Annotated in this window: 42 protein-coding genes and 3 pseudogenes; 23 read left to right on the top strand and 22 right to left on the bottom strand. The window is 62.6% G+C overall.

What is annotated here, in order from left to right:
- Positions 1 to 506: 506 nt before the first annotated feature.
- The 3 genes and pseudogenes from G0A00_RS26605 to G0A00_RS26785 all read right to left on the bottom strand — a co-directional run.
- Positions 507 to 1043 (bottom strand): annotated as a pseudogene (locus G0A00_RS26605) (class I SAM-dependent methyltransferase); the annotation flags it as partial.
- A 24-nt stretch (positions 1044 to 1067) separates the two neighbouring features.
- On the bottom strand, positions 1068 to 1316 hold the full coding sequence (locus G0A00_RS26610; protein WP_235953280.1) for a class I SAM-dependent methyltransferase: 249 nt from the start codon (positions 1314 to 1316) through the stop codon (positions 1068 to 1070).
- A gap of 338 nt (positions 1317 to 1654) precedes the next feature.
- Positions 1655 to 1747 (bottom strand): annotated as a pseudogene (locus G0A00_RS26785) (DNA methyltransferase); the annotation flags it as partial.
- A 177-nt stretch (positions 1748 to 1924) separates the two neighbouring features.
- Between G0A00_RS26785 and G0A00_RS22240 the strand changes: the two are divergent.
- The gene (locus G0A00_RS22240; RefSeq protein WP_164184581.1) at positions 1925 to 2407 is read left to right on the top strand and encodes a hypothetical protein; all 483 of its coding nucleotides are present in this window, start codon (positions 1925 to 1927) and stop codon (positions 2405 to 2407) included.
- Positions 2408 to 2622: 215 nt separating this feature from the next.
- Here G0A00_RS22240 and G0A00_RS22245 read toward each other — a convergent pair whose 3' ends face one another.
- Positions 2623 to 3534, bottom strand: a complete 912-nt coding sequence (locus tag G0A00_RS22245) for a LysR substrate-binding domain-containing protein (protein WP_164184580.1) — start codon at positions 3532 to 3534, stop codon at positions 2623 to 2625.
- A gap of 112 nt (positions 3535 to 3646) precedes the next feature.
- On the opposite strand from G0A00_RS22245, the gene G0A00_RS22250 reads away from it, so the two are divergent.
- Positions 3647 to 4183 (top strand): DUF6647 family protein, encoded by a 537-nt coding sequence (locus G0A00_RS22250; protein WP_164184579.1) that lies wholly within the window; start codon positions 3647 to 3649, stop codon positions 4181 to 4183.
- An 864-nt stretch (positions 4184 to 5047) separates the two neighbouring features.
- On the opposite strand, the gene G0A00_RS22255 is transcribed toward G0A00_RS22250, so the two are convergent.
- From G0A00_RS22255 to G0A00_RS22275, 5 genes are all read right to left on the bottom strand, one after another.
- Positions 5048 to 5443, bottom strand: a complete 396-nt coding sequence (locus G0A00_RS22255) for a hypothetical protein (protein WP_164184577.1) — start codon at positions 5441 to 5443, stop codon at positions 5048 to 5050.
- 32 nt (positions 5444 to 5475) lie between these two features.
- The gene (locus G0A00_RS22260; protein WP_164184576.1) at positions 5476 to 6411 is read right to left on the bottom strand and encodes a hypothetical protein; all 936 of its coding nucleotides are present in this window, start codon (positions 6409 to 6411) and stop codon (positions 5476 to 5478) included.
- Positions 6405 to 7004 (bottom strand): hypothetical protein, encoded by a 600-nt coding sequence (locus G0A00_RS22265; protein WP_164184575.1) that lies wholly within the window; start codon positions 7002 to 7004, stop codon positions 6405 to 6407. Before G0A00_RS22265 ends, G0A00_RS22260 begins: the two co-directional genes overlap by 7 nt.
- A gap of 547 nt (positions 7005 to 7551) precedes the next feature.
- Positions 7552 to 8208 carry a hypothetical protein gene (locus G0A00_RS22270; RefSeq protein WP_164184574.1) on the bottom strand — a complete coding sequence of 219 codons (657 nt, stop codon included), beginning with the start codon at positions 8206 to 8208 and terminating at the stop codon, positions 7552 to 7554.
- Positions 8175 to 10373, bottom strand: a complete 2199-nt coding sequence (locus tag G0A00_RS22275) for a hypothetical protein (protein WP_164184573.1) — start codon at positions 10371 to 10373, stop codon at positions 8175 to 8177. Before G0A00_RS22275 ends, G0A00_RS22270 begins: the two co-directional genes overlap by 34 nt.
- 1729 nt (positions 10374 to 12102) lie before the next feature.
- On the opposite strand from G0A00_RS22275, the gene G0A00_RS22280 reads away from it, so the two are divergent.
- From G0A00_RS22280 to G0A00_RS22335, 12 genes are all read left to right on the top strand, one after another.
- A complete protein-coding gene (locus G0A00_RS22280; RefSeq protein WP_164184572.1) occupies positions 12103 to 13437 on the top strand; it encodes an amidohydrolase family protein in 1335 nt (444 codons plus the stop codon).
- A 56-nt stretch (positions 13438 to 13493) separates the two neighbouring features.
- The gene (locus G0A00_RS22285) at positions 13494 to 14474 is read left to right on the top strand and encodes a helix-turn-helix domain-containing protein (RefSeq protein ID WP_164184571.1); all 981 of its coding nucleotides are present in this window, start codon (positions 13494 to 13496) and stop codon (positions 14472 to 14474) included.
- Positions 14475 to 14797: 323 nt separating this feature from the next.
- Positions 14798 to 15799, top strand: a complete 1002-nt coding sequence (locus G0A00_RS26905; RefSeq protein ID WP_164184570.1) for a helix-turn-helix domain-containing protein — start codon at positions 14798 to 14800, stop codon at positions 15797 to 15799.
- A gap of 507 nt (positions 15800 to 16306) precedes the next feature.
- The gene (locus G0A00_RS22295; protein ID WP_164184569.1) at positions 16307 to 17608 is read left to right on the top strand and encodes a serine hydrolase; all 1302 of its coding nucleotides are present in this window, start codon (positions 16307 to 16309) and stop codon (positions 17606 to 17608) included.
- A gap of 115 nt (positions 17609 to 17723) precedes the next feature.
- The gene (locus G0A00_RS22300; RefSeq protein WP_164184568.1) at positions 17724 to 19085 is read left to right on the top strand and encodes an amidohydrolase family protein; all 1362 of its coding nucleotides are present in this window, start codon (positions 17724 to 17726) and stop codon (positions 19083 to 19085) included.
- Between the two features lie 13 nt (positions 19086 to 19098).
- Positions 19099 to 20394: a dipeptidase gene (locus G0A00_RS22305; protein ID WP_203595479.1), complete on the top strand. Its 1296-nt coding sequence runs from the start codon at positions 19099 to 19101 to the stop codon at positions 20392 to 20394.
- A gap of 184 nt (positions 20395 to 20578) precedes the next feature.
- Positions 20579 to 22252, top strand: coding sequence for an amidohydrolase family protein (locus G0A00_RS22310; protein ID WP_164184567.1), 1674 nt, complete (start codon positions 20579 to 20581; stop codon positions 22250 to 22252).
- A gap of 185 nt (positions 22253 to 22437) precedes the next feature.
- A complete protein-coding gene (locus tag G0A00_RS22315) occupies positions 22438 to 23796 on the top strand; it encodes a serine hydrolase (protein ID WP_203595480.1) in 1359 nt (452 codons plus the stop codon).
- 93 nt (positions 23797 to 23889) lie between these two features.
- The gene (locus tag G0A00_RS22320) at positions 23890 to 24756 is read left to right on the top strand and encodes an efflux RND transporter periplasmic adaptor subunit (RefSeq protein ID WP_164184566.1); all 867 of its coding nucleotides are present in this window, start codon (positions 23890 to 23892) and stop codon (positions 24754 to 24756) included.
- A 44-nt stretch (positions 24757 to 24800) separates the two neighbouring features.
- Entirely contained in the window at positions 24801 to 26144 is a 1344-nt protein-coding gene (locus tag G0A00_RS22325; RefSeq protein ID WP_164184565.1) for an amidohydrolase family protein, read from the top strand.
- 82 nt (positions 26145 to 26226) lie between these two features.
- Positions 26227 to 26577 (top strand): potassium channel family protein, encoded by a 351-nt coding sequence (locus G0A00_RS22330; RefSeq protein ID WP_164184564.1) that lies wholly within the window; start codon positions 26227 to 26229, stop codon positions 26575 to 26577.
- A gap of 80 nt (positions 26578 to 26657) precedes the next feature.
- Complete coding sequence (locus tag G0A00_RS22335; protein ID WP_164184563.1) at positions 26658 to 27713, top strand: AI-2E family transporter; 1056 nt, start codon at positions 26658 to 26660, stop codon at positions 27711 to 27713.
- 51 nt (positions 27714 to 27764) lie between these two features.
- Here the strand turns inward: G0A00_RS22335 and cls are convergent, their stop codons facing one another.
- Positions 27765 to 29306 carry a cardiolipin synthase gene (gene cls, locus G0A00_RS22340; RefSeq protein ID WP_235953277.1) on the bottom strand — a complete coding sequence of 514 codons (1542 nt, stop codon included), beginning with the start codon at positions 29304 to 29306 and terminating at the stop codon, positions 27765 to 27767.
- 104 nt (positions 29307 to 29410) lie between these two features.
- Here cls and G0A00_RS22345 point away from each other — a divergent pair, with 104 nt between their 5' ends.
- The gene (locus tag G0A00_RS22345) at positions 29411 to 30250 is read left to right on the top strand and encodes a hypothetical protein (RefSeq protein WP_164184562.1); all 840 of its coding nucleotides are present in this window, start codon (positions 29411 to 29413) and stop codon (positions 30248 to 30250) included.
- 105 nt (positions 30251 to 30355) lie between these two features.
- Positions 30356 to 31876, top strand: a complete 1521-nt coding sequence (locus G0A00_RS22350) for a M20 family peptidase (RefSeq protein ID WP_164184561.1) — start codon at positions 30356 to 30358, stop codon at positions 31874 to 31876.
- A gap of 337 nt (positions 31877 to 32213) precedes the next feature.
- On the opposite strand, the gene G0A00_RS22355 is transcribed toward G0A00_RS22350, so the two are convergent.
- The 6 genes from G0A00_RS22355 to G0A00_RS22380 are packed head-to-tail and all read right to left on the bottom strand — an operon-like array spanning position 32214 to position 38094.
- Positions 32214 to 32876 carry a flavin reductase family protein gene (locus G0A00_RS22355; RefSeq protein ID WP_203595481.1) on the bottom strand — a complete coding sequence of 221 codons (663 nt, stop codon included), beginning with the start codon at positions 32874 to 32876 and terminating at the stop codon, positions 32214 to 32216.
- The gene (locus G0A00_RS22360) at positions 32873 to 34282 is read right to left on the bottom strand and encodes a Xaa-Pro peptidase family protein (RefSeq protein WP_164184560.1); all 1410 of its coding nucleotides are present in this window, start codon (positions 34280 to 34282) and stop codon (positions 32873 to 32875) included. Before G0A00_RS22360 ends, G0A00_RS22355 begins: the two co-directional genes overlap by 4 nt.
- Before the next feature lie 31 nt (positions 34283 to 34313).
- Positions 34314 to 35129: an ABC transporter permease gene (locus tag G0A00_RS22365; protein ID WP_164184559.1), complete on the bottom strand. Its 816-nt coding sequence runs from the start codon at positions 35127 to 35129 to the stop codon at positions 34314 to 34316.
- Positions 35122 to 35952 carry an ABC transporter permease gene (locus G0A00_RS22370; RefSeq protein ID WP_164184558.1) on the bottom strand — a complete coding sequence of 277 codons (831 nt, stop codon included), beginning with the start codon at positions 35950 to 35952 and terminating at the stop codon, positions 35122 to 35124. Before G0A00_RS22370 ends, G0A00_RS22365 begins: the two co-directional genes overlap by 8 nt.
- A 14-nt stretch (positions 35953 to 35966) precedes the next feature.
- Positions 35967 to 37004 carry a PotD/PotF family extracellular solute-binding protein gene (locus G0A00_RS22375; RefSeq protein WP_164184557.1) on the bottom strand — a complete coding sequence of 346 codons (1038 nt, stop codon included), beginning with the start codon at positions 37002 to 37004 and terminating at the stop codon, positions 35967 to 35969.
- 22 nt (positions 37005 to 37026) lie between these two features.
- Positions 37027 to 38094, bottom strand: a complete 1068-nt coding sequence (locus tag G0A00_RS22380) for an ABC transporter ATP-binding protein (protein WP_164184556.1) — start codon at positions 38092 to 38094, stop codon at positions 37027 to 37029.
- A 239-nt stretch (positions 38095 to 38333) separates the two neighbouring features.
- On the opposite strand from G0A00_RS22380, the gene G0A00_RS22385 reads away from it, so the two are divergent.
- The 4 genes from G0A00_RS22385 (at position 38334) to G0A00_RS22400 (ending at position 42179) form a co-directional block, all read left to right on the top strand.
- Positions 38334 to 39038: a GntR family transcriptional regulator gene (locus G0A00_RS22385; RefSeq protein ID WP_164184555.1), complete on the top strand. Its 705-nt coding sequence runs from the start codon at positions 38334 to 38336 to the stop codon at positions 39036 to 39038.
- Positions 39039 to 39276: 238 nt separating this feature from the next.
- Positions 39277 to 40203, top strand: a complete 927-nt coding sequence (locus tag G0A00_RS22390; RefSeq protein WP_164184554.1) for an ABC transporter substrate-binding protein — start codon at positions 39277 to 39279, stop codon at positions 40201 to 40203.
- A 6-nt stretch (positions 40204 to 40209) separates the two neighbouring features.
- Positions 40210 to 41031, top strand: coding sequence for an amino acid ABC transporter permease (locus G0A00_RS22395; protein ID WP_164184553.1), 822 nt, complete (start codon positions 40210 to 40212; stop codon positions 41029 to 41031).
- Between the two features lie 23 nt (positions 41032 to 41054).
- Positions 41055 to 42179, top strand: a complete 1125-nt coding sequence (locus tag G0A00_RS22400) for a sugar phosphate isomerase/epimerase family protein (protein ID WP_164184552.1) — start codon at positions 41055 to 41057, stop codon at positions 42177 to 42179.
- 132 nt (positions 42180 to 42311) lie between these two features.
- Here the strand turns inward: G0A00_RS22400 and G0A00_RS22405 are convergent, their stop codons facing one another.
- On the bottom strand, positions 42312 to 42785 hold the full coding sequence (locus G0A00_RS22405; RefSeq protein ID WP_164184551.1) for a hypothetical protein: 474 nt from the start codon (positions 42783 to 42785) through the stop codon (positions 42312 to 42314).
- 57 nt (positions 42786 to 42842) lie between these two features.
- Positions 42843 to 43859 (bottom strand): NADP-dependent oxidoreductase, encoded by a 1017-nt coding sequence (locus tag G0A00_RS22410; RefSeq protein ID WP_164184550.1) that lies wholly within the window; start codon positions 43857 to 43859, stop codon positions 42843 to 42845.
- Between the two features lie 109 nt (positions 43860 to 43968).
- On the opposite strand from G0A00_RS22410, the gene G0A00_RS22415 reads away from it, so the two are divergent.
- Together G0A00_RS22415 and G0A00_RS22420 are read left to right on the top strand one after the other, a co-directional pair.
- Positions 43969 to 44886, top strand: a complete 918-nt coding sequence (locus G0A00_RS22415) for a LysR family transcriptional regulator (RefSeq protein WP_164184549.1) — start codon at positions 43969 to 43971, stop codon at positions 44884 to 44886.
- A gap of 624 nt (positions 44887 to 45510) precedes the next feature.
- Positions 45511 to 46803, top strand: a complete 1293-nt coding sequence (locus G0A00_RS22420; protein WP_164184548.1) for a hypothetical protein — start codon at positions 45511 to 45513, stop codon at positions 46801 to 46803.
- Between the two features lie 259 nt (positions 46804 to 47062).
- Here the strand turns inward: G0A00_RS22420 and G0A00_RS22425 are convergent, their stop codons facing one another.
- The 4 genes from G0A00_RS22425 to G0A00_RS22440 form a co-directional block, all read right to left on the bottom strand.
- Positions 47063 to 47338, bottom strand: a complete 276-nt coding sequence (locus G0A00_RS22425) for a hypothetical protein (protein WP_164184547.1) — start codon at positions 47336 to 47338, stop codon at positions 47063 to 47065.
- Positions 47339 to 47396: 58 nt separating this feature from the next.
- A complete protein-coding gene (locus tag G0A00_RS22430; protein WP_164184546.1) occupies positions 47397 to 48152 on the bottom strand; it encodes a hypothetical protein in 756 nt (251 codons plus the stop codon).
- A gap of 73 nt (positions 48153 to 48225) precedes the next feature.
- Positions 48226 to 49284 (bottom strand): DUF1214 domain-containing protein, encoded by a 1059-nt coding sequence (locus G0A00_RS22435; RefSeq protein WP_164184545.1) that lies wholly within the window; start codon positions 49282 to 49284, stop codon positions 48226 to 48228.
- 313 nt (positions 49285 to 49597) lie between these two features.
- Complete coding sequence (locus G0A00_RS22440; RefSeq protein WP_164184544.1) at positions 49598 to 49798, bottom strand: hypothetical protein; 201 nt, start codon at positions 49796 to 49798, stop codon at positions 49598 to 49600.
- A gap of 71 nt (positions 49799 to 49869) precedes the next feature.
- Here G0A00_RS22440 and G0A00_RS22445 point away from each other — a divergent pair.
- A pseudogene (locus G0A00_RS22445) lies at positions 49870 to 50534 on the top strand (transposase); the annotation flags it as partial.
- Positions 50535 to 50611: the final 77 nt, after the last annotated feature.

The raw sequence follows: 50611 nt of genomic DNA on the forward strand, positions 1-50611 counted from the left end.
CAAAGCCGTGAATCATGCTGTTCCCGCGAAATCAATGCATCCTGAGCCTAGGGATACTGGCTAACCGCGTCGCCATACGCGCCCACTCTCGAACACGTACCAACGCATGAGACCAATTCATGCGCCATACCCGCACAATTTTGAACATGACGCCAAAGAGCAACAAGTCATCTCGAAACAACAGCGCGGTGTGACCCGAGAGTCGCATCGGACATGTCCTGGGTGGGCGCTGTGGCGGGGCCGCATGCAGCCCCGCTTGTGTTCTTGGTGTGGGCCAGCCGGCGGGCCCTGTGTTGGCGTTATTGCGCCTTTCTGACGCCCTGAGGCGAGACAGAGAAGTCGACCATCGATCGGCTCTGGACACAGGGCCGGCAATTGGCGCGTTGCGCCGGGTCTGCCAGGTTTGCGGCGGATGGCGCAGCGACCTCTTGGGGTTCGAAAGGCTCTACGAAACCCGGGCATGATAGGTTGTGTCAGTCAGGACGCAGACGACGCCTTCCGCGCGCCTAATCCACCATGCAGGTGAAAATCGTGGCTTCCAGCGGAAGATGCATGTCGGCCGGACCGAACGTGACCCAAAGCCCCCTCAGAACCGCGGCGACGACCGTTTCCGGATCGACCGTTCCAAGGGCCCTGATGTCCTCGATCATCGGGTTGCCGTACACGAGGCCCTTCGCGAAACCTTCGGGATCGTCGAGCTTCTTGCGCAGTCGGATTGTCTCGTGGATGACATCGCGCCAGCCCGCAGTGGCCAGGTCCGCACGAACCTTTTCCGGATCTCCGTAGTGGAACGGTACCTTGTAGAAGCCCGGCGGCTCGCCCGGGAAGAACTGGGCCGGGATGGCTAGGGCCAGTTGGGAGTGCGGGTTCTCCTGCATCGCGCTGAACACGCTGAACACGTATCGTCCGCCCGGTTTAAGGACACGCGCCGCCTCGCGGAACGCTTCGACCTTGTCGGGGAAAAACATCACTCCGAACTGGCAGAGCAGGAGGTCGAACGTCGCGTTCTTGAACGGCAGTGCCATCGCGTTCACGACGGAGAAAACGACGTTTTCGTCGTCCGAGAACTAGCGCTTGGCCACCTCCAGCATCGGCGCGTTAAGATCGGTCACCAGCAAGTTCGCTGCAGCGGGGAGGCTGTCGCGGAGTTTCCGGCTCACGATGCCGGTACCTGCAGCCAACTCCATCGCGTTTGCCACCGGATGCGCGCAACACTTGGCAACCAACAGGTCCGCATAATCCTCGAAGAGGACAGGGCCGAGACCCTCATCGTAGTGCCGTGGGATGTCTCCGATGAAGCTGGATGAGTCGGCCATGACGATTTTCCTCAAGCAACGGTTGGGGCCTGAGAATGACGTCAAGATACCATGGAAGTTGCAAGAAGCCTACCGTTTCAGATCGGGCCTCGGTTTGCCGAATGCGGGTAGCCGAGAATGCAAGAACCGATACTTAGGAAATCATCTGTGATTGTCGCTGTTCTGACCGGACCACGGCGCAAGTGCAAACGGCAGGGCCCTGCGCAGAGCGGACCCTGCGGGCTTGTTGGATCACATGCCGGCGCTGCAGAGGTCACCTCTAAACCTTTCCTGCGTCGCCGCAAAGTATCGAAGTTCTGTTCGATCACGATTGCGGGCTTTCTGAGCCGGGAGGCTACCTATCCGGTGGTTCCCGACCCGGCGAACGGGTCTCGGACGACGTCGCCGGGGGGGCGGGCGTTGCGGATGAGAGACTCGATACTTGCCTCGGGCTTCTGAGTGGGGTCGGTTGCGGTGCCATCCTATGCCTGCGCGAAGGTCACGCTGCGCGTGATGCGCGGCACGCCTTCAAAATCAGAAACGGAATGCGAGGAAGTACGTTCTCGCATGGGTTGACTACGCTAAATGTTGCCGACTAGCGTCACTCTAAGTTTAGTGGATCGGTTGCGATGACGTTGAAGTTTGTTCTGATAGCCATTGGAGCCTGTTGTGCCCTCTGGTTTAGCCTTCGTCAGATATCCCCCGATCCGGCCGAGATCCCCCCTATTCTGGCGACACACTCCGACGCCCAGGATGTTGTCGCCACTGTCGACGGATGTATGCTCGAAGTCGCGGCCACATATACCCGTGCCTGCGGCTACCGTGAAAATGCGGTCATTCACGCGCAAAGATATGAAATCGACCTCATCACCGCGCGCGACATCTACGCGTCGGTGGTGGGCGGCCGAACATTCATCTTATTTATGGACGGACCTAAGTTCCCTTGGCAAACCAATGGCGCTCAGGGTGTTATAAATACCAAATACCAGGAGAATTGCGAGGGCGTCGTTTCAAAGCTCCCCTACGCCAGGCTGCCCACAGTCAGAATCTCGAAACCTCTTACGGGAAAACAGATCAGAACTCTCGCCGCCTACACCAAAGCGTGCCGTTAATCCTTCAGGTGGTGGGTACTCTCCAAATGGACGATAGCGTCCTCGCCGGGGATAGTTAGACCGGGGCCGTCCGGCCGTTCGCAGCCCAAACGTGGCCCTCGTCTTGAGTAGCCTGATCCGCTGAAGCGGACTTTCGGCCTTAGCCCCTTGGACAACTAAAGAGCGCACGTTCGTTGCAACAGCTCAGGCGATGCTGCGATGCCTCATCTCCGCAATTACTCTGCTGCCTGCGGCAGATGCTGCGGAACCACTCCCTCCGCCTCGGCTTCCGCTCGGAGCCAGTGTCGAAACGCAGCAATCCGCGGGTCATGCGCACGGGGTTCGGGGCAGGCGATCGCATAGATCGGTAGTCGCGGCGTGGCCACGTCGAAGAGGCGTTCCAGCCTTCCCGAGGCTATCGTGCCACGGACGACGGCATCGTAGGCGAGCGACACGCCTTGATGCTGCTCGACCATCGTCGTTGAAAGTTCACAGTTCGGATATGTCGGTCCCGGTGGCAATTCCGCACCTGCAAGGCCCGCCCTTTGGAACCATTCCGGCCAGGCATCGTCCGTCTCGTCATAAAAAAGCGTGAGGCGCAGCAAATCCTCCGGATGCCGCACGATCTCCCGCTGGCGCAACTCGGGTGAAATCACCGGATAGCGTGCCGAGGCCATCAGCGGCTCGACGTGCAAACCGGGTGTTGTGCGGTCCGACCACTGGATCACGACATCCGCGTCATTGGTCGCGAAGTCGAGCGACGGTGCGCCGTTCGAGACCCGCAGCCTGACGTCACGGGCGAAGTCGAGCCTCGGCAGGCGGGGCACCAGCCAACGCGCCGCGAAGCCGGGCGTGGAGAGGACGCGCAGGATGCGGGGAGCCTCGCGAACCGCCTCGGTCTCTTCGAGGAACGTATCGAGCAGGCCGGTCAGCTTGCCGGCATAGCCTTTCCCCGTGAGGGTCAGCGCGATCCGGTTGCCAGCGCGCTCGAAAAGCTGCGTGTCCAGAAACCCCTCTAGCGCCTTAATCTGGTGGCTTACGGCCGAGGGGGTCAGGCACAGCTCTTCAGCCGCGGCCTTAACCGACATGTGCCGCGCAGTGGCCTCGAAGGCCCTGACGGCTGCGAAGGGGGGAAGCTTGCGTCCCATTTCCCTGCCTGACCTGAATTCACGTGAGCCTGAAATATGATCGTTCGGTGACGTGCCGGCAGCATCGTAGCATCGGGGTATCCAATCTCAAAATCATTCACCGGAGTGATCGATGCATAGCCCCCGTTTAGCCATGGCGCTCGGCACGGCCTTGATCGCCTTGTGTCCGACACTTTCGCGGGCCGAGCTTTCTTCGCAAGAATTTGTCGCCCAGTGGCGGCAGGCAGAGAGTATGTCCATGCTCATATCGACTCTTGAGGACTGGCTCGATGCACAGGCAGACTGGCCGCGCCGCGATACGGCCCCTCAAGTCCGCCTCGTCAGCGCATGGCAGGGCGCGACGCGGCAGGGGGAGACGGCCAGCTTCCAACGCGGTCGTTTGCGAGGGCTCTATGATCCCCAACGATCCGAAGTTCTGTTGGTGCGCCCCTGGGATCCGCGCCAGCCAGGTGATGTCGCCGTTTTGCTGCACGAACTCGTACATCATCGGCAGGCGCCATATCACTGGTATTGCCCGTCAGCACAGGAGCTACCGGCCTACCGCCTGCAAGAGGCGTGGCTTTCGGAGCAAGGGGAGTCAGTTGATGTAAATTGGATGGCCATCGTGCTCGACGCGGGATGCAGCCCACGAGATATCCATCCAGAGTAGCTCACCCGATGGTGTTGAAGAAAATCTGCGCTCTGTACTGCTGCGAGAATGGACAATCGCGGGCGGCAACTCTGCAGCGAACCCCTCCGACATGAGGCGGTCAGTTCAAGCTTGGAATGGCCGATTGCTGCGCTCCGCCTCAATGACAGCTTTCGAGAGATGAACACGGCCGAGCGACGTCTGCTACCTGTCGTCCGGCCGACACCGCGCCGCAGATGTGTTCTGCCGCTCTCGCCGCCTGCCAATCAGGCGGTGAGATGTCTGTCTGAGCCCCAGAGCGGATGTTGGTGTCCGGCGCAGCATAGCACCAGACGCCTACAGGAGGGGCGGGGAGCGGACCTTCTTTGCGTGTGCGAACGCACCCTTGCCAGGACGTGGAAGCTGACATTTCGCCAGGATCACGCTGCCGAACCCGCAGCGACCTACACGAAGGGCGGATTTCGGACCTTCGCTGCGCGTGGGGGCTGGATGACCCGCAAGAACCAAAGCAGCCGTTCGCTTCAGCCTACAGTCTTCGATCTCGGTGTAGCGCTGCAATGCGGCTTCGAAGTCATTTTGAAGCTCTCGGTGTACGACTATGGCGGGTTCTGCATCGAAATAAACAGAAGGCATAAGTTTTGCTGCATTATGAAAATGGCATTTCGCAATTAAACTATGGATTCCTGTTATATAGGTTTCTGGTTTTCGAATGAATTCGCCACAAAAAAGTACAATTACATAGCTGCTCGGTTGTAAACTTTCCGAGTTTCGAAGTTGAGAGGTCCGAGGCGTCGAACGTGCTACGCGGGCAGCTGCAGTAGCAATGTTTGTATAGCATTTCTCGCTATGGATTTCATTATATCTCGCGGCGGGGCCGCAACAGCTTCAGCCGCAGTTGTTGGCGCGGGCAAGGGCGGTTTCGTAGGGCTCCGAGTTCGGCTGCCAACTGTCGATAGCCTGCTGGCGGCAAATCGCCGCCGCGGTCTGCTGGTAGGCGTTGCGGCAGGCGGGTGAGACGCCGTAGAGGCGGTTGCCTGCGTTCATCACACCTTGGATGTCGAAGTTATTGGTGGCGCGGGTCACCTCGATATGGGTCTGGCGAAGGGTTGCGATCTCGCCTTCGTTGCAGGTGCCGCGCAGACCTGGGACAATCTGGGCATCGAAGGAGGGGCCGCTGTAGGCTTCGACGATCGCGTCCGACAGGCCGCCGCCAATACCACCGATTGGCGAGACACAGGCGCCGAGCAGCGCGCAGATCGGAATTACTGTACTGTATCTCATGGGGCTCTTCCTCCTGTTTTCGGCAGGCGGTGTCATGGGCATGTTTGCGGCAGTCCCGCCACGGGAAAGGCGTGTAGCAACTGTGCGATCGCGACTTGGCGCATGTTGTCGTCGCGGGCGATGCGCGCGATCGTTTTCATCTCGGTCACCGCCTTGATGACCGGCGTTGGGCTGGGCTCGCGCCAGGTGAAGTCGCCGATCCGCGACAGGATTTCATCCGCGATGGCCGAGATACGGTCGGCGGACATGGGGTGGCTGTGCTCGGCCTGCGCCTCGCCGTAAGGGTCCGCGAACCACAGTGCCATATAGAAATATAGGATGCCGATGGGCGCGGTGCCGACTCGGGCGAAATGCTCCAGCGCGAAGGCGTCAGACTGCCACTCCTGAGCCTGCGATAGGGCGCCGTCCAGACCGCCTGTGTGGCCGAGAAGGATGTGGCCAAGCTCGTGGGCGAGGATGAAGTAGAGGGAGGAGGAGAAGATTTTTTGCGACAGATCGTCCGCCGAAAGGGGCTGGCCGGTGCCCGGATCGGTGCGGTAGGCGTTCACGACCTGCTCCTTGCTCAGCCCGAAGGCCGCAAGCGGCTCGGTCTCAGTGTTCCCGAGCAGGACGTGAAGCACGTAGGCTTGCACCGGGTCGACGCGGCAAAGGCGATGGTCGAACCACGCGTATACGAGGGTGAGATCGCCAAAGAAGCGCAGTGCGTCGAGCGGCATGACGATCTCGCCAGTGGAGGGATAGGACCAGAAGGCGAGCGGCCCGCGCCCGCGCGCCGGGAAGCTGACCGTGACTTCGGCTGAGGCGGCGATCTGCTGCGGCGGCAGAAGCGCGATGATATCGGCGCGCAGCACGTCGCGGATAATGGCGGCAGAACGCTGGCGCGTCTCCTCCAGCTGGGCATCGCTATACATCTGCGCCGCCGCGGGAAGGCCGGCGATCGCGAGGATCAGCGTGAGCGTTTTCAACATCGCGGGTCCACTCCGGCAAAGAGTGCGCGCGGTGGTTCGGACGGCTTTCCAGTGCCCGAGCGTGCCCATGTCTCGAACCCTGCGAAATCGCCCCACGCGTTGTCCCAGAACGGGGCGATCAGCGCCAGTTTGACGGTGACCAGACTGGCGGCGACGGGCGGGGGCAGATCGCGTCCGCGCGCGGCGCAGTTGATCGCCCAGAGTTTTTCCTCGAGCTTGGCAAGATCGTTCTCGCGATCGGCGGGGCGGGCGTCTTCGGCACCGTTGCCGGCAGCGCGCAGCAGCGCCTGTATATTCTGGTCGACGACCACTTCGGGCGTATCGCCCATCAGCGTGGTCTTGCCGCTCTCAGCATCGACGGTGATCTCGTTGGTCAGCGACACCCAAGCGTACCCGACGATCGTCAGAAGCACGAAGACCGGCGTCGAGAAGGCGAATGATCCGGCGATGCCCAGCTTGCCGCCATCGGTGAGATTGAATTTCTGCACGGTGCGCCAGAAGCCGATCATCACGACCAGCGCCACTAATACGATGACGGCCGTAAGCGCGAGCCGCTCAGCCATGCGAAAATAGAGCAGACTGTTGATTGTCATAATGCACCCCGAAGACGCGCACCGTCCGATTGTGAACGCAGCAATCAATCAGACCATAACAAAAATCCGTCTTCCAGGAAAGGAAGCAGGATCCGTCTTCTTACTGAATGGTCGCTTCGGCACAGGCTAACCGCAACGTTTCGACCACTACAGCTATTTCGGCTATCGCGCCTCGGCCGGCTTCCTGGAGTCTCCGCGGGAAGGCTTATCCGGGTTGCAGATTTTGAACAGCCCTGCGATCGAGCGCCTACTGCAAATGTCCGGGAAGCGGCCTGCGCGTGAAGCATTGAGACAGCTGTTTGGATTTTGGCACTGGGCCGGGAGCGACTGCGGCCCTGCAGGCATGTGCGCGTGCCCCTGCTGCGCCGCCGCATGACCGTAGCGAGCCCAATTTGACAGATGCTGCGCAGGGTCTTGATGTCGGGAATGCCGACGGATTGCTGTCATCTGACAGAGCCCCTGAGATTGTCGTAGTCGACCTCACACGTCGATCCATGTCCATCGCAAGTGCATGAAGTCCCCAACAGACGTGCATCAGCCGAAACGGTCACAAGTTTTTAATCCGAGCACTTAACTCAGCACCCGTAATCTTTTCGGAATGCCACTCTTCCGTCGCTCGGACCAATTTTCTGCACCGCTCAAGGAATCGTCTAGAGATAAGATAATTGGCAGTGAACTTTCCCGATGCGACTTTCTTAAGTTCTTGACTTATTTCATAGTCCCTCTCGAATTCGTTGGCCGCGAGCAGCAAGGCATCCCGGCTCCGCCGAAACTTGATGTGAAGTACCACGTACTGCTTTAACGGCGACATAGCAGCCGCGGCCAGGCTACCGATCGTCGCCGCAGCCATACCGAGAACAAACAGGATCAATTTTTCATATCTCTGGATGAAAGAAACCTCACCAGTCGCCACAACTTCAAATCCGCGGACGTTTGGCTCTCCGCCGCTATTTACGACCGCGAGGATGTATTTCTGACCCAACCATGGTACATAGGCGGCTAAGCACGGACCCACCTGCTCGCGACGTTGAATTTCAGCGCCAACTATAGAAATCACCTGACCGTCCGGTGGGCACGTGAGAATCGCTACAGCGTCGTTATCGACAACGGCTCTTGCGTTCTCGGCAGCCTGAGCGGAGCTAGTTTCCGTTACACAGAAGACGACAGCACTTAAGAAAAATGCTGCTCGTGGAATTTGAAGCATGGATCGAACACCTCTTCAACTTTCTGCCTGACGATCGCACGCATCCGACGCATCTCTTTTTGCTCCGTGAATGGGAGTTCGTCCTGAAAGTGAAGCGCACTCGCTACTGCCGAAGCGCCGGACGCAACTTTCTCTACGATGACCCCCTCAGCGTGCAGCTTTACTCCTTCCTCCGTCAGTCTCCTAAATACGTTTGGATATAGCTCGCGTTCACAACGCAACACTTCCTCGAGCAGCGTTGCGAACAATGTACACTGGCGCCCCTTATTCAGAACAACGGCTCTGACCCCCTCGCGGTACTCCCTTGCGTCGCCAAACAGGTACCCGTAATCCGGGTCCCCATACGAAAACATACCGGCCAAACTCTTCGGAAATACCATCTTGTTGTCGTCAACAACCAACTGGAGGTACACGAAGGAGTTAGAAAAATCTTCAACAAGAAATTTTCCGCGCTCGGTGACCGAAATATTTCGGACGAAAGGTCGCCCACCCGCACTTACGTCAGACGCAACGTCAACCGAAATAAGCTCCGCTGTGGGCACCTCAAATAAGCCACTCAAGCAGTATCGCACGAGGTTCTCTGAGTAACCGCGCCGACTTGATCCGCAGAAGGCATTCAAGATGCTGTCAGTATCAACCATCATATCGCGACGCGCCAGAATATACTGGATGATGAGTTTTTTTAACCAGAGAGAGAAGAAATGCCCGTCTTTAAATTCTTTAGGTACCCCAAAATCGTGGTTAGATGCCCTAGCGTTAATTAAGAATAAGTTGGGAACATTTCCGGTGAGTTGGGAGTACTTCCTTTGGCCGTCTAGGGCATAAGCTAGGATTGAAGGAAAGTACTGCCGCGTGAACCGCTCATTGAGAGATTTGGCCCGTCGTGACTCGTTGAACTCAAGCCATGAATACTTACTAATCTGATCAATCATGTCACGCAGGCCGCTTCTGCTCACGTGCCAAAGATCGTGAAAGAGTCTTCGCCCGGAATGGGTCTGCATGGAGTCGTCGGTGTAGCGCTGCTTGAGTTCACGACACTGCGTTATTACTTCTTGCCGCTTCACTGCTTCTGGTATTCCTTCAGCCAACTCTGCGGCGAGGTCGAACCGCTTTGAAATGACGCGGCGCGCAAGATCTTGCGTTGGCTGCTCAATAGAAAACGTGTTCTCCTCTATCGCCTTCACCGGGACCTCTGTGTGCCTGGAAAGTAGAAAACTAAGGGTGTCCTTTCTCGCAGAAAGGACGACCGGGATTCCCAACTTGCTAGCGCTGAAGTTTGTATCTCTCCAAAATACGTTTATGATCTGTAGAATGGTGTCGTGTGCTTTCCTAACGTCTCCTCGATCCGGGTGTAGGTCACCGTCTGTTGCAAAGAAGCCCCGGTCTCCCAAGTGATAAAGGAAGTCTATATTGTCGATAAAGAGCGCGATCTTAATGGTGTGGTAGTGATCGATCTGGGAAAGCAGGTGTGCTAAACTATTCGCAACTCTTTCCGGAGATTGGCTTTCCGCAACGGCGCTCTCCTCTTGCAGGCGATTTCTATCTGCTAACGAAATTTCTTCGTTGTCAACCAGTGTAGACAATACAGATTCTTTTATATGGCGAATAATTTCAGATATCGGCCGTATTTCGTGTGAACATGCGGTATCTAAATTGATCCTTACGGGCACTAACGACGCTTCCCGGTAGGCGGCATATTTTCGAGACATGTAGTTGCACAGAAAAGTGGTCTTTCCAATTCCAATATTGCCGACGAGGAACGTAATCTCATTCCGTTCACCCATAGCTCCAACTTTCGCCCATCGTTCGAAGATCTCGTCGTACGTCAGGGATGGGTTGCCAGGTGCAAGGCCTATCATGACGCGCACGTTCTGAAAGAAATCTCCGTTATGATGAAAGTGCGAGGTGCAGTAGTCCCCATTTTTCCAGTCCGCACGTTCTAGAGACGACCTCTTGAAGCGCGTGGTTTCGTGGTGACCAAATACGTTCTCTAAGAGCAAGCGGAACTCGGCGTCGTCTTTATAGTCATATTTTGTTCGGAGGTGCCAATCATGCGATGGGTGCGGCGCCCGTTGGTCAAGTAACTTGCTTTGAAGCTTTACTGCGGTTTGGTATCCGAATTCGTAAAGATTTTTTTCGGCTTCTTGGAAATCGTCTCCCGTCATCATTCTCCTCGTTAGCTATTTTTGGCCGCGCACCAATACTCAGTATCGGGACTATGTGACCGCAAGCGAGTAGTCACGGCTACCATTGCCGTCGGCGGGCGTACTCGCAACTGAAAAAACAAAACCGAGGCAACGCTCCCCTGCTTTGATGCGTGCAGCGGTGACGATGTGTGCGTCGCTAGGGCCTTGATTTGAGATGCATCGCGCTGTGCGCGAAAATAGTTCAAGCGGCGTTGGCCTCAACCACGTGGAAGTTGGCTTCTCTGCGTACAGAGCCGACCGTCGCAACTGACCAACGGCAGCTGAGCACAGTTGCCCGCCGCCCCCAAGGCAGGGACGAACAACCGCTTCGTCCCGCACTGCCGGCCTCGGGTCGTTGGAAATGCTGCGGCGAAGCCCGAACGGCCGCTTTGGTGAAAGCCGCGTCGCAGCGCCCACCAAGACTACGAACGTCCGTTCATTAGGCCGGGAGCGAGAGGCACTCCCATGCTGCGACTGTGAAGCATATTACGACCAGCGCAGTGAGTTTGGGCTCGGAGCAGACCTGCGGCAGTGCGGCGACGTCCTCACCCAGATGAGGCGGCCCGCGTGTTGAATTCGGCCCACTGCGTACATCGGTCTGTCATAATCACTCCATGACGCAGCGTCGTCAGACGGGCCATTCGCTGCGCCTGCGAGAACGTGACAATGGGTTACAGCATCAGCGCCTCTGCAAAGACCGAAATCTCTCGCTGGCTGCGTCAAGGCTGACGAGAGATCGAAAGACATAACCTGGCCGCGGGTGAAATCTTGCATGTGCCGTGGAGCACAGGTCGCTTCCCATACTCTCCAGGAATCGGCATCCAACCTGATCTTGGCGCAATATACCGTCGAGTTATGTTTAATTTATACCGCTCAAGCCATTGTTCCTCTTGTGTGCATCAAGCTTATTTTTGCTGCACACTGTTTTTCGCACAGCTCGGGTTTCTGCGACCGTCGCGCTAAAGACATGCCCGCTGCAGGAGCCGCCAAAGAGGACTTTTCCTGTGCCGGCTCTACGGCCCGGATCAGCTGCGTTCGGGCTTCTCCGTTCATACGAGCGTCGAACCTCGGGCATTTCTTATTGGTTACCCGCAACTCCATCGGAACGGATCCGGTCGACGTGAACGCTGAAGCCACCACTCTGGGAATGGGGGCGTCTCAGGGACGTGGCATAGCTTTCGGTGGCCATCGGGTTTCTCGGTAGGGCCTGATTGGTGAGCCAACCTGAACCGAGAGATGGCCTCGATGATCAAACCCATGATGGGTCTGCGTGCGATCGTAGAGAGGAGAGCTGATGCCGACCTGAGCGCAGCGATCGGCGCCTCCGAGCCCATTGCGGAATAACCAATTTTCCTCTGCACGCGCACGCAGCGAAGCCTTTGCTTCGGCGCAGCAAACCTTCATGCCGCATCGCATCCGTGGAGCCTGTCTTTCGTGCGCAATGTAGCGCATTTCTCAGAAGCAATGGCTGCACAGCGGACTTCCAGCGGTTCGCTGCTGTGCAGAATTCTCCGCATCAACCACTCGTGTGCTGCCTACGGAAAGGCGGCTTCGCCGATAAAACTGCGTCCGACTGCAGCCAATGTCGGAAAATGTCGGGCACCGGCGCATACATCTCCGGTTGCCTGGATAGGTTGACCTGCATCAAGATCGAAATCTGAAATTATTGCTATCTCCGAATTGAATGTTGCTGGAGGAGTGCGCGTCAATGAGTTCGCCTATTCGCGTTTCCATGCTGGCGCTGCTGGCTGCCTTTGCTTCGTCGCCCGCCCTGGCTCTTGCTCCGATCCTCATCACCAACGTCAATGTCTTCGACGGGGTCAACGAGGCGCTGATCGAAAACGCAAATGTCGTGGTGACCGGCAATCTCATTTCCGAGATCTCGACCGAAGACCTCGCCATTGCCGGCGGTACGGTGATCGACGGTGGCGGGCGCACCATGATCCCCGGTCTGATCGACGTTCACTGGCACACCTCCTATTGCTGCGCCTCGCAGAGCACTGTGGTCACCGGCGACATTCTCGAGATTGCCATCCGCGGTGCCATGGGCTCGGAACGCACCCTGATGCGCGGCTTCACCACCGTACGCGACGTCGGCGGCAATCCTTTTGCCACCAAGAAGATGATCGACGCCGGCGAAATTCCGGGCCCGCGTATCCTGCCCTCGGGTCCGCCGATGAGTCAGACCGGTGGGCACTTTGACTATGGCGCCTATCAGGACGTGCCATCGAACCCGGGCGACTCGCTTTGGTACTGGAACCGCGTCGGCCTGATGCTGATCGCCGATGGCGTGGATGACGTCACCCTGCGCGCACGCGAAGTGATGCGTATGGGGGCGAGCCAGCTGAAGATTTCGGGCGGTGGCGGGGTGTCCTCGGTCTACGACCCGCTGGACGTGAGCCAGTACACCAAGGCCGAGCTCAGGGCCTTCGTCGAGGTTGCCAAAAGCTACAACACCTATGTCGCCTCGCACATCTTCACCGACGAGGCGGCGCAGATGGCCATCGAGGCCGGCGTGAAGTCCATCGAGCACGGCAATCTTCTGAGCCGCGAGACTGTCCAGATGATGAAAGACAAAGACGTCTGGCTCTCGGTCCAGCCGATCCTTAACGACGAGGACGCCTTCAGCTTTAACGACCCGGTCAGCACGCAGAAATTCATCGAAGTGACCGATGGCACCTCGAACTCGATCCAGATGGCGAAGGAAATCGGCGTCAAGGTGGCCTTCGGCACCGACATGCTCTTCGACGCGGATCTGGCGGAGAAGCAGGGCGCGTTCCTTGCCAAGATGAGCCGCTGGTACACGCCTTACGAGGTGCTGAAGATGGCGACCTCGACCAATGCCGAGCTGCTTGAGTTGGCCGGTCCGCGCCACCCGTATCAGCAGGGTCCGCTGGGTGTGCTGGAGCCAGGCGCCTATGCCGACCTGATCCTCGTCGATGGCAACCCGCTCGAGGACATCGATCTCGTGGCGGATCCGGACGCGAATTTCGACCTCATCATGAAGGATGGCAAGGTCTTCAAGAACACGCTCGGCGACTGATCGCGCCGCGGGCGCTGACCGCGCAGGGATGTCAGGCAGGGGAGGAGGCAACGCGTATGAAGGATTCCGCAGAATACCGGGCGGACAGACGACCGGAAGGCACCTATTCGGCGATGCATTCGGAAAAGGTGGAAGACTACAGCGGAACGGCCGAGCCCTTGCTCCCCGTTCTCGAGGTCTCGGCCACGCAACTTGCACCGGGGCCGCCGCCTTCGAATGTCGGCATCTTCTCTTCCGACAAGGTCAACATCCTCGCCGTTCACTTCAACGCGCCCTCGGTGGGAACAGTGATCATCAAGCCCGAGTGCTTCGGCTTCATGTGGTGGGACGGGCCGGAGGAGTGTCGGATCAACGGCGTCCACACCGAGACGTCTCTGCTCCATACCCAGGGCGAGCAGGACGGCTTTCACGCCGTGGGCGGCAAGCGCCGGACCGCTGGCCTGACGGTGCGCCGCGACGATCTGATCAGCGCGCTTGCCGCTCTGAGAGGGGTTGGCCCGGAGGACGTGCATCTCGGTCGCGCGGCCCTGAGACTGAGCGATGCTGCGGCTCAGCGCTACCGACGCGATATCAAGGCGTTCATGGGGGCCGCCCTCGAAGACGGCGCGCGGACGGGCAACCTTGGCGACGGGCTGTTCGGCGTACTGCTGGAGGCCTATCTTGGCGCGACACCCGAGCAGAATCTCCGCTCGACCAGGCGCCCTGCAGAGCAGATCGTGCGACGCGCAGAGGAGCGCTATTTCGAGGCGGAGGGAGGCCCGGTCTCGCTTGCCGATCTCTGCGCCGCGGCGGGAGTCAGCCAATCGGTGCTCTACCGCGCCTTTCACTCGGTTTGCGATGACGCGCCGCTCGCCTATTTTCACAAGAGGCGCCTGAACGAAGCCCGAAGAGTGCTGATGACATCGGAGCGCTACCGCGGCGCGGTAAAGAACGCTGCGCTTTCCGCCGGGCTGACCGAGATGGGGCGCTTTTCGCTCGAATACCGCAGCCTGTTCGGAAAGTCCCCCTCGGCGACTTTGTCCATGTATGGGAGATAGGGCGGAGAGCGGCGTTATTTTGGAAGAATTCGCATACTGAAATTTTCGGAGACCGTCGCTTTAGCATGTAGCCTACTTAACGTCGGCCGATCGTAGCGCGGTTATGACCTCAGGGTCTTTTCGACCGTTAGGCCAATGCATCGCTTGGCAAGGAAGTTCCGGCCTGTTGGACCATGGATGCGTCACAGCCGGCCGACAGGGTGCGGCAGGAGACTGCATGCTCGGGGCCGAGATCGCGTGACCCGCAAATGTGCGGGCAGGGCGCTGGAACAGGTGAGGGGAGCCGTTCGGGGTCATCATCCAGAGAAATGGGAGGGACTGCGGTGGAGGAGGATGCCACGAACAACGCCATGGAGAACCGGCCATCGGGTCGCGTTGCCACGGTGTTCGCCGAGAGGGTCGTCGATTATCGCGGCATGGCAGAACCTCTGCTCCCTGTTGCGGAGGCGTCCGTCACCCATCTCAAGCCCGGACCGGGACCGTCCCACCTTGCGATCTTCTCCTCGGACAAGGTGTCGGTTCTTGGGGTGAACCATCACACCGCATCGGTCGGCGTTGTCATCGTCAAGCCGGAGTGCTTCGCCTTCATGTGGTGGGACGGCTCGGAAGAATACCGGATCAATGGGACAGCGGCTGAACGGTCGGTGCTCTACGCGCAGGGCAAACAGGATGGGTTCCATGCAGCAGGCGGAGCGCGTCGGACGGGCGGCATCGTTGTGCGCCGTGACCACCTTGTCGCCGCGCTTGCAGCCCTCAGAGGGGTTGGGCCGGAAGATGTGCATCTCGACCCATCTGCGCTTAAGCTGACCGAGGCTGTTGCAACTGGCTACCGCAGGGACTTCTCCGTTCTGATGCGCGCGGCGGCAGGCGCTGGTCCGCCGCTGGCGAGCGGCGCGCGGGACACCGACCTGAGTGACGCGTTCTTCGGCCTCCTGCTCGACGCCTATCTCTTCGCAACGCCTGAAAACACACGACAAGCTCGCCGCGAAGCGCCGGAGCGGATTGTGCGAAAGGCCGAAGAGCGTTTTTTCGAGGCAGAAGCCGGTCCGATTTCTCTGGCGGATATCTGCGCAGCCGCCGAGGTCAGCCAATCCTCGCTCTACCGTGCGTTTCACTCGGTGTGCGGCGAGGCCCCGCTTGCCTACTTCCAGAAGAGGCGCCTGACGGACGCAAGGCGATACCTCGTCGCCACCGAGGCTGCACGCGGCGCCGTACGCAATGCGGCCCTCTCAGTTGGTTTTACGGAAATGGGGCGCTTTTCCGTCGAGTATCGGCGACTATTCGGAGAGTCGCCATCGGCGACCCTCAGGGATGGCTCTCCCTGAAATCGGCCAAAAGGGCTATAGTTGATGGTGCTTACGGGCCGGGATCATCCGCCGGAAGCGCAATTTGAGAATATCTGCATACGAACTCGGTGCCGTATTGAGGCGCCGACCTGATAGAACAGCAGACATGAGGACGCCCCGGCGCTCGAAACGCAGAGCCAGATCGTCCGAGTAAGATTTTAAGACACTGCCAAAACTCCAGAATTACCGGACCGTGAGAGGTCCAGCTCCAGCGCCAATATCAAGGCAATGACGATGCTCGTGGTGATTGTTGAAAGATCTGGACCGGGATGTCGGGAACGCACCCGCTCAGAGACATCAGAGCTTTGTCGAGCACAGCGCGGCGATCGCGCGGTTGATTAGGCGTGGCGGAAATTCAGGAGCTCCGAAACCGACGGAAGGTGAATGAATGCTGCTGCGCAAGACACTTAAACAGCGACGACCACTCCGCGCATCTTTGCGCCCGCGCGATCCCGCCGGAAACAGCCAAACATTGGAGCACGTCTCATGCGCTACACGTCCTTGAAGATCGCCCTTTCTACTGCGATCGCTCTGGCGCTGCCGCAGGTCGCACCCGCGCAGGAAGGCACCTCGACCGCCGACACCTCGCTTGGGCGCGTCAAGGAAATCCAGGAGTATTTCGCCGATCCCGCCAACGCGGTGAGTTTCCAGTTCGCGAGCCCGGAAACGCACTACATCTGGCAGCATGTGTCGCAGATTTTTCCGACCGCGCGCTTCACCCGCTCGGGCATGCCGACGGTGCTGGAGACCGCGACAGACGAGGCGATCGGCGACATCTCCTTTACGGGCAAGGAGGGCGCGGTTCGCACCGTAGCAGAGCATTTCGAGGCAATGCCGATGGATGCGATGCTCGTGATGAAGGACGGCAAGATCATCTACGAGCGCTACAAGACCATGTCGCCGGACATGTCCCACATCACCTTCTCGGCGAGCAAGGTCTTTAGTTCCACCATCCTTGCGCTGCTCGAGGAAGAGGGCAAGGTCGACCTGTCGAAGCCGGTGACCGAATATGTCGATCAGCTGAAGGGCTCGGTCTGGGACTCGGTCACCCTGCGCGAGGTCGCCGATATGCAGACCGGCCTCAACGGCACCGAGCATGACGAGCCGAACCCGGACAGCCGGACCAATCCCCAGCAGATCTGGTACCGCTGGGCGGCCACGCTCGGTATCTTCCCGAACCAGGGCGAGAGCGACACTTTCGCCGTGCTGCGCGCGATGGAGCGCAGCAAACCCGGCGGCGAGGTCTTCGAGTACAACTCGATCAACACCTGGCTGCTGGCGCGCGTCGCTGAGGCGGTCGAGGACCGGCCCTTCGCCGAGATCTTCACCGACCGGGTCTGGAGCAAGATCGGCGCCGACCACGACGGCGATTTCATTATGTCGCCCAACGGCTTCGCATTGGCCTTCGGCATGACCAGCATCACTCTGCGCGACTTTGCCCGCTTCGGCGCGATGTTCACGCCAAGCGCCGAGACGGTCACCGGCTCCAAGGTGATCAGCGACGCGGTGCTCGAACGCATTCAGACCTCGGGCAATCCAGACGCCTATCCCGACGGCTACGTGGGCCACGTGATGTCGCCGAAATTCGCGGATGCCGAAGGTCAGCTCTCGAACGCCTACATGTGGGACGCGATCCTGCCTGATGGGGACATGTTCAAAGGCGGTGTCGGCGGGCAGGGGCTGTACGTCTCGCCGTCCAAAGACTTGGTCGCCGTCTGGTTCACCACCGGCGACGGCTCTGAATGGAACGAGGCGATGGCCCGGGCCATCGCGCTGCACTTCGACTGACCGGAGAGGCTGCGCCGGACCCCGGCCTGTCCCGCGTCTCCGCGGAGGCAGGCCCACCCGGCGCAGCCCCCGCCCCACGGGAGGGGCGCACAAAGCAAACAGGGAGATCAAGATCATGAAGGCCAGAACCCAACGCCGCTACCTCAAGGGCGGAGCCGCCACTGCCCTCGCTCTTGCCGTTGCCGGCAGCGCGGTGACAGCGCAGGAGGGTTCCGCGCCCATCCTGATCACCAACGCCCAGATCTTCAATGGCACGTCGCCTGATCTCTCCGGCCCGATGAGCGTGCTGATCGAAGGCAATACGATCAGCACCATCGCGGCAGAGATCACCGCGCCCGAAGGGGCCACCGTGATTGACGCAGGCGGCGACACGCTGATGCCGGGCCTGACGGACTGCCACTGGCACACGATGCAGGCCAACACGACCAATGCGCTCTTCCTGACGCAGGATCTCGACTACATCGCGCTCGAGGCGGCCATCGGCGCTGAAAAGGTGCTGATGCGCGGCTTCACCACCCTGCGCGACATGGGCGGGCCGGTCTTCGGGCTGAAGAAGCTGATCGACGAGGGCACCTATGTGGGGCCGCGCATATATCCGTCGGGCTCCTACATCTCGCAGACCTCCGGACACGCCGATTTCCGGTCGATGCTGGACGTGCCGCGGGACTACGCGCGTGACCTGACCGCGCAGGAGCAGCGCGGCGTGCTCATCATCGCCGACGGCAAGGCGCAGGTCATGCAGCGCGCGCGAGAGAACCTGATGAAGGGCGCCGTGCAACTCAAGGCCATGGCGGGCGGGGGCGTGGCCTCGCCGTCGGACCCGCTGGACGTGGCGCAGTTCACGCAGGAAGAGCTGCACGCCATCGTCGAGGTGGCCGAGAACTGGAACACCTACGTCTCCGTCCATGCCTATTCGGCCAAGGCGATGCAGCATGCGCTGGCGGCGGGCGTCAAAAGCATCGAGCACGGGCTGATGATGGACGAGGAAACCGCGCAGATGGTCAAGGAGGCTGACGCCTGGGTCTGCATGCAGCCGATCCTTGATGACGAAGATGCGATCCCGTTCCCCGAAGGCTCCTTCGAGGGGGTCAAGTTCCATCAGCTCGTGTCAGGCACGCCGATCGCCTACGAGCTGGCGAAGAAATACGACCTGAAGATCGGCTTCGGCACCGACACGCAGAACGATCCGCCCCTGCAGGCGCGTCAGGGGGCGCAGCTTGCGAAGCTGACCCAGTGGTTCGAGCCTTGGGAGGTGCTGCGCATGGCCACCAGCCAGAACTACGAGTTGTTCAAGATGGTCGGTCCCCGCGATCCCTATCCCGGCAAGAACGGCGTGATCGAAGAGGGCGCGCTGGCCGACATGCTGCTGGTGGACGGCAATCCGCTCGAAGACATCAACCTGATCGCCGATCCCGAGACCAACTTCGTGGTGATCATGAAGGACGGCGTCATCTACAAGAACACGCTTGAGAATTGAGGAGGATTGACCAATGAAACGCTACGCTCCCAATAAGGCCGCCGAAGCCACCGCACTCCCGGACGGCGTGGACTTTGCAGCACCGGCCGGCACCACCCGGCGCGAGTTCATCGAGGCGTTCACCGCCATGGGCGGGGCCGCGGCGATGGCCCTCGGGCCCAGCAAGGCCTCGGCGGCAGACATTCCGGCCACGAACGCGTCGGTCAGCATGCCGGAGTTCGAGATCAAGGACTACTCGGATATTCCGCAGCGCTCTCATGTCTATCCCGCCTCTTCCGAGGCGGAGGCGATCGTGCAGAGCTCAAAAACCATGGACACGCTTTTCTCTGCTATCTGGCCTGACCAGTGGTCCGGCCCCGAAGCGCCGGAGTTTGCGGATGAAATGGCGCGGTGCAAGGCGGCCGGCTTCAAGGTGCTGGCGATCTGTCCTTCGGCGGATTCACTGGACGCGTCGATCCGCGGCGTCGCAGGCGCGTTGATCTTCTACCTCAACAAGATCGCCGAGCGACCTGACCTCTACAAGATCGTCCGCAATGCCAGCGACATCGATGCCGCGATCCAAGAGGACAAGCTCGGCATCTACTTCACCCACCAGGGGACCGCGTTGTTCGAGAACGATGTGGACATGGTCGGGCTGTGGCGGCAACTGGGCTACGGTTACTGCCTGCTGGCCTACAACCAGCGCAATTCCGTCGGGGACGGCTGCTTCGAGACCGCCAACGGCGGCCTGACGGCCTATGGCAAGCAGCTGATCGATGCCTACAACCGCCACGGCATGCTGGTGGATGTCAGCCACACCGGCGAACAAACCTCGCTCGACGCCATCGAGCGCAGCAGCCAGCCGGTGATTTCGTCCCATTCCGGTGCGCTGGCCATCGCGGACTATCAGCGCAGCATCTCCGACGCGGTGATCAAGGCCGTCGCGGAGAGTGGCGGCGTCTGCAGCCTGAACCTGGTCGGGGCCTTTCTCGACAAGTCCAACCCGGACATTCTCACCGCCGACGCCGTCTTCCGTCACATCGACTACATGGCCGAACTGGTGGGCATCGATTATGTTGGCTTCGGCTCCGACTACATCCCCAATATCAATTTCACCGCGTCGCTGATCCAGACGCCCATGGGCGCGGCGGTCTTCCCTGACGGGGGGTACAGCGCGGAAATGGGGGCCAAGGGCGTGCCGACGCCGGCCCCGTACCAGATCGCGGCAGCCCTGGTCGATAAGATGCTCGAACACGGCTACTCGGACGAGGATTGCAGCAAGTTCCTGGGCGGCAACATGTACCGCGTGATCGGGGAGGTCTGGCGGTAACGCGCCCCAAAAGTCGAGGCCTGCCCGCGGCCCGATGAAGGCGCGGACGACCTTCCTTGCAAACGCGGCGGTGAAACCGGCCCCCTGCATCCGCGCAGGCTCCGATTTCACCGTCGTCCCGGCGCCCAGTCCAATCTGACGATCAAGACATAGGCGAGCACTCAGATCTCCGGAGACCAAGCCAATGACTGATACCCCCATTTCCCGCCGCGAATTCAATGTCGGCGCAACCGCCACCGTCGCCGCCGCCAGCCTCGCCGGCAAGGCCATGGCCCAGGCCTCGGCCCCCTTCGATCTGGTGATCCTGAACGGCCGGGTCATGGATCCGGAAACCGGTTTCGACGAGGTCGCGAACGTGGGCGTGAAGGACGGGCGGATCACCGCCATCATCGCCGACGCGCTGGAAGGCACCCGTCAGATCGACGCCACCGGTCACGTGGTCGCCCCGGGCTTCATCGACACCCATTTCCACTGGGTCCGACCCATGGGCCACAAGCTGGCGCTGCGCGATGGCCGCACCACGGTGATGGACCTCGAGATGGGCACGCTCGGCACGCTGGTGGGCGACTGGTACGCCATGCGGGAGGGGACCACCCAGATCAACTATGGCTGTGCCTCCTCGCATGAGATGGCCCGCGCCTACGTCCTTGACGGGATCACCACACTCGACTGTCCCGAGGCGCTGAACCACCGCGGGTCTGACAAGACCGGCTGGGCCCTGACCCGACCGGACATCGATCAGGGCAACGAAATCCTGCGCGTCATCGACGAAGGTCTGGCGGCCGGTGCGATCGCGATGGGCTCGACGCTGGGCTACATGCGCGACGGTGCAAGCGCGCGCGAGGTGTTCGAGCTGCAGAAGACCGCCGGGAACTATGGCCGTCCCTCCGCCTTCCACTTCCGCTACACGCCGGGCACCGACACGACGGAATCGAACGGTATCCAGGAGATGCTCGCGAATGCCGCGGCCCTTGGCGCACCCGCCATCGCCTGCCACTTCAACAACCCCGGCTACAACCTTGTCCATGAGCTCCTGACCCGGATGCGCGTGCGCGGGATGAACGTCTGGGGCGAGCTCTACCCTTATGCCGCGGGCTCGACCGCGCTGAACGCTGTCTTCCTGGAACCGGAGGTCTGGGTCGACCAGCTTGGCTACCGCTACGAGGATACGATCCAGGACGTGCTGACCGGAGAGTGGTACACTGCGGAAAGCCGGGCCGAGATGGTCGCGAAGGAACCCGCACGTCTTGTCCTTGTCTACAAGATGCCCCCGGAAGCCATCGTCGATTGGCTGAAGATGCCGGGCGTGGCGATCGCCTCGGACACCGTGCCGATCCTCGGCGATATTCCTTGGGACACGCCCTACGAGGACCTGCCCAACAGCCACCCGCGCGGCGCCGGCAGCTTCGCCAAGGCCCTGCGGCTGGGGCGCGAGAACGGCATTTCGCTGATGCAATCGGTGGCCCAGACCAGCTGGAACTCGGCCCGCCCGTTCAGCGAGATGGGGCTCAGGGCGATGCAGGAACGCGGCCGGATGCAGGAAGGCATGATCGCCGACATCACGGTCTTCGATCCCGAGACGGTCACCGACAACGCGACCTATGAGCAGGGCACGCTGCCCTCGACCGGGATCCCCTATGTCATCGTGAACGGCACGTTGGTGGTGGACGACTCCGAGGTGCTGAAGGACGTAAACCCCGGCCAGCCGATCCGCTTCGAGCCGCAGGAGAGCAAGCTGGAGCCGCTGGAGGTCAGCACCTGGACGCAGACCTTCTACGAAGTGCCGCAGGATTTCGGTGGCGGCGTGCCCGGCACCCAGCCGCAGTACGATCACCGCATCATCAATTGCTGCGACTGACAAACTGACCGAAAGCGGGCGTTTCCGGTTGATCGGTGCCGCTTCATCTATCGCAATGGGGGAGCGCGCCTCGATATGGCGATCGCACGCAGGTGCTCCCCGGACTGCCAGCACGGCACCCCGGTCAGGGCAGTCTCTCAGAAGCATCCTTCGGATGCACCGGCCAAGGAAACCGACTTATGCAGATGATCAAGTTGCCCCTTACCTCCGCACTTGTCCTCGGAACGCTCGCGCTGCCCGCGCTTGCGCAGGACAACCCGCTGCAGAAATACCTCGAAGTGCCGGGGGCCATGACGACGCTGCCCGTCGAAGCCGCGAAGGAGCCCTGGTCCCTGCAGTTCTCGCGGGATGCCCGGGCGGCCTTCGAGAACTTCCACTACCAGATGGGTGGCGACCACGCCCTCTATTACAACCAGAACCTCAGCGAGATGCTCCCCACGGCTTATTCCTCGCCGCATCCCGAGTACATCCCGCTGGAGCGCGCCATCGACGACAGTATCGGCGATGGGGTGCGCTGGACGACCTCCGAAGGTGAGATGCCGCTGTCGGAGTATATCGTGCATCCCAACCACCGGCTGCAGGGCATGATGATGATCCACAAGGGCAAGGTCGTCTACGAGCAGTATCCGGGCATGAACCAGATGGATCGCCACGCCTGGATGTCGCCGGGCAAGGCGACCGTCGGGCTGATCCTCGCGCTGCTCGAGGAGGAGGGGAAACTCGACATGTCGAAGGACGTGGTCGACTACGTCCCGGAACTGGCGGGCTCGAACTGGGACGGCGTCTCGGTCCTCGATGCGGCCAACATGGAGACAGGGCTGGCGCTCGAGGAAACTCTCGACGCCATCATCGACCCTGCCTCGATCATCGTTCGCTTCTTCTCGGCCGAGTTCGGCTCGCCCAACCCGCTGACGGGGGAAATGGAGAACTGGCTCGACATCCTGAAGACAGCCGAGAAGATCGAGGGCGAAGAACCCGGCGAGGTCTTCCGCTACTCCTCGGCGGTGACGCAGGTCAGCGTGCTGCTGGCCGAGAACCTCGATGACAAGAGCTGGGCCGACCTGTTCCAGGAACGGGTCTGGGGCAAGGTCGGCGCGCGCGAGGACATCATGTTCCACCTGATGCCGGATGGCACCGCCGTGACCCATGGGCTGATCTCCACCACGCTGGAGGACTTCGCCCGTTTCGGCCTGATCTTCACCCCCAGCTGGGCCGCCACTGCGCATGAGGACATCGTCTCCGACGCAGCGCTCGAGCGGATGCAGAACACCGGCAACCCGGAAGCCTTCCGGCGCGGGTCGAAGTTCGCAGGTCTGACCGACGAATTCGGCGAAGAGCCGAAGGCGAATTCGATGCAATGGGACGCGGTCTTCGAGGACGGCGCGCTCTACAAGCACGGCAATGTGGGGCAAGGGCTTTACGTCGATCCGGCCCGGGATTTCGTGGGCGTCTACTTCTCGACCAACGGCTACATCCCGCCCTACGGCGAAGACCGGGCCCAGGGCTTCCTGCGGCAGGCCGCGAAGTATCTGAGCGGAGAATAGCACCGGCGCAATGGGCACCGGGGGCTGAATGCGGCCGGACCTGTAAAGACGGAGAGTTATGTCGTGATCTTCATAAGAGAGACGCCAAGATCAATGCCCGACCGGTTCCTGAGGGGGACGTCGCGCATTGGTTTGGCCAGCGCCGCCGCGCTTTTCGGCGTGCTGCTGGGGCTGTCGCAGACACCGGCAGCGGCGCAGGACGGGGCCTATGAGGTGGTCCAATTCGAAGGCACCGTCGTCCCCGCGCGCGAGGCCGACATCACGCCGATCGTCAGCGGGTGGCTTCGGCACATCGCCTTCGTGCCGGGGCAGATCGTTGATGAAGGCGACGTCCTCTTTGAGTTCGCCATGCCCCCCGCGCAATACCGCCTCGACCTGGCAAAGGCGCAGCAAGATGCGGCGCAGGCGCAATTACAGGAGGCCATCGCGGAGGTGAAGCGGGCCGAGCTCCTCAAGGACCGGGATGTCGTCTCGGAGGTCGAGCTGGAGAAGACCATAGCGCTGCGAGATATCGCCGCCGCGAACCTTGCCGCGGCCGAAGCCAATGTCGGACTGGCCGGGCTCGGGGTCATGCAGATGACCCAGAAGGCCCCCTTCGCTGGCATGATGAGCGCGCCGATGGTCCGTGAGAACGGCTGGCAGGACGTCGGTGACGGCGACATCACCATGGCCATCATCACCCAGCTGGACCCGATCCAGGTCGTGGGCGAGGTGCCCTACGATGTCTATGCCGCACGGCAGAAGATGTTCGGCTCGGATCAGGAGCTGATCGACGGCATCGCCTTGTCGCTGATCCTGCCCGGAGGAGAGGTGTACCCCCACGAAGGCAGGCTCGTCTCCGGCGGGTACAAGTTCGAGGCGGAGAGTCAGAAGATGACCGTCTGGGTGGAATTTCCCAACCCGGAGTTGCTTCTGCGCCCGGGGCTCAAGGTGGCCATCCAGTCGAGGGTCAAGCCATGACGCGCCGGGGGCGGCCACTTCAGTCAACACAGGGAGAGACTTCCATGTTCAAGGATTTCCGGTTCACGGCGGCTTTCGCCTTGCTTGCCTTCGCGGGGCCCGGTCTTGCCCAGGTCGGTGCCGAGCCCCCCATCCTCATCACCGGCGCGCGGATCTTCGACGGGGTCGGTCCAGAGCTGATCGAGGGGCAGGATGTGCTGGTGCAGGATGGCATGATCGCGGCTGTGGGGGCGGACCTGTCCGCTCCGGAGGGCGCGGTGGTCATTCACGCGGGCGGCCGGGTGATGACGCCCGGCTTCATCGACGTGCATTACCATCTCAGCCTGTGCAACGTGCCGGTCGCCGACATGGCGGGGTCCAACGCGCCGGATCTCGATTACATCGGGATCAAGGCGGCGCAGGCTGCCGAAGAAGCGTTGATGCGCGGCTACACCAGCCTGCGCGACGTCGGGGGCGCATCCTGGGGCGCCAAGCTGGCCGCCGACCGGGACGAGATTGCCGGGCCCCGAGTGTGGCCGTCGCTGCGCGCAATCTCGCAGTTCGGGGGGCATGGTGATGCCAATCCGCGTTTCATGGATCCGCGTGAATTCGGCGGGCCCGAAAACAACCTCGAACGGCTGGGCTACAGCCGCATCGTTAATGGCCGGGCCGAGGTTCTGACGGCCGTCCGCGAACAGCTCAAGCGCGGGGCCAGCCAGATCAAGATGCATCTCGCGGGCGGTGTCGGGACCGAGTTCGACCCTATCGACGGCCGCCAGTTCACCGCCGACGAGATCCGCGCGGCGGTCGAAGTGGCCGAAGGTTTCGGAACCTATGTCACGGCGCATGTCTACACCGTGGACGGGGTCAAGCAGGCGATCGAAAATGGCGTGAAGGCCATCGAGCACGGCAACCTCATCAATGAGGAGATCGCGCAAATGATGGCCGAAAACGACGTCTGGCTGAGCCCGCAGGTGGTGGTCTACCTCACCTTCTCACCGGACCTTGGCCCGGTCCGTCTCGAAAAGGGCCGAATGGTTTCCGAAGGGCTCGACACGATGTTCGAGCTTGCCAAGAAATACGATCTCAAGATTGCCTTTGGCACCGACGTCGTGGTGAACCCCGAAGCCTGCGCCGACCAGAACCGCGAATTCGTCGAGCGTACGAAATGGTTCACGCCAGCCGAGGTGCTGGCCCAAGCCACCTCGCTCTCTGGAGAGTTGTTGCAGCTTTCGGGCGATCGAAACCCGTATCCCGGGAAGATCGGTGTGATCGAGGCCGGAGCCCACGCCGATCTGCTGCTCATCGACGGCAATCCGCTCGAGGATATCTCGATCCTCAGGGACTATGAGGGATCGCTGGATTTGATCATGAAAGCCGGTAAGATCTACAAGGATGACATGGAGTGAGAGCGTCTCTCCTGTTTGGGCGCGCGCCAGGTTGGCCGGGCACTGAAAGGGCAGTGTCCGCAAGCGGGGGGAGGAAATTGCAATGCTGAGCCTCTGGCTGACCATTCTTCGGCTCGTGAAGGCGATCTTCCGGTCGTGGGAGTTGCCGGAATTCCGCGCCGCTTTCGTCCTGTCTCTCGTCATCCTGATCTCCGGGACGGTGTTTTACCGAAGCGTGGAGGGATGGAGCTGGGTCGATGCGTTCTATTTCAGTGCGACGACGATCTCGACCGTCGGCCTTGGCGACATCGCACCAGCCACGGATTTGGGTAAGATTTTCACAGTTGTCTATATCTTCGTGGGTGTCGGCGTCTTTGTGACGCTCTTTTCCCAACTGGCGCGTGCGCTTCTGCAGAAGGGCAAGGACGAAGAGGGTGACAGTTTGCAGGACTGACCCCGGTCTCAGTTCGGGGCGAAAATCAACACAGACGGTGCCCGTCACTGACTGGCGGTAAGGCGTGCAGGAGCAGTGATATGAAATCGGCACAGGTAATTGCCCCTGACTGGTTCAAGATCATCGTTGGTCTGCCGTTTGTCATCCTGCTGCTCTGGCTGGGGCAGGACCTCTTCAAGCTGCTTGCCGTCGCCTTCCTGATCTTCATTCTCGCGACGGCCTTCACCGACAGGCTCTCCCGGGTCTCTATCGGCGGGCACCGATTTTCCGGATGGCAGGCCCATGCGCTTGCCCTCGCCATCTTCATCTCGGTCATCTGGGTGTTCGCCGCCATTTCCTCGACCGCCGCAGGCGAGATCGTGGAGGCCTTGCCGAGATACCAGGAGCGGCTGGGCGGCATCGCGGTCAAGCTCGAAAGCCTCTTGGGGCCGAGGCTGGTCGAGGCCCTCCATCAGGCGGTCGATGGCTTGCAGGTCGGCGATCTCGTGGTGTTTCTCGCAGGAGGTCTCGTCGGCAGCATCGCGCAGGTCTCGCTGCTTACGATCTACTTCGTGTTTCTCGTTCTTGAGCGGTCCGACTGGCAGAAGAAAGTCGCGATGCTGTCCTCGCCCGACCCGCATGGCGCGGACTTTGCCGTCATCGTCCGGCGGGCGGCGATCGGCATCAAGAACTTCATGTGGGTCAACGCGGTGACCAGCGCCATGAGCGGGGCCGTCGCCTACGTGGTCTTCCGTCTGATCGGTCTCGATTTCGCGTCTTTCCTCGCGATCATGATCTTCTTCGTGGGGTTCATCCCAAACATCGGGGCGTTCATCGGCATCCTGCTGCCGTCGTTCGTGGCTCTGGCACAATTCGACAGCCTGTGGCCGCTGGTGGCGGTGATTGTCATCTATGGCGGCGCCGATCAGGTGATCAGCAACGTGATAACGCCCATGATGCAGGGCAAGTCGCTGAACATGAGCATCTTCATGATCACCGTGTCGCTGGTGTTCTGGTCCCTGCTCTGGGGCGGGCTCGGAGCGTTTCTGGCCGTGCCGCTCACCGTCATCGTCATGGTGGTCGCCTCCGAGGTGCCCAGCCTGCGCTGGCTGGCCGTGCTGCTCTCGAAGGATGGTCAGATCGATTATCTCGAATAGGGTTTCGAAGTGCCCCGATGTTAGCGGCTCCCGACATCGGGCCCATTGCCCTCAGAGGATCGGTCCGATCATCGCCACCGCGTTCTGCCAGAGGCGCCGCGGCAGGGACCAGGAGGCCACTTCTTCGGGCGTGACCACGCGGGTCTCTGCCATGTAGCTGTCCTGTCTCTGGCGGATATCCCTGCAGGTCTGCCTGTCCACCAGAAGGATGTTGTTCTCGTAGTTCAGATCGAAGCTGCGCCGATCCATGTTGGCCGAGCCGATCAGGGCGATCTCGCCATCCACCACGAGTGTCTTGCTGTGCAGCAGACCGGGAAGATACTCCCGGATCTCGACGCCCGATGCGAGCAGGCCCGCATAGTAGCTGCGGCTGGTCGCGCCGACGAAGAGGGAGTCGTTGCGGGCCGGGAAGACCACCGTCACCTTCACGCCCCGATAGGCCGCGGCGCAGAGCGCAGACTGTATCCCCTCGGTGGGGACGTAGTAGGGCGTCGTGACCACCAGTTCCTCGCGGGCGGCATAGATCAGGCTGGTGAACATCTCGGGCATCGCCGAGGCTCGAACGCTCGGACCTGTTGCGACCACCTGCGCGGGCCAGCCGTTCGGGATGGGTGCCATCGCGGGGGCGACAACACCCGACACGTCCTCGTCGACGGCCTCCATCCAGTCGGCGGCAAAGACCCTCTGCGCTTGCTGCACGACGGGGCCTTCGATGCGCAGCATGATATCGACCCAAGGGGCATATTTCGCCTTCTGCACGAAGGCCGGATCGGCGCAGTTCTGGCTGCCGCAGTAGGTCACCCTTCCATCTATGACGACGATCTTGCGGTGGTTCTTGAGATCGATGCGGCCATCGAAAATCCGCAGCAGCGGGTTGCCGACGCGATAGGCCGAGGCCAGATGCACGCCGGCGCTCTTCATCTCGGTCCACAACGCCGACCGGATAAGACGGCGCGATCCGATGTCGTCGGCCATCGCCCGGCACACCACCCCGCGCCGCGCGGCGCGCATGAGCGCCTCCGCGACCTTGCGCCCGTTGCTGTCCGCGACCCAGATGTAGAACATCAGATGCACGTGGTCTGTCGCGGCATCAATGTCGGCGACGATCGCGTCCACCGCCCTATCACTGTCGGCCATGAGCTCGGCACTGTTCCCCGGGCAGGGCTCGAAGCCGCTGATCGAGGCGCCCACGCGGAACAGGGCATCAACCCGCGGCGACGCACCAGCGCCAGCCACCTCTGCAGGGAAGCGCGCGGCATCCGGGAGCAGATCTTCGATCCGCCGGAGCCGTTCGATGCGCCGCCTGCCGATGCTCGTCTCACCGAAGAGCAGATAGGCGAGAACACCTACGACGGGGACCGCCAGCGTGGTCAGCACCCATGCGGCCCGCGCTGCCGGATCCCGATGGGGGCGCAGCAGGATGCGCATCACGCAGGCCAACACGATCGCATAGTGAAGCAGGATCCAGATCATCGGCGGCCCCTCGGCTACGGCTTTGGCCCCGAAGTGTAGCGGCAGGGCCTGCGACGACGCCACGTGGTTCTTGGCTCGTGGCTGAAAAGGATGCCCGCCGAAACTTGGCAAGATCTGCATATCGAAATCCGCCTTTATCGCGAAATCCGCGGTGTAGGCTGCTTGCAGGCGAGGCGCGCAGGGACGCGACGTGCTCACCGGAACGTCTGCGAGGAGATCACCCAATGACCCCAGAAGACATTCAGCCACTGGGCATTCGCGCCAAGGCACGCGCGATCAGCATGACGGCAATTGCTCTGACCGCCGCTCTTGTCTGCACTGCGCCGCAAGCACATGCGCAAGACGGTGGCTATCTCGATCAGGTCCAGCGCGAGTTTGAAGAGATCAACAACGGCACCAACCCGACGCTGCTCACAACGCAGGCTGGCATCCAGTATCAGTTCAGCCAGATCACGGATGACCTGGACGCCGGTCTGTGGGAAGCCTTCTATACCCAGCCTTTCGGCGATGGCTCGAAGGCGTTCCGTTTCACGCTTCCCTATACGAACAGCCCGTTCGACTCCGGGTACGACTTCGGCGACTTCAGCGTGACCTATCTCGACGTCTTCCACCTGACCGAGAAGACCGGCGCGGCCTTCACTGCTGAGTTATTTCTCGACACCGCCTCGCGGGAGGATACCGGCTACGGGCAATATGCCATGGAGACGTCACTCTTCTACGCTTGGTTCCTCGACAATGGCGCGATCTTCGCGCCCGCATGGGTTCAGACTTTCGGCCTCGAGGGCGGGAACGATGCGGGTACAGAGCTGAATACCACCACGGTCGATTTCTATTACGTGCCGAAGCTCCCCAACCCGAAATACTATCTGACCTTCGATCCGGCGGTGATCCACGATTGGGAAGCGGATCGAACCTTTGGCAGCTTGCAGGTGACGGCCGGCATGCTGACCGGGCGGGCGTTCGGCGGTGACAGTCAGATCTTCATCAAGCCCGGGGTGCTTTTCGGAGCCGACGCTCCCGCCGACTGGTCGGTGCAGGTCGGCTTCAAGGTTCTGAATTTCTGAAGAGAGGGTCTATAGTTCCAATCGGCTCGAGTCCGCGGGGCGTCGAGCGCAACGATTGTGTCCCATGTGTTTTGTGTCCGCGTCACTTCCGTGAGGAACATTGAAATGAAATTCAGATATTTGACCTTTGCAGGCCCGCTCTTCGCCCTGGCCGCGATATCGACCCAAGCCATCGCGCAGGATGGCGACTTTCCGTCGCTGCAGATGCAGGATGTCGAGCAGATTTCGATCGACGTTGATCTCGACGGGGCCATCGAGCGCCTGTCGAAGGCGATCACCTTTCCCACGATCTCGAACCAGGATCGCGAGGATTTCGACACGCAGGCCTTCGATGATTACCACGCCTTCATCCAGCAGGCTTATCCGCTGGTCCACGAGACGCTGAAACGGGAAATCCTCGGCGATCCGCGCCCCTACAGCCTGCTCTATACGTGGGAGGGCAAGAACCCCGATCTGCCACCCGCGCTCTTCTACGCGCATCAGGATGTCGTGCCGGTGCCGCCGGATTCCCGTGACGAGTGGGAGCAGGAACCCTTCGCGGGCACGGTGGCCGATGGCTATCTCTGGGGTCGCGGTGCCATGGACGACAAGAACCAGATCCACGGCATTCTCGAGGCCGCCGAGATGCGGCTCGCCCAAGGCTGGCAGCCAGAGCGCACGCTCTATTTCGTCTTCGGCCAGGACGAAGAGGTGGGTGGACCGGAGGGTGCTGCCCATATCGCCCAGGTGCTGGAAGACCGCGGGATCGAGCGCTTTGCCTTCGTGATGGATGAATCCGCGCCGCTCATCCCCGGCATCTTCCCGGGCCTTCCCGACAACACCGCGCTGATCGGCATCGCGCAGAAAGGCTATCTCAGCCTCGAGCTGGCGATCAACGCCGTCGGCGGCCACTCCTCGCAGCCGCCCGAAGAGTCGAACATCGGCATTCTCGCCGAAGCGATCACCAAGCTCGAAGACGCGCAGTTCCCCTATCGCATCCACCCCGCGCTGCGGGCCCAGTACCGCTACCTCGGGCCGGAACTCGACGAGGAACTTCAGCCGCTCTACTCTGCGGTCGCTTTCGGCAAGGAAGGCGAGATGACGGAGGACGAAAAGAAGTTCATCGAGGTGATGGCGGGCAATCCCGTCACCCGGGCGATGATGCGCACCACCATCGCCGTGACCATGTTCAACGCGGGCATCAAGGACAACGTGCTGCCGCCCTCGGCCACGGCGGTGGTCAATTTCCGTCCGATGCCCGGCGACACGCCAGAGGTGATCATCCAGCACGTCAAGGACGCGATTCAGGATGACCGCATCACCCTGCGCGATATCTCCGCCTCAACTCCCGCGACAGCGATCGCCGACCCCGAGGGGCCGGGGTACAAGGCGATGGAAAAGACCATCCGCCAGATCTGGGGGAATGATCTGGTCGTCGCGCCGTTCTTCGTGATCGGCGGGTCGGACTCCAAGCATTTCCAGGCGCGGTCCTTTGCCCCGGACGTCTATACCTTCACCGCGATCCAGCTGGAGAACATGAAGGAATTCGAAGGCTTCCACGGCGTCAACGAGCGCCTTCTGGTGGATGAGTACGCCAAGACAATCGCATTCTTCTATCAGATCATGAGCAATCTCGACGAGCTGTAGAGGGGTTCAGAAGAGGTGGCGGTATAGTCCGCCACCTCCCTCGTTTGGACCGTCCCTGCCGACTGCACCGGTGCCTTCGAGAGGGCACCTCCAAGGCGTGACCGATTTCGATGTCCCGAGATCTGGTGTCGCTCACCGCGGGCCTCGCGCTCTCAAGCGGGCCGATCTGGTCAATCGCTCTGCGCTCCAGACGCGCCATCTGCGCATCGCTCAGGCAGAGCAGATCAGACATATCACCGCTCTGCTTTCTCGCGGCGGCCCGTGCCCTCCGCCATGGTCAATGGAGCCTGACCCTAAGTCTTCGCCGAAATCGTCCTTGCCGTTCGCCGAACGGAACTCAGCCAGCCTTCTCCGACGCGCCCATGAACTCCTCCACCGTCGGCGTCACCCGTTCGAACTGGTCGAGCTGGCGCGCGTAGAGGTGCCCGCCGAGACGCCCGACGGCGTCGATGCCGATCTGATCGACGTAATGGGTTTCCGGATCCACCAGCGCCTCGCGCAGGAACATCCGCTTGACTTCACCCAGCACGATGGTGCGCGCCGGGCTGACCGGGACCGTCTGCACCAGATGGCACTCGAAGGCGGCAGGAGCGGCGAGGATGCGCGGGCTGCGCACGGTCTCGCCGGGTGCGGTTTCGAGCCCCGCAAGGGCGAGCTCGTCGACATCCGCCGGGAACTTGATCGAGCAGATCTCCATCTGGTCGACGAGCGCATGGTCCGAGATGTGGACGGTGAACTCGCCGGTGGCGAGGATGTTCGCCGCCGTGTCCTTGGGCGTGCCGTCGGGCTTGTGCTCGATCCCCACCGCCATGATCGCCGGATCATGGGTGAGGATGTTGAAAAAGCTGAAGGAACCCGCGTTGGGCGTACCATCCTCCGACAGGGTGGTGATCAGCGCGATGGGGCGCGGGATCACCGTACCGATCAGCAGCTTGTAACGCTGCTTCGGCGTCAGCTCGGCGAAGTCGAAGGCGTGGCTGGTCATGGTCTGATCTTTCATGCGGGGATCCGGTGCGTCTCGAGGGGCGTGTGGCGCGAGAGGTTCTCGAACCCGTCGGCGGTCACGACATACATGTCACCGATGTTGCAGCCTGCGGACATGGGTTCAAGCCATTGCGTGTGCAGGACGAAGACCATGCCCTCTTCCAGCCTGTCATAGTTGTGAGAGGAGATATTGAAGGCATTCTGCCCGCCCGCCATGCCGACCGAGTGGCCGAGGTTGGGGTTATGCGGGCCGAAGGTCGCCGGGTAGACATGCATCAGCTTGCGGCCCTGCGCCTCGTAATCGGCGTCGGGGACATATTGGCGCGGGATCTCGCGCGGGCCGCCATCGTCGGCGGTGCGCCAGTTGTAGGGCATGGTGCGCGCCTCTGCGTCTTTCAGCAGGCCGGCCGCGATATAGCTGTCGAACGCGGCGTTGTTCAGGTCGCGGATCAGCGTGCCGGGGCGGATCAGTTTCTCGGCGGCCTTCACGCCGCGCGTGCAGGCGTCCAGCACCAACTCCTGCCGGTCGGTCAGCGCGCCGAAGGCGAACATGCGCGCGGTCTGGGCGGTGTAGCCTTGATAGGTGACGTTCGACACGTAGAGGTTGGCCAGATCGCCCTTGCGCATGACATGGCCGTAGGGCTTGCCGCAATGGGTGCCCCATTCGTTGGCGCCAATCTGATAGCCGTCGCCGGTCTCGCCGCCACGGGCCATCTGCGCGAGGGTGAAGGCGGCGTAGATCTCGTAGTCGGTCACGCCGGGGCGGGCGACATGATAGGCCGCCTGCGTCGCAATGCTGATCAGTTGCGCGGCGGTGCGGAATTGGGCGATCTCGGCGGGCGTGCGGTTGCGCTGCATGCGGTCGAGAATGCCGTGCTGGTCGGAAAATTTCGCCTTGGGCATCTCGGACACCAGCGCGGCGCGGAACCCGGCCGAGCGCTTGTCGCCGATGAAGCCGATATTGTCGGCCTTCAGCTCACCCAGGATACCAACCAGCGCCTGCATCGTCTTGGCACCCGAGTCGCCGGGGATGTCGGCATATTCGCGGCCCACGGCGCCGATCTGCAGGATGCGGTCCACGCCCACCGGCTCGCCGCCCGGCGGCAGGATCACCGACTGGGTGAAGAACGATAGCAGCACCGGCTCCTGGTCTTCGTCCATCGGCACGATCAGCACGCCCTCGCGCATCCAGTCGCAGAGGTAGCGCAGATAGGCATGCGCCGCGTGGAACCAGCCGACGCTGTCGCAATGCACGACCACCGCGTCGAGCCCAGCGGAGACCGCCTCGCGCTTCAGCTTGCGCATCCGCTCGGCGTATTCCTCCGGAGGGATCGGCATTGCGGGAGTGAAGTCGAAGTCGGGGGCGAAATCGCCGAGCAGGCTTTCGATGGACGGCCGGGCGCCGGAGCTGTGCGCGTTCATGGGATGGTCCTTTCCGTGAGTGAGTTCGGGGTCAGCGGGCATCGCGCCCGCCGAAGCGTTGCAGGGTGACCAGCAGCAGGGCCGCGGCGAGGATCAGCACGCCCGAGACCGCAGCGACACGTCCGTCGAGGCTTTCCTCGAGCATGGCGAAGAGGCGCAGCGGCAGCATGGTCCGGCCGGGATCGCCGAGGAAGAGCGTCACCGACACGTTGTCGAGCGACTGCATGAAGACGAGGAAGGCGCCCGCGAGGATGCCGGGAAGGATGCCCGGCAGGCTGATGCGCAGGAAGGTGCGGGCGCGGCTGGCGCCGAGCGTGGCCGAGGCTTCCTCGAGCGCCGGGTTCATGCGCTGCGCGAGGCCCAGCACGGTGCGGAACATCAGCGGCGCGAAGACCGCCGCGTGGCCGATCAGCACCGCCAGGAAAGACGGGCCGAGGCCGAGCAGGCTCAGCGCCAGCAGCGCGGCGAGCGCATAGACAAGGCTGGGCAGCACCAGCGGTGCCAGCAGCACCGGCTCGACCGACCCGGCGAAGCGCTTCGGCGCGCGCGCCAATGCCCAAGCGGCGGGGGCGGTGATCAGCGTGACCACGGCGACCGTGGAGAGCGCCACCTCGATGGAGTTCTTCGCGGCGGTGTGGATCGGCTCGGAGGCGATCGGGTCGAAGAGGAGCTCGTACCAGCGCAGCGAGAAGCCCTCTGGCGGGAAGCGCAGCGTCGTGCCGGAGTTGAAGGACATCAGCAGCGCCAGCAGGATCGGGCCGATCATGAAGGCCAGCACCGCGAGGCCGGCGCCCCAGACGAAGGCCCAGTAAAGAGCGGTGGAGATCTTCGAACGTGTCTCAAGCATGACCTTGGAGCCTTTCGTGGCGGGCGAGCATGGTGAGGCCCAGCATGATGACGCCGGTGGACGCCAGAAGAAGGATCGAGATCGCGGCGGCCATTGGCCATTGGAAGAGTACACCGACCTCGCGGTAGACGAATTGCGGAAGATAGATCAGCCGCGCACCGCCGATGACGCTCTGCGTCACGTAGGAGGTGGTGGCCGAGGCAAAGACCAGCACCCAGCCCGCCAATACGGCAGGGATGATCTGCGGGAAGATCGCCGAGAACCAGGCGCGCCAGCGGCCTGCGCCCAGCACCTCGGCAGCCTCCAGCGTCTTGCGGTCGGCGCGGTTGAGCACGGCGAAGACCGGCAGCAGCAGCAGCGGCAGTTCGATCTGCACCAGCGCAATGATCAGCCCGGTCTCGGAAAAGAGCAGCGAGAACGGGCGTTCGGTGAGGCCGAGCCCGAGCAGCGTCTGGCTGATAGGCCCGTTGCGCCCCAGCAGCACCACCCAGGCAAAGGTGCGCACCACATTGGCGGTCAGCATCGGCAAGAGCGTGCAGATCAGGATCAGCCCGCGGAGACGTTTCCCCGCGTGCCAATAGAGCATCACCAGCGGCAGCGCCGCCAGCGAGACGAAGAAGGTCACCTTCGCGCCAAGCGCCAGCGTGCCGGTGAGCACGCCGCGCGCGAAGGGATCGGAAAGGAAGGCCGCGAAGTTCCCAAGGCCCCAACTTCCATCCTCCCCGCGCAGGCTGATGCCGGCGAGCAGCAGCAGTGGCGAGATGAAGAACAGCACCATGAAAGCGATCATGGGCCACGACAGTAAGGTTTCTTTGCGGATCATCGCGGCTCTCCCGATCAGCGGACGACGAGGCGGTCGAAGGTTTCCGTCCACTCGGCGCGGTGCTTGTTGATCGCCTGCCAGTCCGGGTAGACGGCGTTGGCCACCTGTTCGGGGGTGACGAACTGCGAGACGACCTCGGAGTAGGGCACATCCACGTTGGTCGGGATCATCGCGGTCGGCGGCTCGGCCAGCTGGGTCTGCGCGGCGGCGTCGATGGCGGCATCCATATAGGCGTAAACGCCATCGGGGTTCGAGGCGCCCTTCACCAGATGGATCGCGACGGGCACAGAGGGCGAGCCGGTTTCGGGGTGGGCGAACTCGCAGGGCATGCCCAGCTCGCGCAGCTTGGCGACGTTGCCGGTCGAGGCCATGAACACGGCGATCTCGCCCTGCTGGTACATGGTCATCTGGTTCGAGCCCGAGGTCGCGATGGCGCCGATCTTCGGCAGGTAGGCCTCGAGCAGATCAAAGACCGGCTGCATGTTGTTATAGGTGCCGCCGTAGGCCTTGTTGATCTCGGTGTAGGCCATGGTCGCGGTGTTCGAGCCAAAGCCGATGAGCGCGAGGTTGCCTTCGTACTGCGGGTCCTCGAAGAGCGCCTTGTAGCCCGCAGGCTTGTCGACCACCTCGGGGTTGTAGGCGATGCCGTTGACCTCGATCGTGACGTAAGGCCCCCACTCATTCTGCGCGGCGGGGCTCAGCTTGTCCCAGTTCTTCAGGCGCGTCGGGTCGATCTTCTCGATCAGCCCTTCCTGGATCAGGATGTCGCTCTGACCCGGCGAGACGAGCAGCGCGTCATAGGGCGGCTGGCCGGGGCTGGCCATCAGGCGGGCGATCTGGTCCTGCGCCAGCGACGGCGCGACGGTCAGATCAAAACCCGCGTCCTTGACCATCGGGCCAACGATCGAGCGATAGGCGTCTTCCCAGCTGCCCGGGAAAGTGGCGGCGACGACCTTGCCGCCGGAGGCGAGCGCGGGACGGATCAGCGCCGGGGTGGCAAGGGCCGAGAGGCCGGCCATGGTGAAGGCGCGGCGGGTCAGATTGATGGTCATGTCAGTCTCCTCGTTGGGCTTTTCAGTTGATCTGGTCGTTGGCAGGAAAGACGTGCAGTCGGGAGGTGTCGGGGATCAGCCAGATGGCATCTCCCTTTCCGGGACGGGGACCGCCGTCGCGCAGGACCTGCGCCTTGATCGCGGTGCCGTCGGGAAGCGTGGCGTCGATGGTGAGGAAGCGCCCCATCACCACGGCGCGGCCAAAGCGCGCGGCGATGGCGCCGGGCTGCTCGGTGAGCGAGAGGCTCAGATCCTCGGGGCGGGAAGTGACGATCACTTCGGCGCCGGGGATATAGTTGAGCGCGCGGTTCATCGCGATCTCGGCGCCATCGGCTGCTTTCAGGCGGCCCGCGCCAGTCACTGTCGCGTGCTGCTGGTTGGCGTGGCCAATGAAGCCATTGACGAAGAGGCTGGCGGGGTGGTCGTAGATCTCTTCGGGCGAGCCGACCTGTTCGACGCGACCCTCGTTCATCACCACGAGCTGGCCTGCAACGGCCTGCGCCTCTTCCTGGTCGTGGGTGACCATCACAGTGGTGATGCCAACGTCATCCTGCATCCGCACCAGTTCGGCCTGAAGCTCGGAGCGCAGCGCGCGGTCGAGCGCGCCGAAGGGCTCGTCCATCAGCAGCGCCGAGGGATCGGTCGCCAGGGCGCGGGCGACGGCAACGCGCTGCTGCTGCCCGCCCGAAAGGCTCGGCGGGAAGCGGTTCGCAAAGGCGGTCAGCCGGACCAGTTCGAGCAGCCGGGCGACGCGCTCCTTACGCTCCTGCCGCGGCAGATGGGCGAGGCCATAGGCGACGTTCTCGGCCACCGTCATATGCGAGAAGAGCGCGAAGTTCTGAAAGACCATCCCCAGCTTGCGGTTGCGCACCTGCACCTTGGTCAGGTCACGCCCCTGCAGCGAGATGCGGCCGCGGTCCGGGGTGATGAGCCCGGCAATGGCCCGCAGGATCGTCGACTTGCCACAGCCCGAGGGCCCCAGCAGGGCAACGACCTTGCCGTCGGGCACGTCGAAATTCACGTTATGAAGGACTTGCTTGTCCTCGTAGCTGTGATCCACGTTGCTGATCTGCAATCCGGTGTCGGCCATGATACGGGTGCTCCGCTGGTTGCGAACTGTGATGACACGACTGTTGCGTCACATCATGTTCGCAAATCAATGCGTAAGTTGGTGCGAAAGTATGTTCGCGACTATTGTGCGAATATTTTGCGCACATATACTCAAGGTGCGCCCGTTCTGGGCGTCCTGAGAACGCATTCCCTGTATCTTTGCTGCGCGGGCCGCTAAATCTCGGTCATTCCGAGAGGCCGGCCTGTGGAGCGTTTCCAATGAAAGACAGCATGATTCTATCTGACGACATCTCCGAGGTGATTTGCGCAACTTTGCGCGCGGCGATCTTCGAAGGCGCGCTGAAGCCCGGCGACAAGCTGAAGGAAGACATCTTGGCGAAACATTTCGGCGCCTCCCGCACGGTGGTGCGCGGCGCGCTGACCATGCTGGCGCAGCAGCATCTCGCGGAGCGCCGGCGCAACCATGGCTCCTTCGTCGCCACCCCCACCCCCGCCGAGGCGAAGAACCTCCTCGCCTCCCGCCGCGTGCTTGAAATGGCGGTGATGGACGCGCTGCCAGGCCGCCTGAACAAGAAGGAATTCGACGTTCTCGCGCGCACCATAGAGAATGAGACAAAGGTCCACTCGGGCAGCGACGCGACGGAAAAGAAGCGAATTGCGGGCGATTTTCACCATATTTTGGCGGAATACGCGGGCAATCACGTGCTGCTCGAGATGCTGGAGAACGTCATCACCCGGCTGTCGCTGGTCAACGCTCTCTATGAACGCGCCAGTGACTGCACCTGCGGCACGTCCCATCACGCGCTGATCCTCGATCACCTGAAGGCCGGGGACTATGACGCCGCCCGCACGGCCATGGCCGTGCATCTCGAGGACATGGAAGGCAACATCGCCTTCGAAGGTGTCGATGGTGACAAGGACGAGTTTCTCGCCATCCTCGAGCGGATGACCGGCAAGCCCTGATCCCGACGCAGCGCCGGGCAGGGGCCGGGACGAGTCGCACCTCGCGTTCGCATTTCGCCCAAGAATGCGCCAACATGACGCTCAGAGTAGCGTTTTGCTCACGCGTGCGGCGCTCCATGGCATTTTCCGCGCTGCGGTTCGCCAAAACTTTCGAATGAACTTGCGCAAGTTTTGTCGCGAGGTGAGTTTGAGGGTGTAGCGTCGAGCAACGGCGCGCCTGACAACAGGGACCCTCCTCATGAACAAGCTCGTCAAGATGGCACTCGGCCCGGCGCTCGCCGCCACCCTCGCCACCTCCGCCCTCGCGCAGGGCATGACCGAGGTCATGCACGCGTCGGATGAGATCACCGCGCTGCCCGGCGTCACCGCCAACCCCGATCTCGCCGCGGGCCTGCCGCAGGCGATCCGCGATGCGGGCGTGCTGCGGGTCGCCACCGACCTCACCCCGCCGATCAGCTTTCACGACGACGCGGGCAAGCTCATCGGCATCGACGCGGATATTGCCGCCTCCCTGGGCGTGATCCTCGGTGTCGAGGTGCAGATGACCGACCTCGGCGCAGGCGCGGGCATCGTCCCGGCGATCCTGTCCCGGCGTTTCGACATGACCATCTCGGGCATCAACGACGATCCCGAGCTGGAAAAGCAGGTCGACGTGATCGACTACATGTATGACGCCACGACGATCATGGTGCTCGACGGCAACCCGCTGAACATCGCCTCGATGGACGATCTCTGCGGCAAGCGCGTCGCGGTGCCCGTGGGCACCTTCCAGAACCGTCTCGTCACCGCCTTCGCCGAAGGCTGCGCCGAGCCGATGGAGATCATGTCGCTGCCGAAGATGCCCGAGGTGCTTCAGGCCGTCCGCAGCGGCCGCGCCGATGCCACGGTCAATGGCTATGCCACCAGCGTCTATTCGACCGAGAAACAGGTCGGCAAGGGCGTGGGCCTTCAGGCGCTGCCCGACATCCGCCTCGCGGTCGGCTACCTCGGCATGCTGACCCACAAGGAAAACCCCGAGCTGCGCGACACCGTCGTCGCCGCGCTTCAGCAGATGGTCGACGCAGGCGGCTATGCGCAGATCATGGAGAAATGGGGCCTCGCCCCGCTCGCCGTCGAGACCGTCAAGGTCAATGACGCCGCCTCCATGCCCGTCGAAACGGAGTAAGACACCATGGCCTCCATCGAGACCGACTTTCGCGCACCGCCCGCACGACTGAAGATCCGGTGGGGGCAGATCGCCACGGGCGGCACGGCGCTGCTGATCCTTGGCGCCATGGTCTGGGTCGTCGCCCAGAGCCAAAGCATCCTCTGGGCCGAGATCCCCGGCTACCTGCTCGATCCGCGCATCCTCAGCGGCGTGGTGCTGACCCTGAAGCTGACTGTCGGCGCAATGGTTTTCGGCATCGTCGTGGGCTGCGTTGTGGCGGCCATGGCGATCAGCGAGAACCTCGTGCTGCGCGCCATCGCGGCGGGCTTCGTCTGGTGGTTCCGCGGCGTGCCGCTGATCGTGCAGATCTTCCTGTGGTTCAACATCGCGCTCTTCGTGCCCCGCCTCGGGCCCTACGACATCAACCTGCTGGTGACCCCGGCGGTGGCGGGCTTCCTCGCCCTCGGGCTGCACGAGGCCGCCAATATGTCCGAGATCATCCGCGCGGGCCTCAAGGCCGTCGACAAGGGCCAACGCGAGGCGGCGCAGGCGCTTGGCCTCAAGCCGCTGCAGATCATGCGCACGATCATCCTGCCGCAGGCGGTGCGGCTGGTCATCCCGCCCACCGGCAACCAGGCGATCGGCATGCTGAAGGCCAGCGCCATCGTCTCGGTCATCGGCATGCGCGATTTGCTGACCATGGCGCAGCAGATCTACGCCGCCAACTTTCTGGTCATCGAACTGCTGTTCGTGGCCTCCATCTGGTACCTCGGCATCACCACGGTGGCGCAGGTCGGCCAGCATTACCTCGAGAAACGCTTCGCGCCCAAGGGCCGCGGAAACTGATCCCCACCGGAAAGGACTTCCCCATGAAACTCGGCATCGACTGGCAGAAACTGCCGGAAGCCACGACGCGCGGCCCGATGGCCAGCCTCGACCACGTGCAGGAGATGGGACTTGCGGGGATCTTCTTTCCCACCGTGCTCGACATGTCCCCGACGCTGGACCGCGGCTTCTTGAAGGAACTCCGCGCCAAGGCCGACGCGATGGGGCTCTACCTCGAAGCGGGCCTCGGCAAGATCAACCCCTACTGCAGCGCCGAGGCGCCCGAGCTGCGCGCCGCTGGCAACGGCGATATCTTGGCGGGCCTGACCCGAATGATCGAGATCGCCGCCGAGATCGGGTTGCACGAGCTCTGGATTTCCCCCGGCAACTTCAAGGGCCAGTTCCCCGGTCGCCTCGCCAATGACCGCTTCCGCACCGACATCGACTGGGCCGATCAGCTTGCCGCGATGGAAAAGATCATGCATCGCCTCGCGCCCGCGCTGCGCGATCACGGCTCGCATATGAATATGGAGACGCATGACGAGATCACCTCCTTCGAGATCCTGCGCCTGATCGAGGCGGTGGGCGAGGACGTGACCGGCGCCGTGCTCGACACCGCCAACGGCCTGCAGCGCGGCGAGCACCCGGTCTGGGCGGCCCGGCGCCTCGCGCCCTACATCCGGCAGACCCACATCAAGGACGCCTATGTCGCCCGCGCCCCCGGCGGCCTCGACTTCCAAGGCCGCGCCTGCGGCGAGGGCATCGTCGATTTCGCGGCGATCCTGCCGATCCTCGCCGAGGCGAACCCGGCGCTGAACCTCTCGCTCGAAATGGCCGCCTCCTGCGATGACAAGCCCCGCGCCGCCAACCCGCGCCAGTGCATCCAGATCAATGACCCGGTCTGGCGTGCGGTCCATCCCGACCTGACCGCAGAAGAATACGAGGCCTACATGGAGATGGTGGATGCCTACGAGCACCGCATCGCCAGCGGCGCCATCGAGGACTGGGAAACCTATGAGCGCCGCAACTACGGCTATCCGAGCTACGCCGAGCAGTCCTATCGCTACGCCGAAGCCCGCGTCTACATCCGCAAGTCGGCCGATCACATCAAGGCGGTGAGCGCGGAAGTGGGTGTCCGGCTGGAACAGCCCCAGCCCGACTACGCCTGACGGGCGAGCGCCTTGTCGCAGCCAATTCCACGGCTGCGGCAAGAAAGCCGTTTCGTCCAAGGGCTCGAAGCTTCCATGCCGCGCCGCTGCATCGGTTGATCTCTACGCGGATAGATCTGACCGCGCGGGCTGTCAGCGTTTGGGCGTATTCGGAGGTGCTGTGTGTGGCCCTTTCAAGGAAGAGCTAGCTGTCCGGGATACGATCGCGTCATGGGTCGCCGCGAACCAGGCCCCCAGCCTGGAGGGGTCTCCCTCCACGCGAAACTGACCGCTTGCCAGCGCCGCCTGCTGAACCTGCGCAAGGGTGGGGTCGGACGTGTAGATCTGGTTCAGCCTCTGTGCCACTTCAGGCGTCACATGGATGGTGATGTCTCCTGCCTCGCTCGGCCTCACACCTGCACGGAAGCTGGGCACGCCATTGGTGATGTCGAACCGGAGCCCTTGGAAAAGCCCCGGCGCGATCTCGGGCCCGTCGATGTAATGCTCGACCAGCGAGAGGGTCAGATCGGCGGGCAGGTCTGCCGCGCGGGCGGCAGTCACGAGGACCTCGCCGACCATGGCCAGCCAGTCGGGACTGCCTGCAGCGTATGTGGTTTCGGATAACATGGTGGTTCCCCTTGCCGGGCCACCGGGGGAAGGGGCGCCCCCGGTGGCGGGTTGCGGTCAATCGACGATGAGGACGATCTTGCCCTGGATGTGGCCCTCGGCGGCGCGCTCGTGGGCGCGGGCGGCCTGCGCCAGCGGCAGCGCGGTGTCGAGCACCACGCGGATCGTGCCGTCCGCCAGCAGGGGCGCCGCCGCGTCAAGTTGCGCGCCGCTGGAGCGCACCTGCGTCGACGACACGGTGATCCCCAGACGATCCGCCTCGGCATGTCCATCGAAGCCCAGCGGGTTGACGATGAAGAGCGCTCCGCCGGGTTTCAGGCAGCCGAGGAAGCGGGCCGCCGCCGCGCCGCCGACGCAGTCGAGCACCAGGTCCAGATCCGAGCAGACCACTTCGGGCTTCACCTGCGTGTAGTCGATCACCTGATCCGCGCCGAGATCGTGCAGCAGATCTCCGTGCCGCCCCGAGGCCACAGCGATCACATGCGCGCCCTGCCATTTCGCGACTTGCAGCGCCAGATGACCGCCGCCGCCCGCGGCGCCGTTGACCAGCACGCGCTTGCCCTTCAGCGGCACGGGGACGTGGGGCACCGGCTGGAACGGGTTTGGCGCGTCATGCCCAACCTCCACCAGGAACTGCCACGCGGTCAGCAGCGACATGGGCGCCCCGGCGGCCTCGGCATGGCCGATCCCGGCGGGCTTGTGGCCAACCTGCTCGGCGGGCACGGTGACGTATTCGGCATAGGCGCCAGAGCCCTCCATGATCGCGTCGGGGAAGCGCACCATGGCATAGACCTCTTGGCCGGGCGCAAAGCCGGTCACGTCTTCGCCCACGAGGTCGACCACGCCCGAGACATCGGTGCCGAGGATCAGCGGGAAGCTCTCCTTGGGGCGCCATTCCGGGGGCAGCGCGCTGTAGCCGTCGCGTAGATACCAATCCGGCGGGTTGAGGCCGGCCGCCTTCACGCGGATGCGGACCTCGCCCTTGCCGGGCTCGGGGATGGGGGCGTCTTCATAGGTCAGGACATCGGGACCGCCGAAGCTGTGCTGGCGTATGGCTTTCATTATCTGGGTCATCTTGGGGCTCCTTCTTCAGGCCGTTTTCCGGGCCGTGTGTGATGACGGCTAGATACGAACCCCTTTCGAAGTTTATAATCCGCCCGAAAGTCACTTGAGTTGTGCCGCTATGGAACAGATCGGACTGGAGCGCCTGACCGGCCTCATCGCCTTTGCCCGCACCGCCTCGCTCGGCAGCTACTCGGCTGCGGCGCGGGCGCTGTCGGTGTCACCCTCCGCCGTCAGCAAGAGTGTGCGGCGGCTGGAAGAGCAGCTGGGCGTTGCGCTTTTCACCCGCACCACGCGGTCGATCGCCCTGACGACCGAGGGGCAGGAACTGCACCAGCGCGCGCTGCGCCTGATCGAAGCGGCGGAGGAGATCGAGCAGACGGCAAGCTCGCTGCGATCAGACCCTGTCGGGCGGCTCAGGATCGCGGCCCCGCTGCCGCTCGGTATTCACGTGATCGCGCCCGCCCTGCCGCGCTTTCGCGCGTGCTACCCGGATGTGGTCATCGACCTGCGGCTGAGCGACCGGATCGTGGATCTGGTCGAGGACGGCGTGGATATCGCGGTCCGGATCGGCGGGCTTGCGGACTCGCGCCTGCTGTCGCGCAAGCTGGCGGTGCAGAGGCTCTGCTGTTTTGCCGCGCCCGCTTATCTTGCGGCGCACGGGGAGCCGCGCCGTCCGACGGACCTCGAAGATCACGACACGGTTGCGCTGCGCTACCAGAGCTCGGGGATGCTGATGCCCTGGCCCTTTCAGGCGGGTGAGCGCATCACGGAGATCCAGCCCGACGCCGCGATCACGGTGGATGCCAGCGATGCCCTCATCCAGACACTGCTGGCCGGGGCGAGGATTGGCATGACCTCCACCCTTCTGGCGGCGCCCCACGTCGCGCGCGGCGCGCTGGTCCCCGTGCTGGAGGGCTTCGCGGTCGAGCGCAGCGCGATCACCGCGATCTGGCCGGAGAGCCGACGAAGCACCCCATCGGTGCGCGCCTTTCTGGATTTCCTACAGGCGGAGTTCCAGGGCCCGGCTGGATCGTGACGTCAAAGGCCTGCTGAACACCGAGTTCGGGCACCTTGCAGGTGTGGGCTTTCCCCTAAGCATGCGAAAACCGTGAGTTTGGGATTGTGCGGTCAGACACGTCTGCCTTGGTTCTGAGAACGTTCATCCGTGACGCGCTGATCTTAGCACCGCCATCGGGTGCGCGTGCGACTGACATTGCGGGGTCGAGGACCTGCGCCTTTCGTCCCTTACATGGCAAATTTCTCCTGCCATGGCGCGAAACGTGGCGGCAGCAAATCCATCAATCGGCGATCTTGGCTGTGTGAAGCTCTGCGGTAGAATGATGGGATTCTGGAAAAAAAGCTCCTGCCATCCGAAAGGGACGGGCTGATGAGGAACTCTGGGACCACTTTTGCGCGTGCTTGGCGGGGGACGGTCTTCGCGATTGGCATGGGGCTGGCGAGCTGCGCGGAGGGCGAAATCGCGGTGCCAGCCGTGCAGCCGGTGTCCAATGGTCCATTTCCGAGGGCTCTCTATTCCGCGGATGTCATGCTGGGAGTTTCTGAAAGCATTGACGCGGCGGGTCGATCGCTTCCCTTGCACGTCTACCTCGGCCTCTTCCCCCAAAGCGAGACACGGCTTGGGGTGAAGGCTGCCGTGGACTTGCGGGAGATTCAGCGCGCTCTTCCCACGCTGCTCTCGGGCAAACTCGATCCCGATTGCGGCCTCGGCCTCACCGTTGGGCTGACCAGTGCGCAGGCAGAGGGGGATGCGGTTCGCGCGCGGGGGCGGGTGCGGGCCGAGCTCTACCGCTGCAAGAACCGCGAGACCGAACGCGAAACGCGGGGGGCGCATCTCTGGACACAGGTGGTGGATGTCGAAGCGCTGGTCTCCGGCGGGCTCAGTGGGGAATGCGTCGGCTTCGAGCTGCGCGATCTGTCGCTCGACCCCCGTGGCGTCACCGGCGGGCTGGGCACCTTTTTCGGGATCACCGAAAGGGTGCGGCGGGCGATCGTCACGCAGGGAAACGCGGCTTTGCGGGCGGCCCCGGTCTGTCCCGAGATGCCCGAGGGGCTCGCGCTTCTGTCGCCGGATTTCACCTCGGGCAGGGCGGTCGAGATCGGCGAGGGGGGCATGGGGGCCGCGCTCTCCGGCTCTGTCGCCAGCGACGCGGAGCGCCTCGTGGCGCTGATGGGCCTGTGGCAGGACAAGGGCGCTCTGCCAGCCGCAGGAGAGGGCAACTCCGTCCCTCCCGCCGGAACCGTGGCCTTCCGTTTCGAGGACAGCCTGAAGGCGCTCGACCCGCCGCTCTCCTACGGTCTCGACCTGCGCCTGAAGGCCGTCTCGCCGACCCGCATCGCGGCAACCGCCGGACTTGATCTGCGCGACGTGCAGCGACGCCTGCCTGACATGGCCAAGGGAGCGGTGCTGGTCGATGATTGCCGGGCGCGCGTCGAGGTGCAGGACTTCGAGTTCCTCGCGCACGCCGAAAACCTCGTCGCGCTGGCCCGGCTCGATGCGCGCAGTTACACCTGCGCGCGGACCGGCGACAGTTCCTGGCAGCGCGGCGCCTTGGAGCGTGCCGAAGAGGTGGACGTGCGCGCCGAGATCTCCGCCTCGGTGGCCGACAACTGCCTGATCTTTCACCTCGTGGATCTGGCGCGCGATCCGCCGCTCCCGGTGATCGCCGAGGGGCGGCAGGGCGCGCGGAGCGAGGCTGCGCGCACGCTCTTCATCGACGCCGTCGACCACCTCTTGCAGGACCGGCCGCTTTGCCCGGAGCTGCCGCCGGAACTGCGCGTGCTCGACCCGCAGTTCCGCTCCGGCGCGCCGATGGAGATGGGCAGCGGCGGGGTCGGGTTTGGCCTCGAAGGATCGGTCGATCTGAGCGCGACCACGATCATCGCCATGCTGCAGGTGCTGCAAGAGCGGGGCGTTCTGCCGCCTCGGCCCTGACCGGTTCAGATCACGGCGTGTAGCAGATCGGCGCGCCATCGGCGCCCGCACGCCCGCCCGCAGACCGTCGAGCGAAGCCTGCCTCTCAGACACTGCGAGAAGCGCACCCCGGTCGCCGATTTGACCTCTTCACCGCGGGTGAAGCGATAGGCGGGCTCAAGGGTGATGCGGCCCAATGCGAAAGTCGCCGTGCCGAGACGGAAGGGGGCGCCTTTCCGAACGCCCTCCGCTGGAAGTCAGATCACCTGCACGTCGCCCGTTATCTCGGGCATTCCGCCTTGTAGGACGCGCCGGTCTGCGGGTTGTAGTAGTTGCAGAGCTTGGTGCCGCTGGAACTGGTGGGCACGTTGGCGCCGATGGCCGTACCGATGGCGGCGCCGCCAAGCGCCGCCGCGGTCTTGTTGCCCCCGCTGACCTCATGCGCGATGGCAGCCCCGGCGAGCCCGCCAGTGGTCGCATTGATTGCCTGATTGTCAGTGCAGGCCCCGGTGAGCGCCGCCGCGATGAGCGCGCCTGTCAAAAAGAGATACCGCATACCATCCTCCCTTGAGTTATCAGCCCCGGACGACCACCGCCCGGAGCCGCAGTGGATGTCAGAACCTGAAGGTCACGCCGAGGATCGGGCCGGACTGGGTGGTGTCATAGACCACGCCATCGTCGTCGTAGTCGACATCAAGAACCCGCCAGCCGAATGCGAGCGAGAAATCCTCGGCGAAGGCGTAGCTGACCCCCGCCATCAGCGACCACTCGAAATCCGACCCCACGCCGAAGCCGCCAATGTCGGCAGCGCCGAAGGCCTGCCAGCGGTCGCTCAGCGCATAGCGCCCGGCTATGCCGACAATCGGGTCGGTCCAGTCGACGTCCGTCTCCCGCTTGATACGGCCGCTGGGCGTGTAGACGCGGTAGTCGTTCTTGAGGTTCCAGTAGCGGAAGCCCCCATAGAGATCGAGATTGTGGGTGTAGGACTGCGAGACGGTGCCGCCGAAGGCCAGCGTCAGCGTCGAGGTCTCGCTCTTGATGTTCACCTTGTCGACATTCGGGCCGCCGATCTTCTCGGTCGAGTCCGTCTGCACGATGGAGCTGTCGAAGTAGATCACCCATGGGCCGTTGCGCGCGGTGCCCGAGAGGAACAGCCCATACTCGAGATCGTCCCAGATATCGCCGAACGACAGGTCAACCGACTGTGCGGGAAAGCCCGGAATCGTGCCGAGATCGCCCTCGAGACCGGCCATCCAGACATAGGGGGTGATCCGGAACTCCCAGTCTTGCGCCGCGGCGGGCGCTCCGGTGGCGGCGACGGCCGCGAGCGCAAGGCCGATCGCGGTCATGCAGGGTCTGAAGCGTGTCATATTGCACCTCCTTCCGGGGCTCGACCCGGTCCAAATGGAATTCCTTCAAGGCCGCGACGGCAGCGCCCCCGCCTCAGCCCGGTTCGACGTCGGGGAACTGCCAACTGCCGTCGAGGATCTCGGGGCGCGGGCGGTAGAGGCGCACCGAATAGTTCCAGCCCTCCATGATCGGCAGGCAGTTCACCCGGCTCTCGTCCTCGCAACCGCCGAAATGCACGGTCATGCTCTCGTCGGCGTTGCGCGTGCCGGAGACCGAGTTGATGTTGTAGGCGCCCTGGGCGTTCTTCTGGTAGAAACCGCTGGCGTTGTAGAGGCTGACCGACCAGAACTCGTCGACGGGCACATCCGCCGGCACCTCGATCTTGTAGCTGTCGACCGGCAGGCCCGGCTCGACGTTGAGGTAAAACGCCTCCTCCTCGGGCAGCCCGCCCCAGCCGAAGGCGGTGCCGAGGAAATGCCGCAGCGGTGCCACGTCTCCCTTGGCGCCGAAGGTGTCGGCGCTGTCGGGGGTGAAGCGCGACAGCGCCAGCGCCGCCTGCTTGACCTCCTCGAAGTTTTCCATGTCGTAATTCGGCACGATGAAGGGTGTCGCGGATCCGGCTTCGAGCGTCATGGCGTCCTGCACCGCTTGGGCTGCGGCAAGGTCATCGGGGTCGGAGGCGTCCACCAGCGTGCGGATCACGATCACCACGAACGGCGTGTCGAAGGTGGCAAGGTCGAGCGTGTGGCTCCCGCCGCCGAGAAACACCTTGTTGATGTAGTGATCTTGGTTGACCACCATCGCCGAGACGTAGCGCGAGCCCGCGTCGGGCAGGGTCAGCGTCGCCCCTTCGGAGATGTCGACCAGCGCCATGCTGTAGATCGTGTCGCGGTTCATCCGGATCGTCGGCTGCTGTTCGATCGAGGTGACGTCCCGTATGTGCAGCAGCGTGTTCACGCCACCGGACAGGGCGAGGTATTTCTCGAACTCGATGTTGGTCGCGGCCCGGATGAAGTTGGACGTGTCGATCTTGACCGTCCTGCCTTCAAGGACCTCGTGCAGGGCTCCGGGTTTCGATTGCGCGAGACCCGCGCCAGCGCTGGCCAGCAGGGCCGAAGCCGCGACCGCGCCGAAGAATGCATTGCGTTTCATCTCTTTCGTCCTTCCATTGAATGCGGAAGCGAGGGTCGCGAACATCTGAAAACACCCGGCCGCTTCCACGACGAAATGAAGAAAAAGGTCACTCGTTCTGCATTCGCCGAAATTGCGGAGATCAGGCGTTCGAGGGTTTCAAAGTCACCGCGCGGATTTCGGCGCGGCGGGCATAAATTGGGTGCCAGCCGCTGGCGTGTTCAGACCCCGGGCCGACAGAAATCAAGATGCGCTAAATCAATGAGATGCCGCGCAGTCCTCCCGTACAATTGCGGCTCAAGTCCTGCATACATGCAGGAAAATCTATGATAAATCACTGATCTGGATCAATGATTTCCCAAGGCTTTGCATCCGCCGCGGCGGGAAGATTGTTCTTCAATATATGTTTTTGAAAAGTTTTCATTCTTTCAATGCTATGCCAAGGGAAGTAGGGGCATGGGCTCGCGATCTTCAGAAATCTCAAGAATTGTGTCATCGCGAGTGCGTCTCCAATTTTGCGCAGGGCGGCGCTCATTGGCCCTGACCTGCTCCACTGAAAAGTCCGCGTTTTGAAGTTAGCCTGTTCCTCACACGAGGAGACAGACAATGCGGAAAAGCCGTTTCAGCGAAGAGCAGATCATTGGCATCCTGAAGGAGCACCAAGCCGGCATGGCTGCCAAGGAACTGTGCCGGAAGCATGGCATCAGCGATGGCACGTTCTACAAGTGGCGCTCGAAGTATGGCGGCATGGAAGTGTCCGAGGCCAAGCGGCTGAAAGCGCTCGAGGTTGAGAACGCGAAGCTGAAGAAGATGCTGGCCGAGCAGATGCTCGACGTGGCCACGCTGAAGGAAATGCTGGGAATGGTAGCAGGCGAACGCCATGCGTTCGAGTTAGCCTGCGGACCCTTCTGAAGCCCGGTGCAAGGCGACGAACTGTGGACTGGGCCATGACAGAGAAAAGCTACAACCAGCGGCGGGCATGCGCCTTGGCCGGGATCGATCCGCGTGTGTATCGACGTGGATCAACCAGACCTGCGGACGCCGAACTGCGGGAGAGGCTGAAGGCGCTTTCCAGCGAACGGCGTCGCTTCGGCTATCGAAGGCTGCACCTGCTTCTTGGCCGCGAAGGCTGGCAGGTGAACTGGAAGAAGCTTTACCGGATCTACCGGGAAGAGGGCCTGACAGTGCGCAAGCGTGGCGGTCGCAAGCGCGCGATCGGAACGAGGGCGCCGATGGCGATCCCACAAGGGCCGAACCAGCGATGGTCCTTAGGGTCAGGATTCATAACCAGTAGATGACGAGGGCGGCTAGAGCGACGGCCGAAAGGAAGACCTTCGGGCACCGGTCA

Origin of the sequence: Salipiger sp. PrR002 (genome assembly GCF_010500775.1) — a bacterium.
GTDB lineage: Bacteria > Pseudomonadota > Alphaproteobacteria > Rhodobacterales > Rhodobacteraceae > Salipiger.

What these genes read in the sequence shown, in the direction of transcription:
- G0A00_RS26610 (WP_235953280.1), bottom strand. Translation starts at nt 1,316, where the DNA reads ATGGCCGACTCATCCAGCTTCATCGGAGACATCCCACGGCACTACGAT.
- G0A00_RS22240 (WP_164184581.1), top strand. Translation starts at nt 1,925, where the DNA reads ATGACGTTGAAGTTTGTTCTGATAGCCATTGGAGCCTGTTGTGCCCTC.
- G0A00_RS22245 (WP_164184580.1), bottom strand. Translation starts at nt 3,534, where the DNA reads ATGGGACGCAAGCTTCCCCCCTTCGCAGCCGTCAGGGCCTTCGAGGCC.
- G0A00_RS22250 (WP_164184579.1), top strand. Translation starts at nt 3,647, where the DNA reads ATGCATAGCCCCCGTTTAGCCATGGCGCTCGGCACGGCCTTGATCGCC.
- G0A00_RS22255 (WP_164184577.1), bottom strand. Translation starts at nt 5,443, where the DNA reads ATGAGATACAGTACAGTAATTCCGATCTGCGCGCTGCTCGGCGCCTGT.
- G0A00_RS22260 (WP_164184576.1), bottom strand. Translation starts at nt 6,411, where the DNA reads ATGTTGAAAACGCTCACGCTGATCCTCGCGATCGCCGGCCTTCCCGCG.
- G0A00_RS22265 (WP_164184575.1), bottom strand. Translation starts at nt 7,004, where the DNA reads ATGACAATCAACAGTCTGCTCTATTTTCGCATGGCTGAGCGGCTCGCG.
- G0A00_RS22270 (WP_164184574.1), bottom strand. Translation starts at nt 8,208, where the DNA reads ATGCTTCAAATTCCACGAGCAGCATTTTTCTTAAGTGCTGTCGTCTTC.
- G0A00_RS22275 (WP_164184573.1), bottom strand. Translation starts at nt 10,373, where the DNA reads ATGACGGGAGACGATTTCCAAGAAGCCGAAAAAAATCTTTACGAATTC.
- G0A00_RS22280 (WP_164184572.1), top strand. Translation starts at nt 12,103, where the DNA reads ATGAGTTCGCCTATTCGCGTTTCCATGCTGGCGCTGCTGGCTGCCTTT.
- G0A00_RS22285 (WP_164184571.1), top strand. Translation starts at nt 13,494, where the DNA reads ATGAAGGATTCCGCAGAATACCGGGCGGACAGACGACCGGAAGGCACC.
- G0A00_RS22295 (WP_164184569.1), top strand. Translation starts at nt 16,307, where the DNA reads ATGCGCTACACGTCCTTGAAGATCGCCCTTTCTACTGCGATCGCTCTG.
- G0A00_RS22300 (WP_164184568.1), top strand. Translation starts at nt 17,724, where the DNA reads ATGAAGGCCAGAACCCAACGCCGCTACCTCAAGGGCGGAGCCGCCACT.
- G0A00_RS22305 (WP_203595479.1), top strand. Translation starts at nt 19,099, where the DNA reads ATGAAACGCTACGCTCCCAATAAGGCCGCCGAAGCCACCGCACTCCCG.
- G0A00_RS22310 (WP_164184567.1), top strand. Translation starts at nt 20,579, where the DNA reads ATGACTGATACCCCCATTTCCCGCCGCGAATTCAATGTCGGCGCAACC.
- G0A00_RS22315 (WP_203595480.1), top strand. Translation starts at nt 22,438, where the DNA reads ATGATCAAGTTGCCCCTTACCTCCGCACTTGTCCTCGGAACGCTCGCG.
- G0A00_RS22320 (WP_164184566.1), top strand. Translation starts at nt 23,890, where the DNA reads ATGCCCGACCGGTTCCTGAGGGGGACGTCGCGCATTGGTTTGGCCAGC.
- G0A00_RS22325 (WP_164184565.1), top strand. Translation starts at nt 24,801, where the DNA reads ATGTTCAAGGATTTCCGGTTCACGGCGGCTTTCGCCTTGCTTGCCTTC.
- G0A00_RS22330 (WP_164184564.1), top strand. Translation starts at nt 26,227, where the DNA reads ATGCTGAGCCTCTGGCTGACCATTCTTCGGCTCGTGAAGGCGATCTTC.
- G0A00_RS22335 (WP_164184563.1), top strand. Translation starts at nt 26,658, where the DNA reads ATGAAATCGGCACAGGTAATTGCCCCTGACTGGTTCAAGATCATCGTT.
- cls (WP_235953277.1), bottom strand. Translation starts at nt 29,306, where the DNA reads ATGCAGATCTTGCCAAGTTTCGGCGGGCATCCTTTTCAGCCACGAGCC.
- G0A00_RS22345 (WP_164184562.1), top strand. Translation starts at nt 29,411, where the DNA reads ATGACCCCAGAAGACATTCAGCCACTGGGCATTCGCGCCAAGGCACGC.
- G0A00_RS22350 (WP_164184561.1), top strand. Translation starts at nt 30,356, where the DNA reads ATGAAATTCAGATATTTGACCTTTGCAGGCCCGCTCTTCGCCCTGGCC.
- G0A00_RS22355 (WP_203595481.1), bottom strand. Translation starts at nt 32,876, where the DNA reads ATGAAAGATCAGACCATGACCAGCCACGCCTTCGACTTCGCCGAGCTG.
- G0A00_RS22360 (WP_164184560.1), bottom strand. Translation starts at nt 34,282, where the DNA reads ATGAACGCGCACAGCTCCGGCGCCCGGCCGTCCATCGAAAGCCTGCTC.
- G0A00_RS22365 (WP_164184559.1), bottom strand. Translation starts at nt 35,129, where the DNA reads ATGCTTGAGACACGTTCGAAGATCTCCACCGCTCTTTACTGGGCCTTC.
- G0A00_RS22370 (WP_164184558.1), bottom strand. Translation starts at nt 35,952, where the DNA reads ATGATCCGCAAAGAAACCTTACTGTCGTGGCCCATGATCGCTTTCATG.
- G0A00_RS22375 (WP_164184557.1), bottom strand. Translation starts at nt 37,004, where the DNA reads ATGACCATCAATCTGACCCGCCGCGCCTTCACCATGGCCGGCCTCTCG.
- G0A00_RS22380 (WP_164184556.1), bottom strand. Translation starts at nt 38,094, where the DNA reads ATGGCCGACACCGGATTGCAGATCAGCAACGTGGATCACAGCTACGAG.
- G0A00_RS22385 (WP_164184555.1), top strand. Translation starts at nt 38,334, where the DNA reads ATGAAAGACAGCATGATTCTATCTGACGACATCTCCGAGGTGATTTGC.
- G0A00_RS22390 (WP_164184554.1), top strand. Translation starts at nt 39,277, where the DNA reads ATGAACAAGCTCGTCAAGATGGCACTCGGCCCGGCGCTCGCCGCCACC.
- G0A00_RS22395 (WP_164184553.1), top strand. Translation starts at nt 40,210, where the DNA reads ATGGCCTCCATCGAGACCGACTTTCGCGCACCGCCCGCACGACTGAAG.
- G0A00_RS22400 (WP_164184552.1), top strand. Translation starts at nt 41,055, where the DNA reads ATGAAACTCGGCATCGACTGGCAGAAACTGCCGGAAGCCACGACGCGC.
- G0A00_RS22405 (WP_164184551.1), bottom strand. Translation starts at nt 42,785, where the DNA reads ATGTTATCCGAAACCACATACGCTGCAGGCAGTCCCGACTGGCTGGCC.
- G0A00_RS22410 (WP_164184550.1), bottom strand. Translation starts at nt 43,859, where the DNA reads ATGACCCAGATAATGAAAGCCATACGCCAGCACAGCTTCGGCGGTCCC.
- G0A00_RS22415 (WP_164184549.1), top strand. Translation starts at nt 43,969, where the DNA reads ATGGAACAGATCGGACTGGAGCGCCTGACCGGCCTCATCGCCTTTGCC.
- G0A00_RS22425 (WP_164184547.1), bottom strand. Translation starts at nt 47,338, where the DNA reads ATGCGGTATCTCTTTTTGACAGGCGCGCTCATCGCGGCGGCGCTCACC.
- G0A00_RS22430 (WP_164184546.1), bottom strand. Translation starts at nt 48,152, where the DNA reads ATGACACGCTTCAGACCCTGCATGACCGCGATCGGCCTTGCGCTCGCG.
- G0A00_RS22435 (WP_164184545.1), bottom strand. Translation starts at nt 49,284, where the DNA reads ATGAAACGCAATGCATTCTTCGGCGCGGTCGCGGCTTCGGCCCTGCTG.
- G0A00_RS22440 (WP_164184544.1), bottom strand. Translation starts at nt 49,798, where the DNA reads ATGAGCGCCGCCCTGCGCAAAATTGGAGACGCACTCGCGATGACACAA.